Annotated in this window: 49 protein-coding genes (1 of these 49 running past the window's edge); 25 read left to right on the top strand and 24 right to left on the bottom strand. The window is 73.7% G+C overall.

The features are described 5' to 3' along the window. A protein-coding gene (locus ACFWP2_RS18640; RefSeq protein ID WP_380452547.1) for a MarR family winged helix-turn-helix transcriptional regulator crosses the window boundary here: on the top strand, positions 1–107 show its 3' portion. The gene continues 352 nt to the left of window position 1, outside the view; only the last 107 of its 459 coding nucleotides appear in the window; the start codon falls outside the window, past its left edge; its stop codon occupies positions 105–107. A 40-nt stretch (positions 108–147) separates the two neighbouring features. Here the strand turns inward: ACFWP2_RS18640 and ACFWP2_RS18635 are convergent, their stop codons facing one another. Together ACFWP2_RS18635 and ACFWP2_RS18630 are read right to left on the bottom strand one after the other, a co-directional pair. Then, positions 148–1,851, bottom strand: a complete 1,704-nt coding sequence (locus ACFWP2_RS18635; protein ID WP_380452545.1) for a sensor histidine kinase — start codon at positions 1,849–1,851, stop codon at positions 148–150. 473 nt (positions 1,852–2,324) lie between these two features. Next, positions 2,325–3,602 (bottom strand): acyl-CoA dehydrogenase family protein, encoded by a 1,278-nt coding sequence (locus ACFWP2_RS18630; protein ID WP_380452543.1) that lies wholly within the window; start codon positions 3,600–3,602, stop codon positions 2,325–2,327. Between the two features lie 411 nt (positions 3,603–4,013). Here ACFWP2_RS18630 and ACFWP2_RS18625 point away from each other — a divergent pair, with 411 nt between their 5' ends. The 3 genes from ACFWP2_RS18625 (at position 4,014) to ACFWP2_RS18615 (ending at position 9,815) form a co-directional block, all read left to right on the top strand. Continuing rightward, positions 4,014–5,087, top strand: coding sequence for a GAF domain-containing protein (locus ACFWP2_RS18625; protein ID WP_380452540.1), 1,074 nt, complete (start codon positions 4,014–4,016; stop codon positions 5,085–5,087). Between the two features lie 316 nt (positions 5,088–5,403). Next, positions 5,404–6,999, top strand: a complete 1,596-nt coding sequence (locus tag ACFWP2_RS18620) for a lipase maturation factor family protein (RefSeq protein ID WP_380452734.1) — start codon at positions 5,404–5,406, stop codon at positions 6,997–6,999. A 344-nt stretch (positions 7,000–7,343) separates the two neighbouring features. Then, positions 7,344–9,815 carry a hypothetical protein gene (locus tag ACFWP2_RS18615; RefSeq protein WP_380452538.1) on the top strand — a complete coding sequence of 824 codons (2,472 nt, stop codon included), beginning with the start codon at positions 7,344–7,346 and terminating at the stop codon, positions 9,813–9,815. A 154-nt stretch (positions 9,816–9,969) separates the two neighbouring features. On the opposite strand, the gene ACFWP2_RS18610 is transcribed toward ACFWP2_RS18615, so the two are convergent. Further along, positions 9,970–10,797 carry a helical backbone metal receptor gene (locus ACFWP2_RS18610; protein WP_380452536.1) on the bottom strand — a complete coding sequence of 276 codons (828 nt, stop codon included), beginning with the start codon at positions 10,795–10,797 and terminating at the stop codon, positions 9,970–9,972. Positions 10,798–11,015: 218 nt separating this feature from the next. On the opposite strand from ACFWP2_RS18610, the gene ACFWP2_RS18605 reads away from it, so the two are divergent. From ACFWP2_RS18605 to ACFWP2_RS18595, 3 genes are read left to right on the top strand one after another with little or no spacing between them, the layout of a single operon-like run. Further along, a complete protein-coding gene (locus tag ACFWP2_RS18605) occupies positions 11,016–12,098 on the top strand; it encodes an ABC transporter substrate-binding protein (RefSeq protein WP_380452534.1) in 1,083 nt (360 codons plus the stop codon). 3 nt (positions 12,099–12,101) lie between these two features. Continuing rightward, complete coding sequence (locus ACFWP2_RS18600; protein WP_380452532.1) at positions 12,102–13,190, top strand: FecCD family ABC transporter permease; 1,089 nt, start codon at positions 12,102–12,104, stop codon at positions 13,188–13,190. Then, on the top strand, positions 13,187–13,987 hold the full coding sequence (locus ACFWP2_RS18595) for an ABC transporter ATP-binding protein (protein ID WP_380452530.1): 801 nt from the start codon (positions 13,187–13,189) through the stop codon (positions 13,985–13,987). The genes ACFWP2_RS18600 and ACFWP2_RS18595 overlap by 4 nt, the downstream gene beginning before the upstream one ends. 63 nt (positions 13,988–14,050) lie before the next feature. Here the strand turns inward: ACFWP2_RS18595 and ACFWP2_RS18590 are convergent, their stop codons facing one another. The 4 genes from ACFWP2_RS18590 to ACFWP2_RS18575 form a co-directional block, all read right to left on the bottom strand. Beyond that, positions 14,051–15,064, bottom strand: a complete 1,014-nt coding sequence (locus tag ACFWP2_RS18590) for an L-tyrosine/L-tryptophan isonitrile synthase family protein (protein WP_380452527.1) — start codon at positions 15,062–15,064, stop codon at positions 14,051–14,053. 120 nt (positions 15,065–15,184) lie between these two features. After that, the gene (locus tag ACFWP2_RS18585) at positions 15,185–16,552 is read right to left on the bottom strand and encodes a cytochrome P450 (protein ID WP_380452525.1); all 1,368 of its coding nucleotides are present in this window, start codon (positions 16,550–16,552) and stop codon (positions 15,185–15,187) included. Between the two features lie 124 nt (positions 16,553–16,676). Further along, positions 16,677–18,050, bottom strand: coding sequence for an MFS transporter (locus ACFWP2_RS18580; RefSeq protein ID WP_380452523.1), 1,374 nt, complete (start codon positions 18,048–18,050; stop codon positions 16,677–16,679). Between the two features lie 266 nt (positions 18,051–18,316). Next, the gene (locus tag ACFWP2_RS18575; RefSeq protein WP_380452521.1) at positions 18,317–18,880 is read right to left on the bottom strand and encodes a sigma-70 family RNA polymerase sigma factor; all 564 of its coding nucleotides are present in this window, start codon (positions 18,878–18,880) and stop codon (positions 18,317–18,319) included. A gap of 55 nt (positions 18,881–18,935) precedes the next feature. Here ACFWP2_RS18575 and ACFWP2_RS18570 point away from each other — a divergent pair, with 55 nt between their 5' ends. Next, on the top strand, positions 18,936–19,202 hold the full coding sequence (locus ACFWP2_RS18570; RefSeq protein WP_380452519.1) for a zf-HC2 domain-containing protein: 267 nt from the start codon (positions 18,936–18,938) through the stop codon (positions 19,200–19,202). Positions 19,203–19,509: 307 nt separating this feature from the next. On the opposite strand, the gene ACFWP2_RS18565 is transcribed toward ACFWP2_RS18570, so the two are convergent. Beyond that, on the bottom strand, positions 19,510–20,451 hold the full coding sequence (locus ACFWP2_RS18565) for a hypothetical protein (RefSeq protein ID WP_380452517.1): 942 nt from the start codon (positions 20,449–20,451) through the stop codon (positions 19,510–19,512). Between the two features lie 694 nt (positions 20,452–21,145). Here ACFWP2_RS18565 and ACFWP2_RS18560 point away from each other — a divergent pair. Then, a complete protein-coding gene (locus ACFWP2_RS18560) occupies positions 21,146–22,390 on the top strand; it encodes a cytochrome P450 (protein WP_380452732.1) in 1,245 nt (414 codons plus the stop codon). A 106-nt stretch (positions 22,391–22,496) separates the two neighbouring features. Here ACFWP2_RS18560 and ACFWP2_RS18555 read toward each other — a convergent pair whose 3' ends face one another. Both ACFWP2_RS18555 and ACFWP2_RS18550 read right to left on the bottom strand, forming a co-directional pair. After that, positions 22,497–23,204, bottom strand: coding sequence for an N-acyl homoserine lactonase family protein (locus ACFWP2_RS18555; RefSeq protein WP_380452515.1), 708 nt, complete (start codon positions 23,202–23,204; stop codon positions 22,497–22,499). A gap of 55 nt (positions 23,205–23,259) precedes the next feature. Further along, positions 23,260–23,718, bottom strand: coding sequence for an Lrp/AsnC family transcriptional regulator (locus tag ACFWP2_RS18550; RefSeq protein WP_380452513.1), 459 nt, complete (start codon positions 23,716–23,718; stop codon positions 23,260–23,262). 244 nt (positions 23,719–23,962) lie between these two features. Between ACFWP2_RS18550 and ACFWP2_RS18545 the strand changes: the two genes are divergently transcribed. From ACFWP2_RS18545 to ACFWP2_RS18535, 3 genes are read left to right on the top strand one after another with little or no spacing between them, the layout of a single operon-like run. Beyond that, entirely contained in the window at positions 23,963–24,592 is a 630-nt protein-coding gene (locus ACFWP2_RS18545) for a LysE family translocator (RefSeq protein ID WP_380452511.1), read from the top strand. 22 nt (positions 24,593–24,614) lie between these two features. Beyond that, positions 24,615–26,096 carry a CoA transferase gene (locus ACFWP2_RS18540; protein ID WP_380452509.1) on the top strand — a complete coding sequence of 494 codons (1,482 nt, stop codon included), beginning with the start codon at positions 24,615–24,617 and terminating at the stop codon, positions 26,094–26,096. A gap of 46 nt (positions 26,097–26,142) precedes the next feature. Then, positions 26,143–26,829, top strand: coding sequence for a DUF6461 domain-containing protein (locus tag ACFWP2_RS18535; RefSeq protein ID WP_380452507.1), 687 nt, complete (start codon positions 26,143–26,145; stop codon positions 26,827–26,829). A 164-nt stretch (positions 26,830–26,993) separates the two neighbouring features. Here the strand turns inward: ACFWP2_RS18535 and ACFWP2_RS18530 are convergent, their stop codons facing one another. Further along, positions 26,994–27,593 carry an HdeD family acid-resistance protein gene (locus ACFWP2_RS18530; protein ID WP_380452505.1) on the bottom strand — a complete coding sequence of 200 codons (600 nt, stop codon included), beginning with the start codon at positions 27,591–27,593 and terminating at the stop codon, positions 26,994–26,996. A gap of 244 nt (positions 27,594–27,837) precedes the next feature. Between ACFWP2_RS18530 and ACFWP2_RS18525 the strand changes: the two genes are divergently transcribed. Then, positions 27,838–29,661, top strand: a complete 1,824-nt coding sequence (locus ACFWP2_RS18525) for an NAD-binding protein (RefSeq protein WP_380452503.1) — start codon at positions 27,838–27,840, stop codon at positions 29,659–29,661. Between the two features lie 144 nt (positions 29,662–29,805). Here ACFWP2_RS18525 and ACFWP2_RS18520 read toward each other — a convergent pair whose 3' ends face one another. From ACFWP2_RS18520 to ACFWP2_RS18490, 7 genes are all read right to left on the bottom strand, one after another. Then, positions 29,806–30,591 carry an enoyl-CoA hydratase gene (locus ACFWP2_RS18520; RefSeq protein WP_380452501.1) on the bottom strand — a complete coding sequence of 262 codons (786 nt, stop codon included), beginning with the start codon at positions 30,589–30,591 and terminating at the stop codon, positions 29,806–29,808. 137 nt (positions 30,592–30,728) lie between these two features. Beyond that, entirely contained in the window at positions 30,729–31,814 is a 1,086-nt protein-coding gene (locus ACFWP2_RS18515; RefSeq protein ID WP_380452499.1) for an enoyl-CoA hydratase/isomerase family protein, read from the bottom strand. A 265-nt stretch (positions 31,815–32,079) separates the two neighbouring features. Beyond that, a complete protein-coding gene (fahA, locus tag ACFWP2_RS18510; protein ID WP_380452497.1) occupies positions 32,080–33,312 on the bottom strand; it encodes a fumarylacetoacetase in 1,233 nt (410 codons plus the stop codon). Then, complete coding sequence (locus tag ACFWP2_RS18505; RefSeq protein ID WP_380452495.1) at positions 33,309–34,271, bottom strand: hypothetical protein; 963 nt, start codon at positions 34,269–34,271, stop codon at positions 33,309–33,311. Before ACFWP2_RS18505 ends, fahA begins: the two co-directional genes overlap by 4 nt. Further along, complete coding sequence (locus ACFWP2_RS18500) at positions 34,268–35,470, bottom strand: homogentisate 1,2-dioxygenase (RefSeq protein WP_380452493.1); 1,203 nt, start codon at positions 35,468–35,470, stop codon at positions 34,268–34,270. Before ACFWP2_RS18500 ends, ACFWP2_RS18505 begins: the two co-directional genes overlap by 4 nt. Before the next feature lie 159 nt (positions 35,471–35,629). Beyond that, positions 35,630–36,844, bottom strand: coding sequence for a 4-hydroxyphenylpyruvate dioxygenase (gene hppD / locus ACFWP2_RS18495; protein WP_380452491.1), 1,215 nt, complete (start codon positions 36,842–36,844; stop codon positions 35,630–35,632). A 231-nt stretch (positions 36,845–37,075) separates the two neighbouring features. Continuing rightward, positions 37,076–38,437, bottom strand: a complete 1,362-nt coding sequence (locus ACFWP2_RS18490; protein ID WP_380452489.1) for a phosphoribosyltransferase family protein — start codon at positions 38,435–38,437, stop codon at positions 37,076–37,078. 354 nt (positions 38,438–38,791) lie between these two features. Here ACFWP2_RS18490 and ACFWP2_RS18485 point away from each other — a divergent pair, with 354 nt between their 5' ends. The 4 genes from ACFWP2_RS18485 to ACFWP2_RS18470 all read left to right on the top strand — a co-directional run bounded on the left by ACFWP2_RS18485 (position 38,792) and on the right by ACFWP2_RS18470 (position 41,259). After that, positions 38,792–39,184 (top strand): hypothetical protein, encoded by a 393-nt coding sequence (locus tag ACFWP2_RS18485; RefSeq protein ID WP_380452487.1) that lies wholly within the window; start codon positions 38,792–38,794, stop codon positions 39,182–39,184. After that, a complete protein-coding gene (locus ACFWP2_RS18480; RefSeq protein ID WP_380452485.1) occupies positions 39,181–39,591 on the top strand; it encodes a hypothetical protein in 411 nt (136 codons plus the stop codon). Before ACFWP2_RS18485 ends, ACFWP2_RS18480 begins: the two co-directional genes overlap by 4 nt. A 53-nt stretch (positions 39,592–39,644) precedes the next feature. Beyond that, positions 39,645–40,310: a hypothetical protein gene (locus ACFWP2_RS18475; protein ID WP_380452482.1), complete on the top strand. Its 666-nt coding sequence runs from the start codon at positions 39,645–39,647 to the stop codon at positions 40,308–40,310. 265 nt (positions 40,311–40,575) lie between these two features. Next, positions 40,576–41,259, top strand: coding sequence for a response regulator (locus ACFWP2_RS18470; protein WP_380452730.1), 684 nt, complete (start codon positions 40,576–40,578; stop codon positions 41,257–41,259). 104 nt (positions 41,260–41,363) lie between these two features. Here ACFWP2_RS18470 and ACFWP2_RS18465 read toward each other — a convergent pair whose 3' ends face one another. Continuing rightward, positions 41,364–43,079, bottom strand: coding sequence for an acyl-CoA dehydrogenase family protein (locus ACFWP2_RS18465; protein WP_380452480.1), 1,716 nt, complete (start codon positions 43,077–43,079; stop codon positions 41,364–41,366). A 135-nt stretch (positions 43,080–43,214) separates the two neighbouring features. Further along, on the bottom strand, positions 43,215–43,805 hold the full coding sequence (locus tag ACFWP2_RS18460; protein ID WP_380452478.1) for a PadR family transcriptional regulator: 591 nt from the start codon (positions 43,803–43,805) through the stop codon (positions 43,215–43,217). Between the two features lie 185 nt (positions 43,806–43,990). Here ACFWP2_RS18460 and ACFWP2_RS18455 point away from each other — a divergent pair, with 185 nt between their 5' ends. Then, the gene (locus ACFWP2_RS18455; protein WP_380452475.1) at positions 43,991–44,464 is read left to right on the top strand and encodes an SPW repeat protein; all 474 of its coding nucleotides are present in this window, start codon (positions 43,991–43,993) and stop codon (positions 44,462–44,464) included. Between the two features lie 114 nt (positions 44,465–44,578). On the opposite strand, the gene ACFWP2_RS18450 is transcribed toward ACFWP2_RS18455, so the two are convergent. Both ACFWP2_RS18450 and ACFWP2_RS18445 read right to left on the bottom strand, forming a co-directional pair. Continuing rightward, a complete protein-coding gene (locus ACFWP2_RS18450) occupies positions 44,579–45,985 on the bottom strand; it encodes a class II fumarate hydratase (protein ID WP_380452473.1) in 1,407 nt (468 codons plus the stop codon). A gap of 241 nt (positions 45,986–46,226) precedes the next feature. Then, positions 46,227–47,012, bottom strand: a complete 786-nt coding sequence (locus ACFWP2_RS18445) for a carbon-nitrogen hydrolase family protein (RefSeq protein WP_380452471.1) — start codon at positions 47,010–47,012, stop codon at positions 46,227–46,229. A 427-nt stretch (positions 47,013–47,439) separates the two neighbouring features. Between ACFWP2_RS18445 and ACFWP2_RS18440 the strand changes: the two genes are divergently transcribed. After that, entirely contained in the window at positions 47,440–49,383 is a 1,944-nt protein-coding gene (locus tag ACFWP2_RS18440; RefSeq protein ID WP_380452469.1) for a cholesterol oxidase substrate-binding domain-containing protein, read from the top strand. A gap of 31 nt (positions 49,384–49,414) precedes the next feature. On the opposite strand, the gene ACFWP2_RS18435 is transcribed toward ACFWP2_RS18440, so the two are convergent. Further along, positions 49,415–50,065 (bottom strand): helix-turn-helix domain-containing protein, encoded by a 651-nt coding sequence (locus ACFWP2_RS18435; RefSeq protein ID WP_380452467.1) that lies wholly within the window; start codon positions 50,063–50,065, stop codon positions 49,415–49,417. Between the two features lie 159 nt (positions 50,066–50,224). On the opposite strand from ACFWP2_RS18435, the gene ACFWP2_RS18430 reads away from it, so the two are divergent. Together ACFWP2_RS18430 and ACFWP2_RS18425 are read left to right on the top strand one after the other, a co-directional pair. After that, entirely contained in the window at positions 50,225–50,965 is a 741-nt protein-coding gene (locus ACFWP2_RS18430; protein WP_380452464.1) for an AzlC family ABC transporter permease, read from the top strand. After that, positions 50,965–51,273 carry an AzlD domain-containing protein gene (locus ACFWP2_RS18425; protein WP_380452728.1) on the top strand — a complete coding sequence of 103 codons (309 nt, stop codon included), beginning with the start codon at positions 50,965–50,967 and terminating at the stop codon, positions 51,271–51,273. Before ACFWP2_RS18430 ends, ACFWP2_RS18425 begins: the two co-directional genes overlap by 1 nt. A 37-nt stretch (positions 51,274–51,310) precedes the next feature. On the opposite strand, the gene ACFWP2_RS18420 is transcribed toward ACFWP2_RS18425, so the two are convergent. Further along, on the bottom strand, positions 51,311–51,625 hold the full coding sequence (locus ACFWP2_RS18420; protein WP_380452462.1) for a hypothetical protein: 315 nt from the start codon (positions 51,623–51,625) through the stop codon (positions 51,311–51,313). A gap of 191 nt (positions 51,626–51,816) precedes the next feature. On the opposite strand from ACFWP2_RS18420, the gene ACFWP2_RS18415 reads away from it, so the two are divergent. The 4 genes from ACFWP2_RS18415 (at position 51,817) to ACFWP2_RS18400 (ending at position 55,652) form a co-directional block, all read left to right on the top strand. Beyond that, on the top strand, positions 51,817–53,004 hold the full coding sequence (locus ACFWP2_RS18415) for an acyl-CoA dehydrogenase family protein (protein WP_380452460.1): 1,188 nt from the start codon (positions 51,817–51,819) through the stop codon (positions 53,002–53,004). A 119-nt stretch (positions 53,005–53,123) separates the two neighbouring features. After that, the gene (locus ACFWP2_RS18410) at positions 53,124–53,501 is read left to right on the top strand and encodes an ADP-ribosylation/crystallin J1 (protein WP_380452458.1); all 378 of its coding nucleotides are present in this window, start codon (positions 53,124–53,126) and stop codon (positions 53,499–53,501) included. A gap of 241 nt (positions 53,502–53,742) precedes the next feature. Continuing rightward, on the top strand, positions 53,743–54,621 hold the full coding sequence (locus ACFWP2_RS18405; RefSeq protein WP_380452454.1) for an alkaline phosphatase family protein: 879 nt from the start codon (positions 53,743–53,745) through the stop codon (positions 54,619–54,621). A gap of 548 nt (positions 54,622–55,169) precedes the next feature. Next, positions 55,170–55,652 carry a hypothetical protein gene (locus ACFWP2_RS18400; RefSeq protein WP_380452452.1) on the top strand — a complete coding sequence of 161 codons (483 nt, stop codon included), beginning with the start codon at positions 55,170–55,172 and terminating at the stop codon, positions 55,650–55,652. The last annotated feature ends 246 nt before the right edge of the window (positions 55,653–55,898 follow it).

Here is a 55,898-nt window from a genome sequence, read left to right as displayed (position 1 = left end):
ACGACGCCGCCCTGGAGTCGACGCTGGCCGAGGCCACCGAGGTCCCCGAGCTGGCCCCGCTGGTCGAGTCGCTCGCCGAGCTCCATCCGGTCCACGCCAAGGCCTGAGGCCGAGTCGGGCCCGCCTTGGTCCGGGCGCTCCGTGCCGTCACTGTTCGCCGCCCTCAGGCGCGTGCCACGGGGCGGAAGGCGCGTCCGTCCCGGCGCCGAGGGCCCGCTGCGGCAGGACCCGGGGGGCGTACGGTCCGCCGTCCGGGCCGTTGTCCTGGTGGCCGGCGGGGTGGGCGACCGGTCCGCCGGCGGGTGGTCCGGCGGGGTGGTTCCCTGCGGGGCCGCCCGACAGGTCGTACATGCGCGGCAGCACGGGCCGGGGCACGACCACGGCGCCGGGGAGTCCGGGGATCTCGGCTCCGACCGGCAGCCCCCCGTAGGCCGGCGGCGCATCGACGCGTCCGGCATCGGCGGCATCGGCGGCACTGCCGGGCCCCGCCGCGCCCGTCCGGGGGTCGTGCGCGGCGTAGCGGACGGCGGGAGCCACCGGGGCGCCGAAGGGTCCCGGAGCCCCCTGGATCCCGCTCAGCAGCCCACCGTGCCCCTGGTCCGCCGCGTCCGACGGCTCCTCTCCGAGGCCGCCGTGCCCGGAACCCGAACCGGCGTCGGAACCGGAACCCGAACCGCCCCCCGAACCGGCGTCGGAACCGCCCCCGCCCACCGCCTGCCCGCCCTCCCCCGGAAGCGCGTCGGATGCCGGAGCCCGGGTGATCCGGGCCCCCGACGGCAGCCCGGGTACCGCGGCCGGCTGTCCGGCCTGCTCCAGCAGCGCTGACGGCACCAGCACCACGGCCCGGGTGCCGCCGTACGGGGACGGCCGCAGCGAGACCCGGACGTCGTGCCGGGCGGCGAGGCGCGCGACGACGAACAGGCCCAGCCGCAGGTCGTCGCCGAGCGCGGAGACGTCCAGCTCGGGCGGGTGGGCCAGGTAGTCGTTGAGCCGCTGGTACTCCTGCTCGGTCATGCCGAGCCCGCGGTCCTCGACCTCGACCGTCAGGCCGTCGGCGACCTCCTGCGCCGAGACCTGCACCTGGGTGTACGGTGGGGAGAAGGTGGTGCCGTTCTCGATCAGTTCGGCGACCAGGTGGATGACGTCGGCGACGGCCTGCCCGTCGAGCGAGACGCGCGGCACGCCCTGGACGACGACCCGGGAGTAGCTCTCGGTCTCCGAGACGGCGCTGCGCAGCACGTTGACGACGGGCACGGCGTTGCGCCAGCGCCGGGCGGGCAGGGCGCCGCCGAGGATGACCAGGTTCTCGGCGTTGCGCCGCATCCGGGTGGCCAGGTGGTCGACCGCGAACAGTTCGCGCAGCAGTTCCGGGTCCTCGTGCTCGCGTTCCAGCGCGTCGAGCATGCTGATCTGCCGGTGGATCAGGATCTGGGTGCGCCGGGCGATGTTGAGGAAGACCTTCTTCGTCCCTTCGCGCCCCTGGGCCTGGTGGACGATGGCGGCGGTCGCGGCCTGGCGGACGGCGGCGAGGCCCTCCGAGGTCTGCTGGATGTCGTCGCCGGCCCGCCGGGAGGGCGTCCAGACGGCCGGGGCGGGCACCTGCTCCCCGGCGCGCAGCCGCCCGACCACCTCGGGGATCTCCTGCTGGGCGAGCGCGAAGGTGTCGGCCCGCAGTTCGGACAGCCGCGCGGACAGCAGCACGGCGGTCCGGACGCCGCGGAACAGGCTGATCACCAGCACCAGGGCGACGGCGGCGCTGCCGGCCAGCAGTGCGGTGCGCTGTCCGGAGTCGCGCAGCAGGTAGAGGGCGTAGCCCCAGGCGGCGGCGAGGCCCAGGCAGGGGACCAGCACAAGGGCGAGGAGCGGGCTGCGGAGGGAGCCGGACCGGCCGGCGCGATGGCCCGTGCGGGGGGCCGGTTTGCCTGGCATCTGATTCCTTGCTGCAGGGCCGGGTCGCGGGACCGGGACGCCGCTCGGACCGGTGGGTCCGAGCGGCGGGTCGGTCCCGTACGGGGCGGCCGGGCTTCAGGGAGTCGAGGCCGGGGTGCCGGAGCCGGTGACGCGCTGCCACTGGCCCGGCGCGGTGCAGCAGGCCGCCGACGGCATGGAACGCTATCAGCCCCCGGTGCCGTCGGCGCAATATCAACTGGCCGGGAATGAACGGCTGATGGCGTCTCGACGCAGTCCGGTCCGGATGGTCCGCCGGCGCGACCCCGCAGCTCGCAGCCCTCGCCTCGACGGCACCGACGGTCCCCGGAGGGCGGGGACGGACCCCCGGGGAATTCGCCGGGAACAGGCCGAGTGCCGCTGTGGCGGGCGGGGTCTCAGCCCGCCAGCGGCATCGGCAGCACCCGTCCGCCCCTGCCCGGCGGCTTCTCCACCGAGGCCTCCCGCTGGGCGGAGAGTTCGCTCCAGGCCCAGCTGGTCAGGTCGGACAGTTCCGCCGACCACTGCTTTCCGTACGTGCCCGAGGCGAACTGCCCGAGCCGCAGCCGCTGGACGTCCGAGGTGCCGGCCGGTGGGTAGACGTGGGTGGCGTCCCGCAGGTAGCGCTCGATGCCGAACTCGGGCTGGAGGCCGCGGGCGGCATGGATCTCCAGGGCGTTGCGCGCCGAGTCCAGCGCGTACTCGGTGTTGATGAGCTTGGCGTTCATCAGCTCGGCGTCGCAGGTGCGGCCGTGGTCGAGCAGGTGGGAGGCGTGGTAGGCGGCGAGCCTGGCGGTCATCAGCCGGGACTGCATCTCGCCCAACTTGAGCATGATGTTCGGGAGTTGGTTGATCGGCTGGCCGTACAGGACGCGCCCCTCGGCGAACCGGACGGTGTCCTCGACGATCGCGGTGTGGATGCCGAGCGCGACGGCGGCGAGGTTGATCCGGCCGTAGAGGGTGGAGGAGGAGTAGGCGACGTCCAGTCCCTGCCCCTCCCTGCCGAGCCGGTTGCCGGCCGGGACGCGGCAGTCCTCCAGGAGGATCTCGCCGAAGCTGAAGCCGTGCAGCCCGCTCTGCGAGCCGGGGGAGCCGGTGCGGAACCCGGGGCGGTCGCTCTCGACCAGGAAGGCGGACAGGCCCCGACTGCCCTGGCCGGTGCGCAGGACCACGCCGTGCACGTCCCCGATGTGGGAGTTGCCGACGAAGCACTTGCGGCCGTTGAGCACGTACTCGTCGCCGTCGCGCACCGCGGTGCCGGTCATCCCGAGCACGTGCCCGCCGGATTCCGGCTCGGTGACGGCGATGGTCGGCAGGCACTCCCCGGAGGCGAACTTCGGCAGCCACTTGAGGCGTTGGGCCTGGGAGCCGTAGTGCAGGACCTTGGCCACGCCCAGCTGGGAGGCCTGCGCGATCGAGCCCGCGGCCCCGCTGACCCGGGCCAGCTCCTCGATGATCACGGTCTTGGCGACGTGCCCCAGGCCGAGGCCGCCGAACTCCCGCGGGATCGTCACACCGATCCAGCCCTGGCGGGCGATCTCCCGGGCCAGCTCGAACTCGATCTTCCGCTCGGTCTCCATCCTGGCCACCCGCGGACGCACCTCCTTCTCCGCGAAGTCACGGACCTCGGCGCGCAGGTCCTCGTGACGGTTGTCGGTGAAGTAGTCCATCGCCATGCTCCGGTCCTCTCGGTGGGTGCGGTGCCGTGCCTCCGTTCGTGCCGTCGATGCCGCTCCGGCAACCCCCGCGGGGGCCGTGGGTGTGCGGGAGTTCCGGCCGGTCGCCCCGGTGCGATCGGCGCATGCGTCACCGGGCGGTGTCCCGGTGACGGGCACCGTCCGTGTCTTCGGCAGGGCTCATTGTTGTATGGGGTGCCGGGGCATCCCATAGTCGATCTTTGATTGGCGCGATTCGGCCCGTCGCCACCCATGGGGGTTTCGCCCCCACCCCGGCCGGGAATCGATCTTCGCTTCCGTGACGGTCGGTCGACCGGTCGTTCACATGCAGTTTTGACGGGCCATCGGCAAGGCTGAGGAACGGTCGATCGGATCGGTCCGGGCGTTCTGATGTCTGGTTACATGTGCGCCATGACTGATGTGATGAGCACTCAAGGCCAGTTCCCGGGTGCCTCCGGCGAGTCCGCGCGAACCCGCAGGCTGCGCGGCCTTGGGCTCAACGACCCGTCCGCGGACGAGGCCTTCGACCGCTTCGCCCACCTGGCAGCCAGTATCACGCGCGCTCCCATCGCGATGGTCAACTTCATCAACGACGAACGCCAGATGTTCCGGGGGCTCTACATTCCGCCAAGTTCGGCCGACGCCAGGGCCGAGGACGGATCGTCCTGGGCGGACCGCGGCATCGCGTTCGACCTCCCCACCCGCGAGATGCCGCTGAGCCACGGCTTCTGCCCGCACGTGGTGGCCCAGCGCTCCCCCCTCGCCCTCGACGACATCCTCGCCTACCCCAGGTTCGCCGGGAACCCGGTGGTGGACGAACTCGGAGTCCGCGCCTACCTCGGCGCCCCGCTCGTCGACGACACCAACACCGTCATCGGCACCGTCTGCGTCCTCGACCGGGAACCCCGGCAGTGGGGGCGCGAACGGCTGCGCGACATCCAGCACCTCGCCGAGGCGCTGCTCTCCGAGATCCGGCTGCGCGACAGCCTGCTCGCGCAGCGCCAGGAGATGTTCGCCGCCTTCGACGGCTCGCCGTTCCCCATCATGCTCACCGAGGGCCCGGACCAGGAGATCCGGTACGCCAACGCCCAGCACGCCGACACCTTCGGCGCGCCCACGGCGTACGGGACGATCGCCGCCGCCTACCCGCAGCTCGGCGCCGCGGGCCTCGAACGGACCGTCGTGGAGGCCTACCACACCGGCCGCGCCGCCGTCCTCGACGACGTCCGGATCCAGTCGACCCGTCCCGACGCGCAGCGCGGACGGCAGGTCTTCAGCTTCACCTGCACTCCGCTGCGGGCCGCGCTCACCGGACGGATCAGCGGCGTCCTCACCGTCGGCATGGACATCACCGCCCAGTCCCGCACCGAGGAGGAGCTCGGGACGCTGGCGGCCCTGCTCGTCGACAGGCTCCAGCAGAGCGGCGCCTCCGTGCCCGGCCGCCCGGCCGTCCCCGGCGGGGCCGGGCCCGGTCTGCCCGGCTGAACTCCGGCCGGTGCGGACCGTCCACCACCGTGGCGGGGCGCCTCTCACCCCCGTGGAGAGGACCCCGCCACGCTGCCGTCCGGCGCCGGGAGTCCGGCGGGAGTCCGGCGGCAGTCCGGCGGAACCTCGCCGGAATCCCGCCGGGAGTCGGCCGCGGACTCCGGAGGGAGTCGGCCGGGAGTCGGCCCGTAGTCCGGGACGGGAGTCCGCCGAGGGCCGCCGGACTCCGCGGCCCGGGCCGAGCGGGTGAACCCTCCCCGCTCCGCGGCCCCGACCGGGCCCGCGCCCGGGGTGCCGGATGGTAGGCATGGGCCGCATGGACTGGTTCGCCGCCCCCGACTACTGGCTGAGCCGGCTGCTCGTCCAACGCCTGCTCGCCGCCGTCTACCTGATCGGATTCCTGGCCGCCGCCGCGCAGTTCCGCGCCCTGATCGGCGCCGACGGCATGCTGCCGGTGCCCCGCTTCACCGCCCGGGTCCCGTTCCGCCGCTCGCCCGGACTGTTCCACCTCCACTACAGCGACCGGTTCTTCGCCGCCGTCGCCTGGAGCGGCGCCGCGCTCGCCGCCGCCGTGACGGCCGGACTCGGCGACGCCGTCCCGCTCTGGGCGTCGATCCTGCTGTGGGCGCTGCTCTGGACGCTCTACCTCTCCATCGTCAACGTCGGGCAGACCTGGTACTCCTTCGGCTGGGAGTCCCTGCTGCTCGAAGCCGGCTTCCTCGCCGCCTTCCTGGGCAACGCCGACACCGCCCCGCCCACCCCGGTGCTGTGGCTGATGCGGTGGCTGGTCTTCCGGGTCGAGTTCGGCGCCGGACTGATCAAGCTGCGCGGCGACAGCTGCTGGCGGGACCTGACCTGCCTCCAGTACCACCACGAGACCCAGCCGATGCCCGGACCGCTCAGCTGGTTCTTCCACCACCTGCCCGCCCCGCTGCACCGGGTCGAGGCCGCCGCCAACCATGTCGTCCAGCTGGTCGTACCGATCGGCCTGCTCCTGCCGCAGCCGATCGCGAGCGGTGCGGCCTGCGCCGTCCTCGCCACCCAGCTCTGGCTGGTCGCGTCCGGCAACTTCGCCTGGCTCAACTGGCTGACCATCGCCCTCGCCCTCGCCGCCGTCCAGCCGGACCGGCTCGGCCTGCCCGTCCACGCCCGCGCCTACCCCGGCACGCCGGTCTGGTACGAGGTGCTGGTGATCGCGCTGACCGTCGCCGTCGTGGTGCTCAGCTACTGGCCGGTGCGCAACATGATCTCCCGCGGACAGGCCATGAACCGCTCCTTCAACCGGTTGCACCTCGTCAACACCTACGGCGCTTTCGGCAGCGTCAACCGGCTCCGCCAGGAAGTGGTGGTCGAGGGCACCGACGAGGCGGTGCCCACCCCGCACACCGTCTGGCGCGAGTACGGCTTCAAGGGCAAGCCCGGCGACGTGCGCCGCCGCCCGCGCCAGTTCGCGCCCTACCACCTGCGGCTCGACTGGCTGATGTGGTTCGCCGGCATCTCCCCCGCCTACGCCCGCCCCTGGTTCCTCCCCTTCGTCGCCCGCCTGCTGTCCGGCGACCGGGCCACCCTGCGCCTGCTGCGCCACAACCCGTTCCCGGACACCCCACCGACCCACGTCCGGGCGACCCTCTATCTCTACCGGTTCACCGATTGGCGCGAACTGCGGGAAACCGGCGCGTGGTGGCACCGCACCGTGCTCGGCGAATACCTCGCGCCGGTCGACCTGCACGCCCTCGGCCGGGCCGGCTACCGCCCGCCGCTCGGCCGACGGGGCCCGGCAGGCGGCCGCGGCGTTCGGGAGGTGCCGATGGAGCGGTCGCGCCGGAGCGTCCGCAGGCCCGGCGGCGGTCCCGACGGCCGCCCCGACCGTCGGGGCGGCCCGTCCGGGGCAGGGCCGCGCGAGCCGCGGTGAGGAGCCGCCGCGGGGCCCGCGCCGGGCCGCGACGAGGAGCCGTGAGCAGCGAAGAGGCCCGTCCGGGCCACTGCTGGGCCACCGCCGGGTCGCCGCCGGGGACGCCGCCAGGCCCACCCGGTCGGACCGCCCGAGTGGCGGCCAGGCGGGCGGTATGGCATACGACACCCGTCCGTCGGGGCGGTGGGTGCGTGCAAGGCTCGAACGGGCACCCGTATTCTGGGCCTCCACAACCGGCAGCCCGACCGCGCGCCCCCAGCCCCGCCCCAGGGGCGACCCCGCGCAACCGGTCCGCCGCCCCCTCGCCGCCAGCCCCGCCGTCGTCGCCCAGAACCGGACCTCACATGACAGTGCTTCACTCGCGCAACGCCGACGCAGCCGACCCGGCGGACGTCGCCGACGCCGCAGACGTCAAGGACCCCCAGGACGCCGCGGCGGAGCCCGACCTCCGCGAGGACCTCGGCCGCTACGCCGAGCTCGGGGCCTTCACGCTCGCCGCCGAGACCCACGCCTGGTACGCGGCCGTCGACACCGTCGCCACCCCCGAGGACGCCCGCGCCGCCTCCACGGCCCTCGCCGAACTGCGCGGCAGCGACCTCCAGGAGACCTGGGAGGCCGTCACCGCCCTCGCCGCCGACGTCAAGCTGGACGAGCCCGACACCGTCGCCAAGACCGCGCTGCTGATCGAGATGCTCCAGCGGGTGCACCGCACCTCCCAGACCCTCTTCCCCGCCGCGTACGACGCCGACCTCAGCACCCTCGCCGCCGCCACCGCCGACAGCACCTGGCGCCGCGAGAACGGCGTCAAGCTCTCCTGGCTGCGCGGCCGCTCGCTGCGCAAGCAGGCCGTCGCGCTCGCCGCCGACCGCCGCATCCGCCGGGAGGACCTGCACGAGGCCCTCACCTCCGCGGAGATCGAGCGCCGTGCCTGGGCCGCGCTCGCCCCGGACGGCACCCTCCCGCGGGTGCCCACCGACGGCGCCCTGGTCGACCGCACCGCCCAGGCCTTCGAGGCGATCAACACCGGCCTGCGAGGCCTCGCCCGCCTGCTGCCCGACCACGACCTGGACGGGCTGCCCTTCGCCGAACTGATCGACCTGGTCGAGCGGCTCGCCGCCGACGAGGGCACCCTCTACCGCCTGCCCACCATCCGCGGCCTGCGCGTCGGCCTGGAGGAGGCCGGCCTCGCCGACCTGCTCGCCGAACTCGCCGCCGCCAAGGCCGACCGGCGCGCGGCCGAGGCCGCCTACACGGCCCGCCAGGCGCTGGCCGCCGGGCAGCGGGACGGACTGGCGGGGAAGGCCACTGCCGCCGAGGAGGCGGCGGTCGAGGAGCCGGCGGGCGTCGAGGACGTTGCCGAGGCCGCGGCTGAGGTCGCCGCTGAGGTTGACGGCGAGGCTGCCGGTCCTGAGGCCGGTACCGAGGTCGGTGCGGAGGCCGCTGACGAGGTTGCGGCCGAGGAGTCCGGGACCGAGGAGTCGGCGGAGCAGGCTGACGCCGAGGCGGCCGCCCTGCAGGCGCTGGCCGGTGGGCAGCGGGACGGGCTGGTGGAGGAGGCCCCGGCGCTGGTGACGGCTCCGGCGGAGGAAGCCGACGAGGCCGCCGCGGCGCCCGAGGCCGCTGAGGCAGAGGCCGAGATCAAGACCGAGGCCGAGATCAAGACCGAGGCCGAGACCGAGACCGAGGCCGAGACCGAGACCGGGAGCGACGTCGAGGTCGAGGCGGAGACCGGGAGCGACGTCGAGGTCGAGGCGGAGACGTCGGCGGACGCGGGCGCCGCTGACGACGAGCAGACGACGGCGCAGGCCGACGAAGAGACCCCGGCCCCGACGGTCACCCTCCCGGCGCCCTCCCCGGCGGCCGACGACCTGGTGGCCGCCGCGACCGCCGCCCTGGCCGAGGCCGAGACTGCGGAGGAGCCGGAACCGGAGGCCGCCCCGGCTGCCGAGGTCGTCGAGGTCGTCGAGCCTGAGCCCGAGCTTGAGCCCGCTGTCGAGGAACCGACCGTCGAGGCCGCCGACACCGTTGAGGCCGAGGAGGGTGCGGCCGAGGAGTCGGTCGTCGAGACCGACACGCCGGCGATCGAGGCTGCTGAGCCTGCCGTCGAGGTCGAGGAGACCGCTGCCGAGGTTGTGGTCGAGGAGCCGGCAGCCGAGGCTGAGACCGAGCCGGCCGTCGAGCCTGAGCCTGAGCCTGAGCCTGAGCTTGAGCCCGCTGTCGAGGAACCGACCGTCGAGGCCGCCGACACCGTTGAGGCCGAGGAGGGTGCGGCCGAGGAGTCGGCCGTCGAGGTCGCGGCTGAGGCTGAGGCTGAGTCTGAGGCTGAGTCTGTGGTCGAGGCCGAGCCCGAGACCGTTGTCGAGGACCCCGTCGCCGAGGCCGAGCCCGAGGCGGTTGCTGTGGAATCGGCGCAGCCGGTGGTCGAGCCCGAGGTTGCCGTGGAGGCGCCTGCGGTTGAGGCCGAGGAGCCCGTCGTCGAGGCCGGGGCCGTCATCGAGGACAGCGTCGTCGAGCCTGAGCCCGAGCCGGTCGTCGAGCCCGAGCCGGTTGTCGAGCCGGAGCCCGCCGCCGAAGCCCCCGCTGCCGAGCCGGAGGCCGACGCCCGTCCTGCGAAGCCGGACTTCACGCCCGGGCGCCCCGTGACCGCCTACTCCGCCGACGAGCTGCTCGCCGTCGTGCGGTGGGTGGACGGTGACGGTGTCGAGCGGACCGACGAGGAGCTGCTGCGGGCGGCCATGAAGGAGCTGGGCTTCGCCCGCCTCGGCCCCCGGATCAAGGAGGCCCTGGGCGCCGCCGTCACCGCCGCGCGCGGCTGACGACGAAGGACCCGCAGGGCCGAGGGCCCGGGACGCGAGCACGCGTCCCGGGCCCTGTCGCGTTCCGGAGCGCTTCCGTCGGAACCAGGGCCCGTGCTCACTCGCCCTCGGCGGCCCCCGCTCGCCGGTATGTCGCCGTCGAGTGGCGGTCAGCCTATGAGGCGGTGCCCGCGCCGCCCGGACCGTAGGGGTGGTCGAGGGCCTGCCGCAGCACGGCGGGGGCGGTCACCAGCGACGGCCCGTACCAGGTCAGGTGCCGTCCGCTGACCAGTGCCGCCGGCGTGTCCGGGAACGCCTCCGGGCCGTCCTCGGCGGTGAAGCGGTACGGCTCGTCCGGCAGGACCACCAACTCGGGTCGGCAGGCGAGCAGTTCGGGCAGCGGAACGGCCGGGTAGCGCTCGGGGTGGTCGGCGTGGACGAGCCGCAGGCCCAGGCGGCGCAGCAGGTCCCCGGCGAAGGTGTCGCGGCCGAGGACCATCCACGGGCGGCGCCAGATCGGCACGACGGTCCGTGGGCCGCCGGCCTCCGGAGGCGTGCTGCCGCTCCCGACCGGGGCCCAGGCCGCCTCCGCCTCGTCCAGCCAGCGGGGCCGGGGCAGTCCGCAGGCGGTGGTCAGCAGCCGGTCCAGGGAGCGGAAGGCGTCGTCCAGGGTGCGGATGTCGGTGACCCAGACCGGGACGCCGGCCGCCCGCAGCGCGTCCAGGTCGGGGCGCCGGTTCTCCTCGTCGTTGGCGAGGACGAGGTCCGGTGCGAGCGCGAGGACGCGCGGGACGTCCGGGTTCTTGGTGCCGCCGATCCGGGCGACGGACAGGTCGGCGGGGTGGCTGCACCAGTCGGTGGCGCCGACCAGCAGCCCGGGCGCGGTGGCGGCGAGGGCCTCGGTCAGCGAGGGCACCAGCGAGACCACCCGGCGGGGCGGACGCGGCCCGAGCCGGACGGGGAGGTCGAGGTCGTCGCGGAGCGGGGCGGTGGGGTCGGCCATCCGGCCAGCCTACGTCCGGCTCCTCGGTGAGGGGGCCGTGGCGACGGCGTGCTGCCGCGAATCGCGGGGAACCCATCGTGCCGGCCGCCCGACTACCTGGTCCGGGTCCGCAGCACGGGCCCTCGACACGATCACCCACGACCAGCATCGAGCACGGTCACCGGCGCCGTCACCGAGCACCGTCACCGAGCCCGATCACCGACCAGGAGGAAGTTGTCATGCGCCCTCGCGTCGTCTGCGGAATCGCGGCCGCCGTCGCCCTGTTCGCCACGGCCTGCGGAAGCGGGAGCGGGGGCGGGCCGAGTGCCTCCGTCTCCGTCCAGGCCGAGTCGGGCGGCGGATTCCCCGTCAAGGTCGCCGACTGCGCGGGCAAGGAGACCAGCATCGCCAAGGCGCCCGCCAGGATCGTCACCAGCAACGCCGCCAGTCTGGAGCTGCTGCTCCAACTCGGCGCGGGGGAACGGGTGATCGGCACGGGCTTCCCGCCCGGCAAGGGGACCCTGCCCGCCGCCCTCGCCGAGCAGGGCGCCAAGGTGCCGGCGCTCGGGGACAAGGGCATACCCAAGGAGAAACTGCTCGGCTCCGGCGCGGACCTCTACGTGGACACCTTCGGCGCGATGCCGATGATGGGCGGCGGCGCCACCGGGCCGAGCGAGGAGGAGTACGCGGCGGCCGGCATCCAGCACGTGTACCTGCTCTCCACCGCCTGTGCCGGGACGCCGAAGGCCGCCAAGGCGCCGCGCACCGACCTCGCCGGGATCGAGGAGGACGTCCGCCGGCTCGGCGCCGTCACCGGGACCGCCGCGCGGGCGGAGGAACTGGTCGCCGGGATGGAGAAGCAGCTCGGTGAGGTCCGTACCGCGCTCGCCGCCGTGCCGGAGGCGCAGCGGCCGAGCTACTTCGTCTTCGACTTCGACGCCGGCACCAAGCAGCCGGTGGCGGTCTGCGGCCGGCAGGTCGCCAACGCCGTGATCAGCCAGGCCGGGGCGCGCAACGTGTTCGCCGACTGCGACGCCGACTTCAAGACCGGTTCCTGGGAGGACGTGGTCGCCAAGAACCCGGACTGGATCCAGCTGGCCGTGCGCAACCGGGGCAGCGAGGAGGCCACCCGCAAGGCCTTCGACGAGGCCGAGGCCTTCCTGAAGGGCTTCCCGGCCACCCAGGGCCTGAAGGCCGTCCAGGAGGGGCACTTCGTCCGGCTGGGCTCCGAGGTGACCACGATCGCGGGGGTGCGCAACGCCGAGGCCGTCCGGCAGATCGCCGCCACCGTCCACCCGGACCTCGTCAAGAGCGGGAATTAGCCGGTGACTTCGGCCATCGCTCGGAACGAGCGCGGCGAAGCCCGCCCGGCCCGCACCCTGCGGGCCGGGCCGCTGGCCGCCGCCCTCGCCGTCGCCCTGGTGCTCGCGCTGACCGCCGCCGTCTCGCTCGGCTCGGTGGACGTCCCGCCCGGCGAGGTCTGGTCGGTGGTCGTCCGTCGGCTCACCGGCCAGACCGCCGAACCTGGCACCCGTGACCTCATCGTCTGGCAACTGCGCGTCCCGCGCGCCTTGTTGGCGGCCGTGGTGGGTGCCGGACTCGGCCTGGTCGGCACCGCCGTGCAGGCCCTGGTCCGCAACCCGCTCGCCGACCCCTACCTGCTCGGCATCTCCTCCGGGGCCTCGCTCGGCGCGGTCGCCGCCATCGTCCTCGGCACCACCCTCGGGCTCCAGCTCTCCTTCGGCAGCGCGCTCGGCCTCACCGTCTCCCTGGCGGCGTTCGCCGGCGCGCTCGCCGCCTTCTCGCTGGTCTGGCTGATGGCCCGGCGCGGCGGCGGCTTCTCCCCGCTGCGGCTGGTCCTCGCGGGCATCGGCATCGCCCAGTTCCTCGGCGGCATCACCAGCTACCTGGTCCTGCAGACCCGTGACGAGCAGCAGACCAGGGGCGTGCTGTTCTGGCTGATGGGCAGTCTCGGCGGCGCCGTGTGGGCCCAACTCGCCGTTCCCGCCGTCGCCGTGGCGCTCGGCCTGGCCCTGCTCCAGGCCCGCGCCCGGGGGCTCAACGCGATGCTGATGGGTGACGAGACGGCCGCCGGGCTCGGCGTGGACGTCACCCGGCTGCGCCGCGAGGTCTTCGTCGTCACCAGTGTGCTCACCGGGGTGCTGGTCGCCGTCTCCGGGGCGATCGGCTTCGTCGGACTGATGGTGCCGCACGTGTGCCGGCTGCTGGTCGGCGGCGACCACCGGAGGCTGCTGCCGCTGTCCGCGCTCACCGGGGCGCTGCTGCTGGTCGTCGTCGACACGGTGGCCCGCACCGCCCTGGACGGCCAGGAACTGCCGATCGGCGTGGTCACCGCCGTCCTCGGCGCCCCCACCCTGCTCTACCTGCTGGACCGACGACTGGAGCGCAGTTGAGGATCGCCGTCGAGGACCTGAGCGTCGCCCTGGCCGGCCGGACGGTGCTGGCCGGGGCCAACCTGATCGCCGAGGAGGGGGAGATCGCCGGACTGGTCGGGCCCAACGGCAGCGGCAAGTCCAGCCTGCTGCGCACCGTCTACCGGCACCTGCGACCCAGCGCCGGCCGGGTGCTGCTGGCCGGCCGGGACCTCGCGGACCTGCGGCCCGCGCAGTCCGCCCGGCACATCGGGGCACTGCCCCAGGAGCGCGGCGGCGACTTCGAGTTGAGCGTCCGCGAGGTGGTCGCGATGGGTCGCACCCCCTATAAGCGGGCCTTCGCGGCCGACGACGCCGAGGACCACCGGGTCACCGCCGAGGCGCTGGCCAGGGTCGGCATGGCCGGGGCCGCCGACCGCCGGTTCACCCGACTCTCCGGCGGCGAACGGCAACGGGTGCTGCTGGCCCGGGCGCTCGCCCAGCAGCCGGACGTCCTGGTGCTGGACGAGCCGACCAACCACCTGGACGTCCGGCACCAGGTGGAACTGCTCGCCCTGCTCCGGGAACAGCGCCGTACCACCCTGGTCGCCCTGCACGACCTCAACGCCGCCGCCTCGGTCTGCGACCGGCTGCACGTCCTGCACCAGGGGGTCCTGGTGGCCTCCGGGACGCCGCGCGAGGTGCTGACCGCCGAGCTGCTGGCCGAGGTCTTCGGCGTACGGGCGGCGGTGGTCGAACACCCGCTCACCGGCGACCCGTTGATCGCCTTCGACCACCGGGCCCCGGCGGCGGCGCAGGCCGCCGTGCCGGGGCGGTAGCGCGCGCCGGCACTGTTCCCGGCAGCTCCCGTTCCACCGGCACCCGTTCCACCGGCCTCCGATCTACCGGCACTCGTAGTGGCTCGGCCGACCGTCCCGCAGGACCAGTCGGCCGAGCCGTGCGGCTTCCGCACTGCGCAGCAACTCGCGGTCGCCGTCGGTGCGGTGGAGCACCGCGGAGTGCCAGGGCGTGATCCAGGCGTCGGCCGCCGCCAGCAGCCGGATGCCGAACTTGGACGCCCCGGCCGGCTGCGGGTGGATGGAGAGCCGGACGGCACGCGGGTGGTGCTCGGCGATCAACTCGCCCCAGGCGCGGCTGCGCTGGATCACGCCGTAGGCGCGGCGGCGGCACTCCCGCTGGAGGGCGGAGCGGGTGCCGGTGAAGCCGACGGTGTCCTCGGTGAGGAAGCGGGTGATGCCCCGGTAGAGCCGCAGGGTCTCCTCCTCGGTCAGCACCTGTTCGCGCAACTCCTCGACGCTCGGCGCGTACCGGGCGTGCACCCGGGCACGCTTCTCGTCGTAGGGGAGGTCGCCGAGGACGGCCCGAAGGTCGAAGGTGTCGAGGCGGGTCAGGCCCTCGCGGGCGATCATGGCGGTCAGGGCGTCCGAGTAGGCGTCTATGTGGTCGTCCGGGACGTTGATCAGGTCGCCGAAGATGTGCCCGTCCGAGCAGATCAGGATGCGTGCGCCGGGTGCGTACAGGCGGCCGATCTCGGCGCACAGCCCGTCGAGGAAGGTCAGCGACAGCCGTTCGCCCTCGTCCGGCAGGTGGCCGAGCACCTTCGCCGGGTTCGGTGACTTGCAGGGGAAGCCGGGCAGGGTCAGGACGATCGGTTCGCCCGCGGCGATGAAGTCCGCCAACTGGGCGAGCTGGAGCGGGAAGTGCTCCGGGCGGGCTTCGAACTCCGGGTCCGCGGCGCGGCGGTGCGGCAGCAGCAGGCCGAGGACGCGGGCGGCGAGCCGCTCGGCCGACGGGCGGTCCTGGGGGCCGGCGGTGACGGCGGCGGTGACGGGCGTGACGGCGGTGTCGGGGGTGACGGGGGTGGTGGCGGCAGGGGCGGTGCCGACGGGCGGCATGGGGTCCTCCACGGAAGATGGTGCGGTGCGGCTTCGGGCTACGGGCTGCGGATGACGGTCAACCGGCTCCGGGCGGTCGGAGCCGGGGTTCGGGGCAGCGGGTGCGATGTGCCCCGGTGATCAGTGGCGGTGGTCGTAGGCGACCGGCAGCCGGTTCACTCCGCGCGCCAGGACGGCCGGGATCCAGGTCAGGTCCGCCAGGCCGTCGCCGGGTGCCTCGGCCGGGCGCAGGCCGGGCAGTCGGGTGAGCAGGGTGGCGAGGGCGACCTGGAGTTCGGCCCGGGCGAGCGCGGCACCGGGGCAGTAGTGGATGCCGTGACCGAAGGCCAGATGGGCGTTGGGAGTGCGGTCCAGGTCGAGGCGGTCGGGATCGGGGAACTGCTCGTCGTCGCGGTTGGCGGCGCAGAGCGAGACGATCACGGAGTCGCCGGCCGGGACGACGGTGCCGAACAGGTCGCTGTCCTCGGCGAAGAACCGCCAGGTGGTGAGCTCGAACGCGGCGTCGTGGCGCAGCAGTTCCTCCACCGCACGGGCGAGCCTGCCGGGTTCGTCGACGCCCTCGCGCAGCCTGGCGAGCTGCTCGGGGTGGCGCAGCAGCGTGACCAGCATGGTGGTGATCTGGTTGGTGACCGGCTCCTGCCCGGCGACCAGCAGCTGGAACACCATCGAGTCGAGCTCCGCGCGGCTCAACTCGCCCTCGTCATGGGCGCGGACGAGTCGGCCCAGCAGGTCCTCCCCGGCCACCCAGCCCGGTTCCCGGCAGTCGAGACGCTTGCGGGCGACGACATCGGCGATGTACGTCTGGAGGCCGCGCAGCCGCGCTTCGTACGCCGGACGGCCGGGGTCCTGCGGGCCGACCGGCTGGACCACCTTGCCCCAGTCACGGTCGAATCGCTCCGCCAACTCGCTCGGCAGACCGATGACTTCGGCGAGCACCCGGAAGGGGTAGTGGGCCGCGAAGCCGGCCACCAGGTCCGCCCCGCCGGACTTCGGCAGCTCGTCCACCAGCGCGTCGGCCAGCTCCTGGAACCGGGGGCGCAGCGACTCCACCCGGCGCGGAGCGAAGGCGTCCAGCACGAGTCTGCGCATCGAGGTGTGCTTGGGCGGGTCCTGGTGGAGCAGGTGCACCTGGAGCTGCGAGTGCTGCGGCTCGGGCATGATCGACGCCAGCCGGCGCCAGTTGTCGTTGCCCAGGGAGTGGTTCTTGCCCAGGCGGGGGTCGTTGAGGGCCGCGTGGGCGGCCCGGTGGCCGGTGACCAGCCAGGCGTGGATGCCGCTCGGGAACTCCACCCGGTGCACCGGCCCGGCCTCGCGCATCCGCCGGTAGAGCGGGTACGGGTCGCGCTTGTACGCCGGGCCGTACAGCGGGACGGGGGAGGGCAGCCGGTCGTACCCGTACGGGCAGCGCGCGGCGTCGTCGGTGGCGGCCGGCTCGGGGCTCGTCGCGGGGTTCGGGTCGGAGGTCGTGTCGGGGGTCGTGTCGGTCATCTGAGGGGGTCCTTCGGTGGTGGGCGGGGCCGGCGTTGGAGGGCGGTGCCGTGCAGGGCGGTGCCGTGCCGTGCAAGGGAGTTGTGGGGGGTGGTGTGTTGCGGGGCTGTGCGTTGCGGGGAGGTCAGGACTCGGGGCGGCGGTACAGGGCGAGCAGGGCGACGGCGGTGGCCGCGACCAGGGCGGCCAGAGCGATCCCGGCGCGCGTCCCGGTGGTGTCGCGGGTTCCGGCCAGGGCGGCGGCGGTGCCGAGGGCCGGGCCGAGCGCGAAGCCGAGGCTGCGGGCGAGCTGGACGGCGGAGCCGGCGGTGGCGAGCTTCCCGGGCGGGGAGGCGGACATCACCAGGGCCTGGGTGGGGCCGCCGTTGAGGCCCATGCCGGCGCCGGCGAGGGCCAGTCGTGCGGCGATGTCGACGGCGGACCAGCCGGGGTCCAGCGGGACGAGCAGGGCCAGGCCGAGGGTGGTGACGGCGGCGCCGGTGAGCGCGGTCGGACGGGCGCCCCAGCGGTCGGCCAGCCGGCCGCCGACCCGGCCGGCCAGCACCATGCCGAGCGGGAACGCCAGCATGGTGAGGGCGGTGGCGGTGGCGCTCTCGCCCCGGGGGCCGCGCAGGTGCTGGGCGAGCAGGTAGTGGCAGGCCGCGAAGCCCGCGGCGAGGGCCAGCACCGAGGCGTTGACTCCGGCGGTCCCGGCGGCCCGCAGCACTTCGGCCACCGGCCGGCCGCCCGGGCGGCGAAGCCAGAGCAGCACCAGCGGCCCGGCGGGCAGGGCGAGCAGCAGCCACATCGGGGCCTGCGGGGCCAGGGTGAGCCCGAGCAGCGTGGCGGCGACGGCGGCGCCGATCAGCGCGGCGTCACCGAGCGAGGACCGGTCGGGCGGCCGCAGCCCGCCGCGGCGCGGGGCGTGGCGCCGCACGATCAGGACGGCGGCCAGGCAGACCGGCAGCTTGACGAGGAAGATCGCCCGCCAGCCCAGGTGGTCGAGCAGCAGACCGCCGACCACCGGCCCGGTGACGGCGCCGAGCGGGCCGAGCGTCGCGGGCACGCTCATCGCCCGGCCGCGCAGCTCGGGCCGGACGGAGGTGGCGGCGAGCACCGGCATCAGGACGAAGAGCACGGCTCCGAAGGCGCCTTGGAACAGTCGCGCCGCGATCAGCCAGCCGGCCCACGGAGCGCAGGCGGCCAGCACGCTGCACAGGGCGAAGCAGCCGACTGCGAGCAGCAGGGCCGAGCGGGTGCCGACCTGGTCCAGCCACCGACCGGCGGGCAACAGCAGAGCGACGAGCGGGAGTTGGTACCCGAGGACGGCCCACTGGGCGACCCCGGGGGAGACGTGCAGACCGGCCGAGATGTCGGTGAGCGCGAGGTTGACCACGTTCATGTCGAGCATCGCGACGAAGGAGAGCAGGCCGGCGGCCACGACCAGGCTCCAGCGGTCGACCGGTTCCTGCTGACGTTGCGTCAGGGATTGGTCGGTCGGGGTCGGTTGCGCGGTCATGAAGTCCCTCCGTCTCCCGTGCTGCCGGACCGGACACCGCCTCGGCGGCGGGGTCCGGTACAGCAGTCGGTGGCGCAGGGGTTCCGGTTCCGAACACCTGGGGGATTTCTTTCCGGGGGTGGTGGGGTGCGGTGGCGGACCGGTCGACGGCCGACGGATGACAACGTTCAGCGAACAGATGACAGATTTCGAAATCTGTCATCTGTTCGCCGTCAGCCGTCAGCCGTCAGCCGTCAGCCGTCGACCGTTCGCCGCTTGCCCGCCGCTCAGCAGGCGGTCGCGAGGTCCCCGGCCTCGGCGGCGCGCAGGCGGGCCACCAGTTCCTCCCGCGCCCGGGCGACCCGGGAGCGGACCGTTCCGACGGGGCAGCCGGCGACCTCGGCCGCCTCGGCGTAGCTCAGTCCGACCACCTGCGTCAGCACGAAGGCCTCCCGCCGCTGGGCGGGCACCCGGTCGAGCAGGTCACCGAGCGCGATGCCGTCCTCGAACCCGGCCGTCGGCGCACCGCCCTGCCGCTCCGCCGCCTCCTGCCAGTCCGGCAGTGCCGCGCAGCGCGGCCGGGCGGCGGCCATCCGGTACCGGTCGATCACCGCGCGCCGGGCGATCGACAGCAGCCAGGTGCGGGCCGAGGAGCGCCCGGCGAACGCGGGCAGGCCGCGCAGGGCGCGCAGGAAGGTCTCCTGCGCGAGGTCGTCGGCGGACTGCACGTCGGTCAGATGGGCGACGAAGCGCCAGACGTCCCGCTGGGTCGCCCGGACGAAGGCCTCGACGTCCGCCGCCCGCCCGGAGCGGGCGGTCAGCGCCAGTGCGGTGAGCTGTTCGTCATCCACGGCGGCCCCCCACCCGGCCGGTCCCGACACGACGCTCGTGCGAGACGATGGTCATATGAGATGCGCGCAGTTTCGTACCGCTCTGTCCGCCCGGCTCGACGGCGAACCGAGCGGCCTGCCGGAGGGCCGGCTGGACAAGCACGTCGCGCGCTGCCACGGCTGCCGGGAGTGGCTGGCCCGGGCCGAACAACTGCGCGGTCTGGTGGGGGCAGGCGCCGCCGACGGGCCCTCGCCCGAGTGGTCGGCCCGGCTGCTGGCCGGTCTCGGCGAGGACCGGCCGGGAGATCGCGCACCGAACGGTCCGCGGGCCGTCGAGGGCTAGGCGCGGCCAAGGCGCGCGGAGGGGCGGGAGCGGCAGGAAGGGGGCGCCGGCCGGAGCCGGTGCGCCGTCGAAGTGAGGCATGGGAAGGTCCCGAGGGGAAGGCGGGGACGGCGTCGCGCAGCGCGACCCCGTCGGCGTCCATGGGCAGCCGCGCGGCACACCGGCCCCCGGGGAGGCACAGCGGCGTACGCGAGCCCGCACCCTGACGGCACGACGGCACGAGGCGTGGCCGTACGGCAGGGCGACCTGCCCGTCGCGGGGGTCCCGGCGACCGTGGTCGGCCGGATGGGAAGGGGCGGCGGGCGCGTCAGCAGGCGAGGGCGAACGCCGGCGGCCCACGCCGGACCACGGCATGCGTCAGCAGCACCGACCGGGGTGGCCGGGCCCGGTCGTCGACCGGGCGGGGCGGCGCCGGGGCCAGGTGGCCGAAGGGGCGCGCGAACAGCGCCAGCAGCGGGAGCAGCAGGACCCCCGCCACCACCGAGCCGAGCGCGCCGAGCAGCTCGAAGAGCCGGACGAGGGCCGCGTCACCGCGCCAGAGCAGGAGCGCACACGCCAGCGCGGCGAGCAGGTGGGCGGCGGTCATCCCCGGCGACATGCCGTGGGACATCCCGTGCGCCATGTCGTGCGCTGGTCCGCCGACCAGGCCCTGCGCCGCGTCGTACGACCCGTCGCCGTGGAACGTGCCGTCCGGCATCACGTGCGACCCGGCAGGCATGCCCGTCGTGTTCGTCATGCCGGTCGTCCCGGTCGTCCCTGTCATCTCGGACAGGTCGGGGCGCACGGTCGTCACGCCCGGCACTCCGTGACGCGTTCCCGCCGTCGACCGCAGGCTGCCGGTGATCGGTGGGACGTCCGGGTCGATGCCCGCCATCCGTGCCAGTTCGATCGGGGAGAGCCCGCCGGGCGCCCGGTCGGGGTTGCAGAGCAGGAGGGCGGTCCAGTCCGTGGTGGCGAGCTGGCCGAGGCCGCCGCCCCCTCGGGAGAGCGCCCCGGCCTGTTGGAACAGCTGGTGCAGCGCGGTCTGGGCCACGACCATCCAGAGGCTGATCACCCCGAGTCCGCGGCGCTTCCCGGCGAGCAGCCAGGTCAGCCCGAGGACCGCCCCGAACCCACCGGCCAGCACGCTCGGCGAGACCCCGGGTCCGGCCATGGCGACGTGCGCGGTGGCGGCCATCGCCACGCACAGCGCGGCGAAGACCACGGCGCGCAGCAGGCGGATCCGGTCGGTCATCACGATGGCACTCATCGTCGCACCCGCCCCGCCCGGCCCGTACCGCACCCTCCGATCATGGCTTGTTCTGTGCCGTGAGACCATGCCCGGCCGCTCGCCCCGAGGCCCGCCGGACCACCTCCCTGTCCCGTCTCCCGGATCGTCTCCCGGATCGCCTCCCGGTCCGGCTCATGGCCTGGCTCATGCTCCGGCGCGCCGGGCCGAACAATCACTGGTACGACCATCGGGGCGGTTTGACAGCGCGGTACCCCATGCTCACTTAATGTGCGTCACCCAGTACGGTGCGTATCGGGATGATGCCGTCCAGAAGCAGGGAGGTCCGGCCTTGGAGACCCCGACGGATACCTCGGCGCCCATTGCCGACAGTGCCGAGTCCGCTGCCCCCGCGGAGCCGAGCGTCCCGCAGCAGGCGACGGCCCCGAGAAGCGCGACGGCGCCGAACGAGGCGAAGGCTCCGGCCGACGCCGAGGAACCCGCCGAGCCGGCCGAGGCCGCCGAACCCGCCGAGCAGCCCAAAGCCGCCGAACCCGCTGAACCCGCCGAGCCGGCCGAGGCCGCCGAGGCCGCCGAGGCCGTTGAACCCGCCGAGCGTGCTGAAGCGGCTGAGCCGGTCGAGCGCGCTGAAGCCGCCGAGTCGGCCGAAACCGCTGGAACCCCCGGGCCGGTCGAACCAGCCGAGGCCGCCGGAGCCGCCGAACCGGGCGAACCCGTGGAGCAGGCCGCCTCGCCCGAGCCCGCCGACCTCGCCGACCCTCGCTTCTGGCAGCTGCCGGCCCCCGCCCGTGCCGCCGCCTTCGCCGAGCTGCGCAGCCGCCCCGCCCCGGTGTTCTTCGGCGACCGTGCCACCGGCCGGGGCTTCCACGCCCTGGTCCGCCACGCCGACGTGGTCGAGGCCAGCCGCACCCCGGCCGTCTTCCTCAGCGGCCCCGGCGTGACCACCCCCGTCCCGGCCCGCTGGGTCCGGCTGCTGTTCGGCGACTCGATGGTCAACCTGGACGATCCCCGTCACGCCCAGCTGCGCCGGATCGTCTCGCGGGCGTTCACCCCGCGGCTGCTCGACCGGGTCGAAGAGGACATCCGGCGGATCAGCACCGAGTTGGTCGACCGGATCGAGCGCGAGCGGCCGGAGGACTTCGTGACCACGGTCGCCGCCGAACTCCCGTTCCAGGTGATCTGCACCATGATGGGCATCCCGGAACGGCCCCGCCGCACCATCCTCGACCTGGTCAACCGCACCTCCGAGGACATCGGCGTGGCCCGCCCGCTGCGCCGCCGGCTGCGGGTGCCCGGGCGGGGGCTGCGGGCGCTCGCCCGGATGCAGGGCATCGTCGCCGGGATCGGCCGCCGGCGCCGTCGCCGGCCCGAGGAGGACCTGATCTCCGCGCTGGTCACCGCGGACGTGGACGGCCGCCGGCTCACCGGGCGCGAGCTGGGCGCCTTCTTCAGCCTGCTGCTGGTCGCCGGGGTCGAGACCACCCGCAACGCGCTGGCCCACGGCCTGCACCTGCTGACCGTCCATCCCGAGCAGCGGGCCCTGCTGCTCGCCGACCTCGACGGCCTGCTCGGCGGCGCGGTGGACGAGATGGTCCGACACTCCACGCCGATCATCCAGTTCAACCGGACCCTCGCCGTCGACCACGAGCTGGGCGGCTCCGGCGGACCGCTGCTGCGCGCGGGCGAGAAGGTCGCGCTGTTCTACGGCTCGGCCAACCGCGACGAGGAGGTCTTCCCCGACCCGGACGCCTTCGACATCACCCGCACGCCCAACCCCCACCTCGGCTTCGGCGGTGGCGGTCCGCACTACTGCCTCGGCGCGCACCTGGCCCGGCAGGAGATGACGGCGCTGTTCCGCGAGCTGTTCACCCGCCTGCCCGAGGCCCGGTCGGTCGGCGAGCCGCAGCTCGTCCCGTCCAGCTTCGACCACCGGGTCCGCTCGCTGCGCTTCACCTTCTGAGCCTGCCGAGCGTTCTGGGCCTCCCGAGCGTTCTGGACCCCCGGGCCTTCTGGACCCCGCGAGCGGCGTCAACCGTCGCACCCGGCCGGTCGGCTGGCCGGTCGGTCTAGTCGGTCGGCTCCCAGACCGCGTGGTCGTGCGCGAACAGCACGCGGTGCGGCTCGTGCTCCGCCATCCGGTCGAGCCAGGCCCGGTACCCCGGCAGCGGCGCGGCCACGCCCTCGCGCGCCGCCCGCCGGGCGAGCACCGCCTGTGCGTACTCGGAGGCGAAGTCGTACGCCTGCCCGGCCAGCAGGACCGGGCCGCCACCCGGGCGGTCGATCAGCAGGGACTGGTGGCCCCCGGTGTGGCCGGGCGTGGGCAGCACCCGCACGCCCGGCCAGACCTCGGCCTCGCCGTCGAGCTCGCGGTACTCGGCGCCGGGGAAGTCGACCAGCGCGTCGATGGTGTACCCGCCGCGCCGGGCGGTGGCCAGCTCCTCCGCCTGGACCAGGACGGGGGTGCCCGCGAACAGCGGGTTGCCGCCGCAGTGGTCGAAGTGCAGGTGGCAGTTGACCACCAGGTCGATGTCCCCGACGGCGACCCCGGCCGCGGCGAGCGCCTCCGGCAGCGGGCGGCGGACCGGGCGGTAGTGCGCCTCGGTCTCCGGCCCGCAGCCACCGATCCCGGTGTCGAACATCAGCAGCCCCTCCGGACGCCGGACCAGGTACGCCAGCACCGGTTCCACGCGCGGCTCCGGGCCGCCCACCTCGGCGGCCGGCCGGACGAAGTACCCCAGGTCGAGACGGCGGATCACGCGCAATTCAGCCCCCATGTCGCAGTGCGTCGCTCTCCCGTACAGGCGGCTGCACGGGTCCCCGGTTCGCACCCTACCCGCCGACCGGCAGCCCCTGGTCGGCCTTCACCTGCTTCATCGTCAGGTGCGAGTTGACCTGCGCGATGCCCGGCAGGCCGGAGAGCACGTCGGTGATGAAGCGCTCGTACGCGGCGATGTCGGCCACGGCGATCCGCAGCAGGTAGTCGGGCTCGCCGAACAGCCGGTGGGCCTCCACCACTTCCGGCAGTTCGGCCACCCGGCGCTCGAACTCGGCGACCGTCACCTGGTCCTCGTGACGCATGGTGATGGTCACGAAGGGCTGGAACCCGCGCCCGACGGCCGCGCCGTCCAGCACCGCCCGGTAGCCGCGGATCACGCCGTCCTGTTCCAGTTGGCGCACCCTGCGCAGGCAGGGGGAGGGGGTGAGGTCCACCCGGGAGGCCAGCTCGGTGTTCGTCAGGCGCCCGTCCTGCTGGAGCTCGCGGAGGATTCTGCGGTCAATTCGGTCCATGGCGCAACATTCTGCCAAAACACGCCTCCGACCAGCGAGAAGTCGCCATCGCGTGCCAGCCCCGTCCGGCTACCTTCAGTGACCGCACCGGCTGAACCGGCTGCACCGGCCACCGGGACGTCCCGGCCGAGCGCCGGGGCACCCAGGCCGGCCCACCGGGGCAAGCCTGGCGGACCACCCGGGCACCCCCGGCCGACCCGCCGGGCACACATCGCGACGACCACGACAGGCCACGCCCACGCCCATGGACACCCACGCCCTCCTCCTCTTCCTCGGAGTCGACCTGCTGCTGGTCTGCACCCCGGGCCCCGACTGGCTCTACATCGCCGCCCGAGGCCTCGGCCAGGGACGCCGTGCCGCGCTGACCGCGGTCGGCGGGGTCTGCGCCGGGTACGCCGTCCACACCCTGCTCTCCAGCGCCGGACTGGCCGCCGCGCTGCGCGCCGTCCCGGCCGCCCTGCCCGTGCTGCGCCTCACCGGAGCCGCGTACCTGCTGGTGCTGGCCGTCATGATGCTGCTGGCGCTGCGCAAGGGCGGGGGCGCCGCCGCTCTGGCCGCGCCCAAGCCGCAGCCCACCAGGACGGTGCTGCGCCAGAGCATGCTGACCGCGCTGCTCAACCCCAAGGGCCTGCTGCTCTACCTCTCCCTGGTGCCGCAGTTCGTCGACCCGGCCGCCGCACTGCCGGTCGGCGGGCAGGTCCTCGCGCTCGGCTCGCTCAACGTGCTGGCCTGCGCGGTGGTGTACGGGCTGGTCGCGCACGCCAGCGGGCGGCTCGGCGGCCGGTTCGGCGGCTCCCCGCAGGCGGCCCGCCGGATGACCGTGGTCTCGGCGGTCCTGCTGATGTTGGTGGCGGGCGTCACGGCGACTGCCTGAGAGCCGGAGCACAATGCCGGACATGACTGATCGCCCGTTGCCAGAAGGACCCACTGGTCCCACCGGAACCAGCGGAACGGCTGGAACCACCGGAACCACCGGATACGTCGACGGCCCCACCGCCCATGCCTGGGCGGCCCTCGGGGGATCGCCCGAGCTGCTGGAACGGGTGAGCTTCCAGGGCCCGGACGACGTCCTGCCCTCCGGTCTGCCGGTGCGCCGGCTCGCCCGCGCCACCGTGGCGGTCTGCTCGCTGGCAGCCGCCGAGCTCGCCGCCCACCGCAGCGGCGCGCTGGTTCCGACTGCCCAGGCCGTCCGGGTCGTCCCCGCCGTCCGGGTCGACCAGGGCGCGGTGGCCACCGCCTTCGTCAGCGAGCGGCACCTGACGGTCGACGGCCGCGCACCCGTCTCCTTCGCCCCGCACTCCGGCTTCTGGCGCACCGCGGACGGCTGGGTGCGCACCCACGCCAACTACCCGCACCACCGCGCCCGGCTGCTCTCCGCCCTCGACCTCGCCGTCGACACCGGGCCCGAGCAGCTCGCCGAGGCGCTCGGCAAGCTGCCGGCCGAGCTGATCCAGGAGCGCGCGTATGCGGCGGGAGCGCTCGCGGTCACCGTCGCGCCGGTGAGTCCGGCCGTGCACCCCCTCGTGGAGCAAGTGGAGATCGGTGCGGCCGCCGCGACCGCGCCGGTCCGCCCGCTCGGCGAGGCCCCGGTGGACCGTCCCGCCGCCGGGGCCCGGGTCCTCGACCTCACCCGGGTGATCGCCGGACCGGTCGCCACCCGCACCCTCGCCCTGCTCGGCGCCGACGTCCTGCGCGTCGACTCGCCCCGGTTGCCGGAGGCCGAAGACGCCCACACCGACACCGGCTTCGGCAAGCGCTCCACCCGGCTCGACCTCGCCGCACCGGCCGACCGCGCCGTGTTCGAGGGACTGCTCGCCACCGCCGACGTCGTCGTCACGGCCTACCGCCCCGGCGCCCTCGACGCCCACGGCCTGGGCCCCGACGCACTGTTCGCCCGCAAGCCGGACCTGATCCTCGCCCAGCTCTGCGCCTGGGGCTGGACCGGCCCCTGGGCCGGACGCCGCGGTTTCGACAGCCTGGTCCAGGCGGGCGTCGGCATCGCCGCGCACGAGGCCAGCCCCGACGGCCGCCCCGGCGTGCTGCCCGCCCAGGCCCTCGACCACGGCACCGGCTACCTCATCGCCGCCGCCGTCCTGCGCGTCCTCACCGACCAGCGCACCCGCCGCCCCGGCGGCCGCCACCTGCGCTTCTCCCTCGCCGGCACGGCCTCCTGGCTGCTGCACGGCATCGAACCGGGACCGGAGGCGCCGCAGGAGGCCCGGCCCGAGCCGTACGACCCCTCCCGCTGGCTGACCGAGACCGATTCCGCGTACGGTCGGCTGCGTCACGCCCTGCCGCCGATCGGGTACGAGGGGGCGCCCGCCGACTGGTCGCGCCCGCCGGGGCGCTGGGGAACGGACGACCCGGTCTGGCTCTGACGGCCTCGGGCGAGCGCTGTCCGAGGCGTCTGGCAGCATCGCCGTCATGACCGCGACCGCACACGCCACCGACTACACCTGGTTCGAGGAACGCTACCCCGACCTGGGCGAGGCCTACTGCCTCACCCAGGTCCAGGGCCTCGCGGCCGAGGAACTGCTGCGCCGCTTCGACGCCCTGCCGGCGAGCGACGCCGTCGGCCTGAAGGCGGTGACGGCCCGCTGGGAGGCCTACGAGGAGGGCGCGGACGAGGAGGACGAGGAGGACGAGGAGAACGAAGGGACCGGCGCGGACGAGGAGGCCGCGGCGCTGTTCGACCCCGCCGAGGACCGGCTGCTCGTCGCGGTCACCGAACTCGACGGCTGGGCCCTCGCGATCGAGCCGAACGGCTACCTCGGCTCCCTGGACACGGTGATCGCACGGCTCGGCGAGGGCACCCGGCTCATCTCGCACTTCCGCAACCTCAACGCCGTGGACCACTTCCACTGGTGGGAACACGGCCTCCAGCGGCTGCACTTCGAGCCGCTCTTCCCCGACCAGCGGGACGGCTCGGACGCCGATGCCCCCGGCATACCCGAGCTGCTGGCCGCCTGCGGCTTCCATCTGGGGACGGAGGAGTTCGCACAGCACACCGAGGCCGCGTTCGCGCTCGCCGAGCGGCTGACCGACGTCCGGCTCACCCCGGATCGGCTGGAGGCCGCCACCTTCCGGATCGGCTACGCGCCGCGCCCGTGACCTCGGGTGTCCGTGACGTCCGGCGCTCGTGACGTCCGGCGCTCGTGACGCCGCGCCCGTGCCGTGACCTGCCCTGCCCGTGGCCGGCTCCGCCCGTGAATCCTCCCGTCCAGCCGTGAGGCCGTGCCCCCGATGGGACACGGCCTCACGGCGCCGGGTGCAGGTCAGACGCCCGACGGAATCTCCTTGGCCCGGCTGCGGACCCGGATCGCCGTCACGATCTCGAGCAGGCCCAGGATCACCAGCCAGCACCCGGCGAGCACGGCCAGCGCGGTGATCGAGCCGACCGGCCACACCATCAGCAGCACGCCGGCCAGGGTGTTGGCCACGCCCGCGAAGGCCTGCCAGCCGCGGGCGGGCATCAGCGGGTCGGAGATCGCGGCGGCGAGCTGGGTGATGCCGCGGAACAGCCAGCCGATCCCGATCCAGAGCGCGAGCAGCAGCAGCGACCGTGCCGCGCTGCGGAAGCAGAGCAGCCCCAGCAGCACGCAGATCGCACCGCTGATGAAGGCCAGCACCCGCAGTGCCGTGGTGGAGTGGGTGCCGAACGCGGCGATCAGCTGCACGATGCCGATCACCAGCAGGTAGAGGCCGAACAGCACGCCCACCACCAGCAGCGTCTCCTCGGGCCAGGCGAAGACCACGATCCCGAGGGCGAGCGAGACGAGTCCGGCGAGCAGCAGGACCTGCCAGGCGGCCTTGGCGAGCAGTCCGAGCGGTCCCTGGACCGGGGTACCGTCGGGGGTGATGATCGGAGGGGCCACGGTGGGGTACTCCTCGGGCTGAGGCCGGGCGACGGCGACGGGGGCACCGGTGACCGGTGTCGTGCTGGGCGCACGGCGCCGGACGGGTGGGGTAGGTCGGGTCGGCCGGCTGACGGGCAGGGAACGAACCCCAGCGTCTCCGCGCCACGGCCGGACCGCGCGCCGGATACGGCCGTTCGGGGGATCCGCCGCGGTCGCCGGAACGTCACCCTCCGGACACTTTCCGTCGATATCATCCGGCGATATGACTTCTGAAGGGTGGGGGACCCCTCCGGTCGAGCCGATCAGCCAGCACTACATCGTCTGCGGGGGCAACGCGCTGGCTCACCGACTGGTCCTGGAGCTCGTCGAGCACTACGAGGTCCCGGTCGTCGTCCTGGTCGCCGATCGAACCCGCGACCACGCGCCGCAGATCGAGCAACTCTCCGGCGTCGCGGCGGTCGTGGAGTACGCCAGCATCACGGAGGAGGCGCTGCGCGCGGTGTCCATCGGCACCGCGCGCGGTCTCGCCCTGGTCGAGGGGAGCGACCAGGAGAACATCCACGCCGCGCTCAGCGCCCAGAACCACAACCCGGACATCCGCATCGTCTTCCGGATGTTCAACCAGCGGCTCGGCGAGAACATCGAGCGGCTACTCAAGAACGGTGCCGCGCTCTCCGGTTCCGCCACCGCCGCCCCGGCCTTCGCCGCCGCGGCGCTCGGGCGGCCCAACTCGGTGGAGATCGAAGGGCGTTACCTGCACATCGCGTTCGACGACGACATCACCTCCGACCGCATCTGCGTGGTCGCCGACCAGATCGACCGGCAGGACCTCGGCCGGATCCGGCTGCTGCCCGAGCAGCAGGGTGACTCGGCCGAATTCGTCAGGCTCGCCAGCGAGTTCGGCGACGACGGGCCGATCCGGCCCGGCGGCGTACGGCGCGAACCGGCGCCCCCGGCCGCCCCCGACGCGGAGGAGGAACCGGGCGGCAGGGCGGCGCTCCAGGTGCTGCGGATGGAGCCCCGGGAACCGATCGACTGGATGCGACGGGTGCGCTGGCGGCTGCTCGACACCATGCGCTTCTTCACCAGCGCCCGGATGCGGCTGGTGCTGCTCACCGCCCTCGCGGCGGTGCTGCTGGCCTTCGGGGTGCTCTGGTACCTCAACCGGAACTTCGGCTGGACCGTCTACGTCACGCTGCTCGACCTGGCCGGCGCCGCCCAGCCGGACCAGCTCTCCGACATCTCCTCCGGGACGGGCACCGGCGGGTTCTGGCAGCGGGTGGCGCAGGTGGTGATCACCATCTGCGGGATCACCTTCGCGCCGGTGGCCACCGCCATCGCGGTCGAAGTGCTGGGCTCCGGGCGGCGCGGGCAGCCGCGCAACCCCGGGGCGGGCACCCGGGACCACGTGATCGTCGTCGGCCTCGGCAACGTCGGAACCCGCGTCGCGACCCAACTGCACGACATGGGCGTGCCGGTGGTCTGCATGGAGCGGGACCCGCAGGCACGCGGCATCGCCGCCGTCCGGGCGCTGGGGATCCCGGTGGTGATGGGCGACGGTCCGTTCGAGCAGCAGCTGCGCCGGGCCCGGCTGAAGCACAGCCGGGCGCTGGTCGCGGTCAGCGGGGACGACGCCACCAACCTGGAGGCGGCCCTGGAGGCACGCCACGGCAAACCCGAGGTCCGGGTGGTGGTGCGGCTGTTCGAGGACGACTTCGCCAGCCACTTCTACAAGACGCTGGACAACGCGGCCTCCCGGTCGGTGTCCTACCTGGCCGCGCCCGCCTTCGCGGCGGCGCTGATGGGGCGCGAGGTGCGGGGGACGCTGTCGGTGCTCCGGCACGTGCTGCTGATCGCCGAGCTGAAGGTGGAGGACGGCAGCGGGCTGATCGGGCTGAACCGGCACGACCTGGAGGACCCGGGCGGCGTCCGGGTGATCGCCGTGCGCTTCGCCCACGGCGGGCAGTTGCAGTGGAACTTCCCGGACCGTACCCGGAGGCTCGCCCCGGGCGACCAGATCGTCGTCGCCGCCACCCGCCTCGGGCTCGCCCGGCTGAACACGGTGGCGGTGGAGGAGGAGGACTGAGCGCGGCGGCCGACGGTGGACGGTCTTCGGCGAACGCTTGACGGCCTTCGGCGAACAGAGTTCAGCTGACAGATTTCAGCATCTGAAATCTGTCAGCTGTCTGCTGTCAGCTGTCCGCCGTTATCCGTCGGACGCCCTCCGCCGTCAGCGGTTCTGGAACTCCGGCGGGCGCTTCTCGGCGAACGCCGCCATGCCCTCCTTCTGGTCCGCCGTGGCGAAGGCCGCGTGGAAGAGCCGGCGCTCGAAGCGGACGCCCTCGGCCAGGGTGGTCTCGAAGGCGCGGTTGACGCTCTCCTTCATCATGACCGCCGCCGGGGCCGACATGGCCGCGACCGTCTCGGCGGTGGCGAGCGCCTCGGACAGCAGCTGGTCCGCCGGGACGATCCGGGAGACCAGGCCGGCCCGCTCGGCCTCCTCGGCGCCCATCATCCGGCCGGTCAGGCACAGCTCCATGGCCTTCGCCTTGCCGACCGCCCGGGTCAGCCGCTGCGAGCCGCCGATGCCCGGGATCACCCCGAGCTTGATCTCCGGCTGCCCGAACTTCGCGGTGTCCGCGGCCAGCAGGATGTCGCACAGCATCGCCAGCTCGCAGCCGCCGCCCAGCGCGAACCCGGCCACCGCCGCGATCACCGGCTTGCGCACGGCGCCGAGCCGGTCCCACGGGCCCAGCCAGTCGTCCAGGTAGACGTCCGGGAACCGGTTGCCCTGCATCTCCTTGATGTCGGCGCCGGCCGCGAAGGCCTTCTCCGAGCCGGTGATGACCAGACAGCCGATCTCCGGGTCCCGGTCGAAGGCGGTCGCGGCGGCGACCACCTCGTTCATGAGCTGGGTGTTCAGCGCGTTGAGCGCCTTGGGCCGGTTGAGCGTGATCAGCCCCACCCTGCCCTTGCGCTCGACCAGGATCGTCTCGTAGGTCTCGGTCTCGGTCATCGCCGTCGACTCCCATTTCCGCTGCTCGGCGCCCGTGGGCGCGCCCTGACCACCCAACGATCTACGACGCGCCCCGCCTCGCGCCAGTCTTGGTATGCGAGACGCCGGTCACCAGGCTCTGGAGGAGGGGCAGGGGGTCAGGCCAGTCCCAGCTCGTCGCCCTCGCGCGAGCCGAAGTAGCGGGCGACGTCCGCCTCCGTCACCTCGGCGAGCGTGCCGGGCTTCCAGTGCGGGTCGCGGTCCTTGTCGATCACCTGCGCACGGATGCCCTCGACCATGTCGTGGCTCTCCAGCGCGGTGCAGGAGATCCGGTACTCCTGGTCGAGCACGGCCTCCAGCGAAGGGAGGGTGCGGGCGCGGCGCAGCGCGGCCAGGGTGGTCTTGACGGCGGTGGGGGAGTTCGCCAGGACCGCGACGGCGGCCTCCTTCGCCTCCGGGACACCCGAGTTCAGCAGCCGGTCGACGATCTCCTCGACCGTGTCGGCCGCGTAGCAGGCGTCGATCCAGGTGCGCTGGGCGGCCAGTGCGGCGGGCGGCGCGGGCTCGGCGTGCGCGGCGACGAGGGTGGCCACCAGGGCGGTGACCTCGGCGGTGGTGCGGCCGGTCCCCGAGGCGGTGCCCCGGGCCAGGGCGTCGAGCAGGTCGGGGATGCGCGGCGTGGGCACGAAGTGGTCCGCGAACCCGCACAGCAGGGCGTCGCCCGGGCCCATCGAGGCCGCGGAGAGCCCGAGGTGGGTGCCCAGCTCGCCGGGCGCGTGGGCGAGCAGCCGACTGCCGCCGACGTCCGGGGCGATACCGATCCGGGTCTCGGGCATCGCGACGACGGAACGCTCGGTGACGATCCGCACCGCGCCGTGGGCGGAGACGCCGACGCCGCCGCCCATGGTGATGCCGTCCTGCACCGCGACGTACGGCTTCGGGTAGCGGGCGATCAGGGCGTTCAGCCGGTACTCGTCGCGGAAGAACGCCCGGGTGCCGGCTCCTCCCGCTCTGGCGTCGTCGTGCATCGCGCGGATGTCCCCGCCGGCGCAGAGGCCGCGCTCGCCCGCGCCGGTCAGGACGACGGCGCGTATCCGGTCGTCCTCGGCCCAGTCGTCCAGCGTGGCGCGCAGGGCGGTGACCATGCCGTGGGTCAGCGAGTTGAGTGCCTTCGGGCGGTTCAGCACGAGCCGTCCGACGCCGCCGTCCAGGAAGGCCTGGACCTCCGCCACCTCTGTGCTCATCCGGCCCGCTCCCGTTCCTCGGTGATGTCGGAGTCCGTCGGAGTCCGCTGGAGTACGCCGGAGCCCTCGAAGTCCGCCTGGCGTCCACCGTACCGGGGGCGGCGGGGAGCACTGATCACCGGATCGGGAGGCGGGGACCGAAGACGGGTGACAGCTGACAGATGATGAAATCTGTCAGCTGTCACCCGTGATCTGTCAGTCGTCCGTTGTCAGTCGTCCGTTGTGAGTCGTCACCTGTCAGCCGTCGGCTGTCACCCGTGATCGCTCAGCCGCGCACGCGCCCGGTGACCTCGCCGAACCCGAGCACGGCGCCGTCCGGCCCGGGCGCGGTCGCGGTGATGGTCACCTCGTCGCCGTCCTCCAGGAACGTCCGGATCGTCCCGTCCGGGAGCTTCAGCGGCTCCTCGCCGTTCCAGGTCAGCTCGATCAGCGCACCCCGGGTGTCCCGCTCCGGTCCGCTGACGGTGCCGGAGGCGAACAGGTCGCCGGTGCGCAGCGAAGCGCCGTTGACCGTCATGTGGGTCAGCTGCTGCTGCGCCGTCCAGTACATGGTGGCGAACGGCGGCCGGGAGACGGGGTGCCCGTTCAGCCGGACCTCCATCGCCAGGTCCAGGCCCCACGGCTCGCCGCCCCGGTCGTCCAGGTACGCCAACGGCTCGACGTCACGCTCCGGCGGTGCGACCCGGGCGTGATCCAGGGCCTCCAGCGGGACGATCCACGGCGAGACCGAGGTTGCGAAGGACTTGCCGAGGAACGGGCCGAGCGGCACGTACTCCCAGGCCTGGATGTCGCGCGCCGACCAGTCGTTGAGCAGGCAGACGCCGAACACGTGCTCGCGGAAGTCGTCCAGCACGACCGGTCGGCCGAGCTCCGACGGCGTGCCGACGACGAAGCCGACCTCGGCCTCGATGTCCAGCCGGCGCGTCGGCCCGAAGGTCGGAGCGGCGTCGGCGGGCGCCTTGCGCTGCCCGTGCGGCCGCACCACCGGTGTGCCGGAGACCACGACCGTGCCCGCACGCCCGTGGTAACCGATGGGCAGGTGCTTCCAGTTGGGGGTGAGCGGCTCCGCGCCCGGGCGGAAGATCCGGCCCAGGTTGGTGGCGTGGTGCTCCGAGGCGTAGAAGTCGACGTAGTCGGCGACCTCGAACGGCAGGTGCAGCTCCACCTCGTCGGCCGGCAGCAGCGCCGGCGACAGCGCCTCGCGGAAGGACTCGTCGGTGAGCCAGGTGGTGAGGTCCGCCCGCACCCGGGTCCAGACCGGACGCCCCGCCGCCATCAGCGGGTTGAGCGAGTCCGCCTCCAGCAGCGTCGACGGCGCACCGGCCGCGCGGGCGGCCGCCCCGGCGTCCAGCACGAAGTCTCCGACGCGCACGCCGATCCGGCGCCGCCCCGGCTGGTCGGCGGCGGTGAAGACGCCGTACGGCAGGTTGTGCACGCCGAACGGCGAGTCCTGGGCGCTGGCGAGCCAGCTGCCGGTGCTGCTGGGGGTGGTGCTCAACGGTCCTCCTGGTGCAGTGGACTGGGCGACGACAGCAGGCCGAGTGCGGCCAGGTCACCCAGGGGCTCGGCGATGCTACAGGTGCCGAACGCGGTGAACGAGTTGCGGATCACCGTGATCTGACGATCCGTCAGCAAACGCACCGCCTTGGCCAGCACCTCGCCGTCGCGCTCCGCCAGCACCGCCGCGGCCGCGGCCCGGTCGGTCTCCTGCGCGGCCAGCAGCACGTTCAGGAAGCCGTGGTGCTCGAACCCGGTCTCCGGGTCGGTGTGCCGGACGGCGTTGTGCAGCCCAGCCGTGCACTTGTAGGGCAGTCCGCGCTGCGCGCAGCCGGTGAGGAAGGCGGCCAGCTCCTCCTCGTCCGGGAACGCCTCGGCGACCAGTCCGCCGGTGCGGAACTTCGCCCGGTACGGGCTGTCCACCAGCACGTCCAGGACGGCGTCCAGTCCGTCCCCGCGCAGGAGTTCGCGCGGCAGTTCGACGGCGGCCGGGACGTCCGGTGGCAGCAGCCGGTCCAGTGCGGCCACCGCCTCGGCGGCGTCCCGGGTGGCCAGTTCGACGCCGGCCAGCTCGAACGGCGCGGCGGCGGCGAGCGCCGGGGCGAGTTCGGTGCTGCCCCCCGGCAGCACCAGCCCGACCCTGAGCGGCCGGTCGCCCGCCACCACCGATCCGCCCGCCCCCGTCGTGCCCGCCGCCGTGTCCTCGCCGGCAGCGGGGGTCGAAGTCGCCTCGGAGCCGACGGTCGTCGGGGAGTTCGCGACGGCCGCGGCCAACTCGCCCAGCCGGCCCGCCCCGCAGAGGAGCGGCCCGACCGCCTCGGCGTACCAGGCCGAGCGGTGCGCCCGGTGCGCGGGCACCGCCTCGACGACCGGAAGGTTCCCCGGCGGGAACACCGCCGCGTCGTCGAACAGCTCGCGGAACAGCTCGGGGATCACGCCCCCCGAAGCCAGTGCGCTCATCGCCCGGGCCCCCGACCGGCCCAGGTCCAGGCGTAGTCGGAATCTTCGCCGGCCCGGCCGCCCTCGCCGAGCTCCAGCGGGCGGAAGGTGTCCACCATGACGGCCAGCTCGTCGAAGAACTCCGCGCCGATGCTGCGCTCGTACGCTCCCGGCTGCGGCCCGTGGGTGTGTCCGCCCGGGTGCAGCGAGATCGAGCCCTGGCCGATGCCGGAGCCCTTGCGCGCCGCGTAGTCGCCGCCGCAGTAGAACATGACCTCGTCGCTGTCCACGTTGGCGTGGTAGTACGGCACCGGGATCGACAGCGGGTGGTAGTCCACCTTGCGCGGAACGAAGTTGCAGATCACGAAGCCGTTGCCCTCGAAGACCTGGTGGGCCGGCGGAGGCTGGTGGATCCGGCCGGTGATCGGCTCGAAGTCCCTGATGTTGAAGGCGTACGGGTACAGACAGCCGTCCCAGCCGACCACGTCGAAGGGGTGGTGCGGCACGGTGTAGCGGGTGCCCGCGATCCCGTTCGGGCCACGGTGCTTGACCAGCACGTCGACGTCCCCGGGGGCATCGACGACCAGCGGTCCGACCGGTCCGCGGAAGTCCCGCTCGCAGTACGGCGCGTGTTCCAGCAGCTGCCCGTACTTCGACAGGTAGCGCTTGACCGGGGTGATGTGGCTGTTCGCCTCGATGCAGTACGCGCGCAGCGGCTCGTCGCCGGCCGGCACCCAGCGGTGGGTGGTGGCGCGCGGGATGATCACGTAGTCGCCCTGCCCGACCTCGATCGAGCCGAACACCGTCTCGACCGTGCCGGAGCCGGACTCCACGTACACGCACTCGTCGCCGAGCCCGTTGCGGTAGAGCTCGCTCGGGGCCCCGGCGGCGACGTACGAGATCCGCACGTCGCCGTTGCCGAGAACCAGTCTGCGGCTGCCGACGACGTCCGCGGACTTCCAGTCCTGGTCCGCGAACAGCTCGTGCAGCTTGAGGTGCCGGGGGAGGAGCGGATGGTTGGGCACCGTGGACTGGTCCGGCAGCTCCCAGGGCACCGCGTTGACCACCGCCGAGGGGATGCCCCGGTGGTAGAGCAGCGAGGAGTCCGAAGAGAACCCCTCCTCGCCCATCAACTCCTCGTAGTAAAGACCGCCTTCGGGAGTGCGGTGCTGGGTGTGCCGCTTGGGCGGGATGCTGCCCAGCTGCCGGTAGTACGCCATCTCCGTGGTCCTCCTCGACCGATTGGCAGAGATCCGCTTCGTCAGAGCTCGACGGAGCTTGTCACGGACCCCGTTCGCCGGTGCCCGTCAGAGCGCCGATCGCCGGAGCCCGTCAGAGCCCCGATCGCCGGTGCCCGGCTCGTCGGAGCCGTCGGACGCTCACAGGTTGCCGCGTCGGTCCTGCTCGCGCTCGATGGACTCGAAGAGCGCCTTGAAGTTGCCCTTGCCGAAGCCGAGCGAACCGTGCCGCTCGATGAACTCGTAGAAGACGGTGGGGCGGTCGCCGATCGGCTTGGTGAAGATCTGCAGCAGGTAGCCGTCCTCGTCGCGGTCGACCAGGATGCCGCGCTTCTTCAGCTCCTCGATCGGCACCCGGACCTTGCCGATCCGCTCGCGCAGCTCCGGGTCGTCGTAGTAGGCGTCCGGGGTGGCGAGGAACTCCACGCCGCGCGCCCGCAGGACGTCCACGGTGGTGAGGATGTCGTTGGTGGCGAGCGCCATGTGCTGGCAGCCCGGGCCGGTGTAGAACTCCAGGTACTCGTCGATCTGGGACTTCTTCTTGGCGACGGCCGGCTCGTTGAGCGGGAACTTCACCCGGTGGTTGCCGCTGGCGACGACCTTGGACATCAGCGCCGAGTACTCGGTGGCGATGTCGTCGCCGACGAACTCGGCCATGTTCACGAAGCCCATGACGCGGTTGTAGAACGACACCCACTCGTCCATCCGGCCCAGCTCGACGTTGCCGACGGCGTGGTCGAGGGCCTGGAAGAGCCGCTTGGGCGAGCCCTCCGGGTGGGTGACCCTGCTCTCCGCGACGACGTAGCCCGGCAGGTAGGGGCCGTGGTAGCGGGAGCGGTCGATCAGGGTGTGGCGGGTCTCGCCGTAGGTGGCGATGGCCGCGCGGCGCACGGTGCCGTTCTCGTCCGAGACGTCGTTCGGCTCCTCCAGCACGGTGGCGCCGGTCGCACGGGCGTGCTCGATGCACCTGTCGACGTCCGGGACCTCCAGGGCGAGGTCGACGACGCCGTCGCCGTGGCGGCGGTGGTGGTCCAGCAGCGGGCTGCCCGGCTGGACACCGCCCTTGATCACGAAGCGGCAGGAACCGGAGCGGAGCACGTACGCCTTGCGGTCCCGACGACCGGTCTCCGGGCCGGAGTAGGCGACCAGCTCCATGCCGAAGACGACCTGGTAGAACTGGGCCGTCTGGGTGGCGTTGCCGACCACGAAGACGACCGCGTCCTGGGCCGTCACGGGGAACGGGTCGGCGGCGTCGTCGTGCTCGACAAGGCCGACGAGGCGGCGCAGCTGGTCGGCGTCAAGACCGGCCTCGCGCTCCTCGGGGGTCAACTCAAGGGCGTGGGTCTGCGGGGTCATCGCTCGTTCCTCCACTTCGGGCCTCGCCGTCGAGGCTTCCGCTGGATCGCGACCGCACCGCGAACGGGTGGGCGGTGTGGTTGCGGAGAGCTTGCTACTGTCGGGGTGGTTGGGCAACAGGTCGGATTTTGACTGCTCAATGTGTACAAGCTGATCAGAAAATCCCGCTGTCAGCTGCGCAAAATGCGCTGCTGACCGGGGACGATGCACGAATCCTGCGCAATGGGACGGTCACGCACTTCCGGGGCCAGTGGGGCGCGGGAGGTGGCGCAGGAACCAGTCCGAGGCCAGTTCGGCGACCCGGTCCAGCGTCCCGGGCTCCTCGAACAGGTGGCTCGCGTGCGGCACCACCGCGAGCCCGGTCTCGCAGCGCAGCCGGCTCCGGGCCCGCCGGTTGAGGTCGAGCACGGTGGGGTCCAGGGAGCCGACGACGAGCAGCGTCGGAGCGCGGACCCGGGCCAGCGTGTCGGGCGGGGCGAGGTCCGGGCGACCACCCCGGGAGACCACGGCACACACCGCCGGGCCCAGCTCGGCGGCGGTGTGCAGCGCGGCCGCGGCGCCGGTGCTGGCGCCGAACAGGCCGAGCGGAAGGCCCCGGGTCTCGGGCACGTCGGCGTCCGGGCCGCCCTGCGCCGCGCCCAGCTGCCGGGCGACGGCGGTCAGCCGGCCGCCCAGCAGCGCCACGTCGAACACGTTCCGCCGGTCGGCCTCCTCGGCCTCGGTGAGCAGGTCGAACAGCAGCGTGGCCAGCCCGGTGCGGTTCAGGTACTCGGCGACGTGCCGGTTGCGCGGGCTGTGCCGGCCGCTGCCGCTGCCGTGCGCGAAGACGACGACCCCGCGCGCGCCGGCCGGGACGGTCAGCCGGCCGGCGAGGCGGGCCCCGGAGGCGGGCAGCAGCAGCTCGCGGTCGACCCCGGCGGAGGCCGCGGGCGGGTCGCCGCCGGCCTGGGCCAGCAGCCGCAGCACCTCCTCGTCCTCGGTCTGCGTGAAGTCGGCGTAGAACTCGCCGATCGCGTAGAACGGGGACGGCGTGTCGACGCAGACCAGTTCGTCGGCGACCTCGTCGAGGCGCTCGGCCCAGTCCGCGGGCGCGACCGGCACCGCGAGCACCACCCGGGCCGCGCCGCGCTCCCGGACGATCCGGCAGGCCGCCCGGGCGGTGGAGCCGGTGGCGATGCCGTCGTCCACCACGACCACCGTGCGCCCGCGCAGGTCGGCGGGTGGCCGGTCGCCCCGGTAGCGGCGGGCCCGGCGCGCCAGCTCGGCGCGCTCGCGCCGCTCCACCTCGGCCAGTTGCTCGTCGGTGACCGCGGAGAACCGGATGACCTGGTCGTTCAGCACCCGGACGCCGTCCTCGCCGATCGCCCCCATGCCGAGCTCCGGCTGGTAGGGCACGCCGAGCTTGCGGATCACGCAGATGTCCAGCGGTGAGCCGAGCGCCGCGGCGACCTCGGCGGCCACCGGCACACCGCCCCTCGGCAGCGCCACGATCACGGTGTCGGGTCCGGCCAGGTGTCCCAGGCGGGCGGCCAGCCGACGGCCCGCCTCGGTGCGGTCGGCGAAGCGGGTGAAGTGGGTTCCGGTGACGTGCATGACACGGCCTCCGGTTCCACCGTACGTCGTTCCGGTCGGCTCGGGGCGTTCGCGGGCGGGGGCGACCCGGGGGCGACCCGGGGGCGCCTCGGGGGGCGATCGGGGTGCGGCGGCGAGGGTCGGGACCGGGGCGGAAGCAGGCCGGGATCTCCGCGCGGTGGCGGACCGGGATCCCGGGTGGGGCGGACCGGGATCGGGGCCGGGGCCAGACCGGGATCGGAAGCGGGATCGAGCCGGGATCGGATCGGGAGCCGGACGGGACGACACCCCCGTGTGGCCGGGACAGCGGGCGGCGCACGGTGGATCGCAGAGGCGGACCACAGAGCCCGCCCGCGACCGGAAGGAGCGCCCGTCATGTCGGGCACCGTCATCACCGACCTGCGCCGCCGAGGCGCCGTCGACCCCGGCCGCCTGCTCGCCGGACCGCTGCGCGGCGTCGGCCTGCAACGACTCGACCCGGGCCGGAGCGCGGAGCTGGCCGCCGACGGCATCGAGCACGCGCTCTACGTCACCGCCGGCTCCGGGCTCGCCGAACTGCCCGAGGGGACCGCACACCCGGACCACCCGGAGCGCGCCGACGCCGGCCTGCCGCTGGTCGAGGGCACCGCGGTCGTGCTGCCGCTCGGTTCGCGGACCGTCCTGACCGCCGGGACGGCCGGACTGGAGTTCTTCCACGCCCTGCTCGCCGTCCCCGCCCCCTCCGTCCACCGTTCCGAAGCCTCTCCCGAAGAAGGTGACCCCAGGTGATCGTCACCACCGACACCGGCGCGGCCATGGTCGTCCTCGGCCCGAACGGCGAGCGCGTGCGGATCCGCTCCCTCGCCCGGAGCCGAATGCTCGCCAGCGCCTGCGAGGCCTTCGACCACCTGCGGCTGAGCCCGGGCGCCCACCACGTCCTCCCGGGCCGGCCCGACACCGAGACCGTCCTGCACGTGCTGCGCGGCGCCGCAGTCGTCGGCCAACTGTCCGACGAGCCGGACCACTTGGCATCCGAGGGCGATCTGCTGCTGGCCCGCCGCGGCCGCACCCTGCACCTGGAGGCCGGGCCGCTCGGTGCGGAACTGCTCAGTCTGACGCTCGCCGTCCCCCGGCACTCCGCCGGCACCCGGGCCGCCCTGGCCCGGCGCCGCGCCACCCGCCGTGACCGGCCCTGATGGGTCCCGCTGGTCCTGCTTGTCCTGCCTGACCTCGTCGGAGGAGGTCTCTCGTGATCCTCGTCCCTGCTGCCGTCCCCCGCACCGCGCCCGCGTTCCAGCGGCTGATCGACCCCGAGCAGCGGCCGACCGTCCGCGCCGGACTCACCGTCGAGGCGCTGCCGCCGGGCGTCCGGGTCGAGCAACTCCCCTACGAATCCGTCGAGTCGGTGACCGTGGTGCTCTCCGGTCGGCTGTTCGCGGCCGGCCGGATCCTCTCCCCGGGCGAGGCGCTGCACCACCGTCCCGGCACCTCCTGCCGGATCACCGCCGTCCGCGGCGCGCCGACCACCGTGCTCACCGTCCGCCCGGCCCCGCTCCGGGGCACCATCCCGGCCCAGCGGTCGGACTCCGCGTCCGCCGCGAGCCCGCGGCAGGTGGAGGTGGGCATCGTGCGGCTCGACCCGGGCGGCACCTGCGGACCGTGCGCGGACCGGGCCACCGACGCCTTCCTGGTGGTCCTCTCCGGGGCCGCCGCCTTCCTCGGCGAGCTGGGTGAAGTCCTTCTGTACTCCGGTGACTTGGTCTACGCCCGGGCGGGGGAGCGGTACGGCCTGCGGGCCGGCCGGCGTGGACCGGTGCTCGCCGTGCTGGGCCGCGTCGGCGCACCCGGTGCCGTCCTGGGACCGGAATGGGACGGCAAGCCCATGCGCTCGGGGCAGACCGGTCCGCAGAGCTGAGGCCGATCGAACAGTCGACCGACAGATGACAGATTTCAGAGTCTGTCATCTGTCGGTTGTCATCCGTCGGCCGTCTCCCGTCTTCCGGCCCCGCCCCACCGCAGCCCACCGCAGCCCACCGCAGCCCACCGCCGCGTAACGGCGCCCACCAGGGCCCGTCCTCCCGGCCCCGACACGCTGAGGACTTCGCGAGCACGTCACGGAAAGTCACGCCACCGCCGCTGATAGTGTCGGCCGGGTGGATGAAGAACAGCCGTTGGCACCCATGGACCCGGGCGGTGACCCAGCCGTCCGTGTGCTGATCGTCGACGACCACCCCCTCTTCCGGGAGGGGCTCAAGGCGGCACTGGAGAGCGCCGAGGGCGTCCTCGTGGTCGCCGAGGCCGAGCGGGTCGCCGATGTTCCGGAGGCGGTCGCCCGGCACCGCCCGACCGTGGTGATCATGGACCTCTCGCTGCCCGACGGCTCCGGACTGGAGGCCGTCCGGCAGCTCGCCACCCAGGAGGCGCCGCCGCCGGTGCTGATGCTGACCATGTCGGACGACGACGGGAACCTGCTCGCCGCCCTCCAGGCCGGCGCGCGCGGCTACCTGGTCAAGGGCGCCGGGCGGGACGAGGTGCTGCACGCGGTGCGGACGGTCGCGGCGGGCGGTGCGGTGTTCGGGGGCGAGGTGGCCGGACGGATCACCGTCCTGCTGGCCGGGGCGAAGATGCGCGAGGCGGGACAGCTCTTCCCTGAACTCACCGCCCGCGAGGCCGAGGTGCTGGACCTGGTCGCGCGCGGACTGGACAACCGGCGGATCGCCCGGGAGCTGGTGGTCGCGGAGAAGACCGTCCGCAACCACATCACCCACATCTTCGAGAAGCTGCACGTCGCCACGCGCGCCGAGGCGGTCGCCCGGGCCCGCGACATGGGCCTCGGCGACGGCCGGGCCGCCCCGGAGAGGTGAACCGGGGGTGCCGGTCCGCCGACCGGCACCCCCGGGGTCCTACTGCCTTCGCGCTACGGCCTCATCCCGCTCACGGCCGCACCCCAGTCACAGCCGCATCCCGCTCACGGCTGCATCTCGTACGCGCCGGAGAGCGCCTCGACCTGCGACCACACCCGCGCGTCCCGCGCCGGGTCGGCGACCGGGCGGCGCACGTTGGCCAGCGCCCAGGCGGCCTGCTGCTCGGTGGCCGAGGCCTTGCCGTGCAGCTCGGTGGCGTGCGCCGAGAAGTCGCGGACCAGCGCGTCGAAGATCCGGTCCAGCACGTCGCCGCCGTGCTCGGCGACGGTGAGGCCGGTCAGCTCGGCCTGCTCCAGCACCAGCTGGCCGTACACGATCAGCGCGAACAGCTGGCCGATCTCCAGCAGGAAGTCCAGGTCCGCCTGCTGCTCCTTGCTCGGCGCGTTCTGGAGCAGCAACTCGCAGAAGCCGTCGGCCTGTTCGCGGAAGCGGGCGACGTTCGGCAGCTCGGCGTGGCGGTCGTAGGCGGTGCGCCAGTCGTGGAAGCGGATCGCGCCCAGGCCGCGGGCCGGGCCCTGCCGGAACAGGAAGGCGTCGTCGGCGGCGTCCAGGCGGGTCGGCACCGGGGCGTAGTCGGCCGGGGCGAACAGGTAGTTGCCCATGAACTTGAGGATCAGCGCCAGGTTGACGTGGACGGTGCCCTCCAGCTTCGGCAGGCCGCGGATGTCCTTCGCGGCCTTGTCGAAGTAGGTGTCCGCCTCGAAGCCCTTGGCCGCGATGACGTCCCACATCAGGTCGATGACCTTCTCGCCCTCGGTGGTGACCTTCATCTTGGTCATCGGGTTGAACAGCAGGTAGCGGCGGTCCTCGGGGGAGGCGCTGCGGAAGTAGTCCACGGCCCGCGCGCTGAACAGCTTCATCGCCAGCAGGCGGGCGTACGCGTCGGTCAGCTCCCGCTTGACGTGCGGGAAGTCGGTGACCCGCTTGCCGTACAGCACCCGGTTGTGGGCGTGCGTGACGGCCTCGTACATCGCGTGCTCGCAGATGCCGATCGAGGCGGTGCAGAGGTTGAACTTGCCGACGTTGACGGTGTTGAGCGCGGCGTCGAAGGCGGCCTGGCCGGTGTGCAGCACGTCCTCGGCGCGCACCGGGTAGTCCTCCAGGCGGAACTCGCTGACGTACATCTGCGCGTTCACCACGTTCTTGACCAGGTGGTACGCGTCGTGGCGGCTGTCGGCGGCGAAGAAGACGTAGCCCTCGGGGCCCTCGACGTCCGAGCGGCGGCCGAACACCGAGACCAGGCCGGCCACGTTGCCGTTGCCGATGTAGTACTTGGAGCCGGTCGCGGTGAAGCCGCCCTCGCCGTCCGGAGTGAGGATCATGTCGGTGGAGTAGATGTCGGCGCCGTGGGTGCGCTCGGAGAGGCCGAAGGCCATCACGTGGCCGTCCGCGAGGAGCTTGGCGGCGCGGGCGCGGACGGCCTCGTTCTCGCTCTGCCAGACCGGGCCGAGGCCCAGGATGGTGACCTGCCAGGTGTACCAGTAGCCGAGGCCGTAGAAGCCGAGGATCTCGTTCAGCTCGGCGATCCGCGCGGTGTCCCAGCGCTTGTCGGGGTCGGCCGCGGCGGGGGTCAGGAACTCCGCGAACAGGCCCTCCTTGGCGGCGAAGTCCAGGAAGTCGGCGTACCAGCTGCGGTCGATGTAGGTGTCGATCAGCGCCTTCTTGCCGCGGGACTCGAACCAGTCCACCGTCGAGCGCAGCAGTCGGCGGGTCGGCTCGTCGAACTGTGCGGGGTCGTAGTTGCGCGGGTTGAAGAGCATCGAGGGGCTCCTGGGGGTCGAGGGTGTGAGGAGGGCGGGTGACAGGGTTGGGGTGACAGGGTTGGGGTGACAGATTTCAAACTCTGTTACTTGTCGCCTGTCGTCTGTTATCCGTCCGCTGTCATCTGTTCGCTGTCATCGGTCGGCCGTCGCCGGTCGGCCGTCGTCTGCCGGCCGTGATCCGTCGGCAGCGAGGCGGCGCAGGGTGGCGAGCACGTCGTCGAGCCAGGCGAGGGTCATCCGCTCGTACTCGATGCCGCCGCGCAGCACCACGTGCTGCAGTTGCTCGTGCGCATCGAGTGCGGTGGTGTCGGGGAAGTCCCGCTGCTCGCCGTGCAGGTAGCGGGCGAGCAGGGCGGCGTGGCCCTCGCGGTGCCGTTCGACCTCGGAGAGCAGCGCGGCCGGGTCGTCGAAGGCGGCGGCCCGGATCTTGACCGCGAGCTCGTGCCGCACGGTCTCCGGCTCGACCGGTTCACGTAGCCAGTCGGCCAGCGCGGCCCGTCCGGGCCCGGCCGCCGAGTAGACCTTCTTGTCCGGGCGTCCGTCCTGGGGGACCTCCTGCGCGGCCACCCAGCCGTCCGCCTCCATTCGCCGCAGCACCCGGTAGATCTGCTGGTGGGTGGCGGTCCAGAAGCGTCCGATCGAGCGGTCGAAGCGCCGGGCCAGCTCGTAGCCGGAACCGGGCTGCTCCAGCAGCGAGACGAGGATCGCGTGCTCCAGTGCCATGGCCCGCATCCTGCTATGCAACGAGTTGCATAGGCAATGGCGGCCCTGACGGTTGAGACGCAGGTCACCGGCGTGACCGGATGGTTATCGCTCATTCCGGACTATCGGGTGCAAAACCATGGATAAGCGCCAGAATGGGTACGGGGCAAGCGCCTTACCGGTTCCGACCACAGGAGGTGGTATCGGTGGCAACCCATATCCCGACGACGGGCATGGAGCACCATCCGGACATCGTCGAGCTCCGTGAACGCTACGAGCGGGTCACCTCGACCCCCCGTGCCCAGGGCGTCGAAGCCCTGGCAGTCCTGGCCGGTCTCTTCCTGGCGGCATCGCCATGGATCGTCGGCTTCACCGCGTTCAGCACCCTGACCGTGACCTGCCTGATCGTGGGTCTGGCCTACACGGCCCTGATGGCCGGCTACGGATCGGCCTACGAACGCACCCACGCCCGGGCCTGGGCGGCCGCCGCACTGGGTGTCTGGACGATCATCTCCCCGTGGGTCGTCTCCGGGTCCGTCGCGCACGGCAAGAACATCGTGACCTGCGTCATCGCGGGCGCCGTGATGTTCCTGCTCGGCCTCGCGGCGATCTCGATGGCGACCATGACGTCGAACGGAGCGTCGATGCGGCGCGGCCGGGCCGGCCGCGCCAAGGGCTGATCTTCCCCGCAGCCCTGTGGCCGGGGCGCGGAGGGCGCAACCGCCCGCCGCGCCCCTGCGCGCGTCCCGTGACGAAGAAGGTGCCCCGGCGCCTGCCGGCCGCCGTGCGCCCCGCTACGGGTGGGTCATCCGCAGCACGTCCAGGGCCTCGTCCAGCTGCTCCTCGGTGAGCCTGCCCTGCTCGACGTAGCCCCGATCCAGCACCACCTGACGGATCGTCTTGCGCTCGGCCAGTGCCTGCTTGGCGACCTTCGCGGCCTCCTCGTAGCCGATGTAGCGGTTCAGCGGGGTCACCACCGAGGGCGAGGACTCCGCGTACTCCCGGGCCCGTTCCACGTTGGCGGTGATGCCGTCCACCGTCCGGTCGGCCAGCAGTCGGGCGCTGTTGGCGAGCAGCCGCACCGACTCCAGAACGTTGCGGGCGATCACCGGGAGCATCACGTTCAGCTCGAAGTTGCCGCTCGCGCCGGCCAGCGTGACCGTCGCGTCGTTGCCCACCACCTGGGCGGCGACCATCAGCACCACCTCGGGCAGCACCGGGTTCACCTTGCCCGGCATGATCGACGAACCGGGCTGGAGGTCCGGCAGGTTGATCTCGCCGAGCCCGGTGCGCGGACCGGAGCCCATCCACCGCAGGTCGTTCGCGATCTTCATGAACCCGACCGCCACGGTGCGCAGTTGACCGCTCAGCTCGACCAGGGCGTCCCGCGCGCCCTGGGCCTCGAAGTGGTTCCGGGCCTCGGTCAGCGGCAGGTCGGTGGCGCGGGCGACCTCCGCGATGACGGCCGCCGGGAAACCGGGCGGGGTGTTGATGCCGGTGCCCACCGCCGTCCCGCCGAGCGGGAGTTCGGCCACCCGGGGCAGGGTGGCCAGCAGTCGCTCCCGGCCGTGCCGCACCTGCGCCGCGTAGCCGCCGAACTCCTGGCCGAGCGTGACGGGCGTGGCGTCCATCAGATGCGTGCGGCCCGACTTGACCACCCGGGCGAACTCGGCGGCCTTGCGCTCCAGCGACTCCGCGAGGTGCTCCAGCGCCGGGACCAGGTCGTTGGTGACGGCGGCGGTCGCGGCGATGTGGATCGAGGACGGGAAGACGTCGTTGGACGACTGGCTGGCGTTGACGTGGTCGTTCGGATGGACCGGTCGGCCCAGCCGCTCCCCGGCCAGGGTGGCGATCACCTCGTTGGTGTTCATGTTGGACGAGGTGCCCGAGCCGGTCTGGAACACGTCCACCGGGAACTGGTCGTCCCAGCGCCCCTCCGCGACCTCCTCGGCCGCGGCCACGATCGCCTCCGCCGTCTCCTCGTCCAGAACCCCGAGCCGGGCGTTCACCCGGGCCGCGGCGGCCTTGATCCGGGCCAGCGCGGCGATGTGCGCCCGCTCCAGCCGCTGGCCGGACACCGGGAAGTTCTCCACCGCCCGCTGCGTCTGCGCCTGCCACTTCGCGTCGGCCGGCACCCGGACCTCGCCCATCGAGTCGTGCTCGATCCGGTACTCCTGCGGCTTCTCCTGCTCGCCACCCATCGCGCGCTGCACCTCCTGTACGGGCCCGAACGGCCCGGAACGGATCTTCGATCACCACAGCCGCGAGCGGGCCCCGGGTATTTCCGGTCGGGGTGATCCGACTCCGTTCAGTCCAGTCCAGTGCAGGCCAGTGCAGGCCAGGCCAGTGCAGTCCAGTTCGGTGCGGATCCGTTCTGTTCCGCTCCGGCGCGCGCCCGCTGCCCGAGGCGGGCCGGTGCGGCGCGCTCTCCGGGCCCGGCGCCTACCGGCGGGGCAGCTCGGCGCGGACCAGCTCGCCGGGGTCGGTACCGGCCTGGACGACGAGCTCGCCGCCCGGGGCCCAGACGCCGGAGCCGCCCGAGCTGTCCGGGTACTCGCCGGTGGCCCCGGCGCAGGTCGCGAGCACGCACCACACCCCGTGGGCGGCGGCCCGGTCCCGGACGTGGCCGTCCCGGCGCTCCGCCTGGGCGGGGCCGGGGCCGTAGAGGGTGGAGGCGACGTAGGCGTCGATGTCGAGCGCGGCGGTCTCCTCGGCGTGCGCCGGGTCCGCGGCGTCCGCGCAGACGGCGAGGCCGAGCCGCAGGCCGTCCAGTTCCAGGACGACGGGCTTCTCGCCGGGGGAGAAGCGCTCCACCTCGGCGCCGTGCAGGCGCATCTTCCGGTAGACCACCTCGGCGCCCTCCCCGGTGACCGCCAGTGTGGCGATGGACTCGCGCCCGTCGGCCTCGGCCACCGGTGCCCCGACCAGGGCGACGGCGCCGGTCGCGGCGCAGGCCGCCACCAGCGGCGCGAGCCGGGCGTCCGCCGGGGCGACGGCCGGTGCGGCCAGGTCGTATCCGGTCAGCGACAGCTCGGGGAACACCACCAGCCGGGTGCCCGCCTCCCGTACGGCCTCGGCGTGCAGGGCGACGTTCTCGGACACGGTGTCCGGGCGACCGGCGGGGGCGCAGACGGGCTGGGCGACGGCGACGGTCAGCGCTCCGGGCGAGGGCGGGTTCAAGGGCGGGTGCGCACGGGAGGGCTCGGGTGCGGGCGTGGACGAGGGCATGGCGGAGCCTCCGGCGGGGCGGTGTGGGGTGATCGTGATCAACCTATGCGCCCTTCGGGAACGCGGGCAATGGAGCCAGGACGCCGGGCGGGCAGGCGGACGGCGACGACAGCGGCAGATCGCATCGATCTCACTCGAAGGAGTGAGATCCCGGGCGGGCGCTTCAAACTGCCGTGCGCCCCTCCCTACGCTCCAGACCGGGCCGGGCGGAACCCGGCCGAACCCGGATCGCCGCAGCTCGGCCCGGGGAAACCAGGACGAGGGGGCGGACGGACGGATGACAACAGGACAGGGCCCGATGGGCGGAACGGGTGACGGGGCGGCACAGAAGGGGATGATCCCACCGGACGCCCCGAAGGACGCCCCGAAGGACGCCCCGAAGGATGTCCCGACGGGTGGCCCGGCGAAGGCTTCGACGAAGGCCTCGGTGAGCGCCTCCTCGACCGCCGCCGCGAGCACGGTGAAGGGCACCCCTGGCGGCCTCACCCGACGGCGGCTGCTGGGCGCCTCGGCGGCGCTCGGCGGCGCGGCCTGGCTGCTGCGGGGCACCGTCGGCCCGGACAGTGCCGAGGCCGCCGCGCCCGTACCGCCCGGGCTGCCCGCCGGGACGGAGCTCTACCAGCGGGTCTTCCAGAACTGGTCCGGCGAGATCCGTACCGACCAGCTGTGGACCTGCGCGCCCCGCACCCCCGAGGAGGTCCCGGCCCTCGCCGACTGGGCGCACGCCAACGGCTGGCGGCTGCGCGCCTCCGGCTACCGGCACACCTGGGCACCGCTCACCGTCGCCGCCGGGACGCCGGAGTGCGCCCGGGTGCTGCTGGTGGACACCAGCCGGCACCTCACCGCCATCAGCGCCGAATCGCCCGACACCGTCCGGGTGCAGACCGGCGCCACCATGGAGGCCCTGCTCGCCCACCTGGCCGACCGCGGCCTCGGCCTGACCGCCTGCCCGGCCCCCGGCGAGATCACCGTCGGCGGCGTGCTCGCCATCGGCGGCCACGGCACCGCCGTCCCGGCCGCCGGGGAGGTGCGGCCGGAGGGGCACGGCTTCGGATCGGTCAGCAACCAGGTCGTCCGGCTCACCGCCGTCGTCCTCGACCCGGCCACCGGCCGCTACACGCTGCGGACCTTCGACCGCTCCGAGGCCGACAGCGCCGCCTTCCTGGTCCACCTCGGCCGGGCCTTCCTCACCGAGGTGGTGCTGCGGGCCGGCGCCGACCGGCCGCTGCGCTGCGTCAGCCGGCTCGACATCCCGGCGAGCCAGCTCTTCGCCCGCCCGGGTGCCGGTGCCGGTGCCGGTGCCGGGGCGGGTGCAGGTGCGGGTGCCGGCGAGGGCGGGGTGCTCGGGGGAGTGCTGGGCGGTGTCCTCGGGGGTGTCCTCGGCGGCGGGGGAGGCCCGCGCACCCTCGCCGACTTCGTGGAACGCGACGGCCGGGTCGAGGCGATCTGGTTCGCCTACACCGAGTACCCCTGGCTCAAGACCTGGAGCGTCACCCCGAACAAGCCGCTCGCCTCCCTCTCCGTCGACCACCCCTACAACTACCCCTTCTCGGACAGCGTTCCCGAACCGGTCGCCCGGCTCGCCGGTGAGATCGTCACCGGCGCCTGGGCCTCGGCCCCGCTGTTCGGCCAACTTCAGTACCTGGTCGCGAAGGTGGCACTCACCGGCGACATCACCGACGTCCTGCTCTCCGGCGCGCTACTGCGCCAACTGCTCAGCGGCGAGGTGCTCACCCACCTGCTCGCGGGCGGACTGCGCTCCGATCTCTGGGGTCCCTCGCGCACCCTGCTGCAGTACGTCCGCCCGACCACCCTGCGGGTCACCGCCAACGGCTACGCGATCCTCGTCAAGCGCGCCGACCTCCAGTGGGCGGTGAGCGAATTCGCCGCCTACTACCGGGAGTTGCTCGCCGCCTACCAGGCCCGGGGCGAGTTCCCGGTGAACGGCGCGGTGGAGATCCGGGTCACCGGCCTGGACGACCCGGCCTCCTCCGGCGTCCCCGGAGCCCGGCCCCCGCTGCTGTCCGCGCTGCGGCCGCGCGCCGACCGCCCGGAGTGGGACACGGCGATCTGGCTGGACGTCCTCGCCTTCCCCGGAACCCCCGGACTGGAGCGCTTCGCCCGGGAGTTGGAGCAGTGGCTGCTGCGCACCTTCGACGGCGCCCGGGCGGGCCTGCGGGTCGAGTGGTCCAAGGGCTGGGCGTACACCGACGCCGCCGCCTGGTCCGATCCCGACCTGATCGGCCGGGTCGTTCCCGACAGCCTGCGGGCGGGCGGTGGGCCCGGCTGGGACGAGGCGATCGCCGTCCTGGACCGCCACGACCCGCACCGGGTGTTCGGAAATCCCTTCCTGGACGGTCTGTTGAAGTAGCCGGCGCCCCACTTCGAGTCCTGACGATTCGTCAGATGTGCTCCATGACGATCACCGCGAGGGTGTCCGGAGCCAGGGCGCGGAACACGTGCGGAGCGTCGCCCGGGTAGCTCACGTAGTCGCCCGGGCCCAGCTCCACCGGCTCCTCCGTCGGCCCGACCAGCGCCCGCCCGGCACCGATCAGCACGTGCTCGACGGTGCCGGGCATGTGCGGATCGGAGGCCCTGGTCTCGCCCGGCTGCGCCTCGATCCGGTAGATGTCGCGCCGGGCGTTGGGCGGGCAGGAGGAGAGCACGGTCGCGGCGTAGTCGGCACGCTCGGAGTGGGTCACCGGACCCTCGCCGACCCGGATCACCTTGACCGCCGGGCGCGGCGGATCGACCAGCCGGCTGAACGGCACGTTCAGTGCGACCCCGAGTGCCCAGAGCGTCTCCACGCTGGGGTTGCCCGCGCCGGACTCCAGCTGGGACAGCGTGGACTTGGCGATGCCGGCGCGCCGGGCCAGCTCGGCCATCGACAGCCCACTGCGCTCGCGCTCGCGCCTGATTGAGGCGGCGATCTGGCCGATCAGCTCGCCGCCGCCGGCGCTGCTGCTGCCGTTGTTGCTGCCGCCCGAGCGGCCGGAGCTGCCGGAGCGGCCGGGGTCGCCGGGGTCCGTGGTCGGGGTGCTCTGGTCACTCATGCTCGCCACTCACGCTTCTTCCCGGCCCCTTCCATGGCTCCCGGTGCGGCTGATGCCGTCGTTCATGCTGCCACGGCCGGTCACGTCGACCACCGTTCGCCTGATCGGTCCGCCTGTTCGCCTTGACGAACGATGGCGGGTCGGTTCACTCTAATGAACATGCGTTCGCTCATTCGAACACTGGAGCGCGTCACCCTCCGGGACGTCGCCCTGGTCTGCCTGGCCGATGCGCTGGTCGGCGCGTCCTTCGGCGCGATCAGCGTCTCCGGAGGTCTGCCGCTCTGGGTGCCGACAGCCCTCTCCGTCCTGGTGTTCGCCGGCGGCTCCCAGTTCGCGGCAGTCGGCGTGGTGCTCTCCGGCGGCGGCGCCCTCGCGGCGGTCGCCACCGGACTGGTGCTCAACGCCCGGCTGCTGCCCTTCGGCTTCACCGTGGCCGACGTGCTCGACGGTCCGTGGTGGCGGCGGCTGGTGGGCGCACAGCTGCTCACCGACGAGACCGCCGCCTTCGCCCTGCAGCAGAGCGAGCCCCGTCGGCGCCGGGCCGTGTACTGGTTCTGCGGGATCGCCCTGTTCGTGGTCTGGAACATCTCGGTGCTGCTCGGCGCGCTCGCGGGCGGGCTGATCGGCGACACGGACGCGTTCGGCCTGGACGCGGCCTTCCCCGCGGTGCTGCTCGCGCTCGTCCTGCCCTCGCTCGCGGACCGCCGCACCCGTACGGCGGCGGTGGTGGGTGCGGTGGTCGCGGTCGCGGCGACGCCGTTCGTCCCGGCCGGACTGCCGGTACTGCTCGCCCTGGTCGGGCTGCTGTTCGCCGGGCGGCCGGCGGCGGAGGGGCCGGGCGGCCGGAAGGCGGCGGACGGGCGGAACGCCGCGGACGCGGAGAAGGAGAGGGTCCGATGATGCCGCTGTACGCGATCCTGCTGCTCGCGGTCGGAACGTACGCCTACCGCCTGGCCGGGCCGTTGCTCGCGGGTCGGCTCGCCCTCTCGGCGCGGGTGCGGCATCTGCTGGCCGTCGCGGCGGCCGTGCTGCTGGTGGCCCTGGTGGCGACCGGTGCGCTGACCCAGGGGCACGGCTTCGCGGGGTGGGCCCGGCCGGCGGGCGTACTGGTCGCGGGGGTGCTCGCGCTGCGCCGGGCGCCGTTCCCGGTGGTGGTCATCGCGGGTGCGGCGGCCACGGCGCTGCTGCGGCTCTGCGGGGTGGGGTGACGGCTGACAGAGTTTGAAATCTGTCAGCCGTCAGCCGTCAGCTGTCATTTGTCAGCCGCTCCGCCTGCACCTCCGGCCGCTTGCTGTCCCACAGCAGCTCCCACACCTTGAACACGCAGTGGTAGTCGCGCATGCTCCCCTGAGAGATCAGCAGGTAGGTGTCCCCGTCGCGGAGCAGCGTCCGCCGTCGGCTGTTGAAGGGGTGCTGCGGCGTGTAGGAGGGGACGAGCCGCTTCAGTTCCTCGACGGCCTCCTCGCGGCTTCCCTCGACCTCGGCGAGCACCTTGCTCCCCCAGGTCCGATCCTGGCCCATGCCCACCGTCTCCTGGACGACCAGTGCCCAGCGCGCCATCTCCTGCCCCCGTTCCTCGCGTTCCGGCCGTTCCGGCCGTTCAGTCCGTTCGGTCCGTTTCCGCTCCGCGTGTTCCCGTCAGCCGTACGCCAGGCCGGACGTGTCGCCATCCTCACGCGTTCACGCCCGCCCACCGCCCGGCCGGGTGCGGAATACTCGCCGGTATTCCGCCGAGAGTACAAGGAGCTTCAGTGACGAAGCCGACCCGGATCGACCCGTCCGACCTGCTCGCCGTCGGTGACCTGCTCTCCGACGAGGAGCGGCTGATCCGCGACACCGTCCGCCGGTTCACCGAGGAGCACATCCGCCCGCACATCGGCGACTGGTTCGAGCGCGGGGTCTTCCCGGCCCGCGAACTCGCCCCCGAACTCGGTGCCCTGGGCGTGCTCGGCATGCACCTCGACGGCTACGGCTGCGCGGGCGCCGACGCGGTCGCGTACGGGGTGGCCTGCATGGAGCTGGAGGCGGCCGACTCCGGGCTGCGCAGCTTCGTCTCCGTCCAGGGCTCGCTCGCCATGCGCTCGATCCACGCCTTCGGCTCCGAGGAGCAGAAGCAGCGCTGGCTGCCCGGCATGGCCGCCGGCCGGCTGATCGGCTGCTTCGGCCTCACCGAACCGGACTTCGGCTCGGACCCGGCCAACATGCGCACCCGGGCGGTGCGCAAGGGCGGCGAGGGCGGCGACTGGGTGCTGTCCGGCAGCAAGATGTGGATCACCAACGGCAGCATCGCCGACGTCGCCGTGGTCTGGGCGCAGACCGAGGAGGGCGTGCGCGGCTTCCTGGTCGAGCGCGGCACCCGCGGCCTGACCGCCACGGACGTGCACGGCAAGCTCTCGCTGCGCGCCTCCGTCACCAGCGAGCTGGCGTTCGACGACGTGGTGCTGCCCGCCGACGCGGTGCTGCCCGGGGTGATCGGCCTGCGCGGACCGCTCTCCTCCCTCAACGAGGCCCGCTACGGGATCCTCTGGGGCACCGTCGGCGCCGCCCGCGACAGCTACACCGCCGCCCTGGACTACGCCAAGAGCCGGATCCAGTTCGACCGCCCGATCGCGGGCTTCCAGCTGACCCAGCAGAAGCTGGTCGAGATGATGCTGGAGGTCGAGAAGGCGTACCTGGTCGCCCTGCGGATCGGGCGTCTCAAGGAGCAGGGCGCCGCCCGCCCGCCGCACATCAGCTTCGGCAAGCTCAACAACGTCCGCACCGCGCTGGAGATCGCCCGAAGCGCCCGGACCGTCCTCGGGGCCAACGGCATCACCACCGAGTACCCGGTGCTGCGCCACGCCAACAACCTGGAGTCGGTGCTCACCTACGAGGGCACCAGCGAGATCCACACGCTGGTCCTCGGCGAGGCCATCACCGGCGAGTCCGCCTACCGCTGACGCCTCTGCTGCCCGCTGACGAGCCTGCTGCCCGCTGACCGGCGGCCGTCGGCTCCCGCCCTCCCGGGCCCGGGAAAACCGGTGGCCGGGCCTGTCGTGGCCCGGCTACCGTCCCTGCCATGACCAGCCGGTTCGTCAAGACGCAGCCCCCGACCACCACCCTCTGGCGCCCCACCGGCCCCGAGGAGCTGGCCCTGGTCGAGGCCGCCGACTGGCGCGCCTGGCCGCCCCGCCTGCCCGAGCAGCCGATCTTCTACCCCGTCCTCAACGAGGACTACGCGGTCCGGATCGCCCGGGACTGGAACGTGCCCGCGTCGGGCGTCGGCTACGTCACCCGCTTCGAGGTCGACACCGCCTTCCTCGAGCGCTACCCCGTCCAGCAGGCGGGCGGCCGCACGATCCTCGAACTCTGGGTTCCCGCCGAGGACGTGGCCGAGTTCAACCGGCACATCGTCGGCCGCATCGAGGTCGTCCACGAGTTCCGCCCACAGCCGTGAGGCGGCCGGCCGCCCAGCCGGCGGGGTTCCGCCCAGGGGGGTTCCGCGCGGGGGAGTTCCGTGTGCGGAGTTCCGCCTGGGGGGTCCGCGCGGGGGCGGTCAAGCGTCTGTCCGACACCTGGTGGACACCCGGCGTTCGGCGGTGGGACGCCGGCCGGTACGGCGGCCGGTGAACCATGGCGCGGTCGGCGGCGCCCTCGGCGGGCGTGGCCGGGTGCGCACGACCGAAAGGAACCCCCCCATGTCCGCTGCCCAGTGGCCCCGCCCCCGCGTGCTCGTCGTCGGGATCGACGGCGTCCGCCACGACTACCTGGCGCGGGTGCCGATGCCGCGCCTGCAGGAGGTCGCCGAGGCCGGGTTCCTGGTGCCGGTCACCGTCGCGGACGGCACGCCCACCATGTCCGGGCCGTGCTGGGCCACCATCGTGACCGGCGTCGAGCCGGCCAAGCACGGCGTGTGGGGCAACCACCTGGGCGGCAACCGGCTCGACGTGTTCCCCGACTTCGCCACCCGGCTCGCCCGGGGCGACCGACGCCGCACCTTCGTCGCGGCCGGCTGGGACCCGCTGATGATCAACGAGTCCGGCGGCCCGCTGTTCCGCGCCCCCGGTCGGCTCTCCTACGTGGCCCCCGCCGAGGACACCCCCGAGGCCTGGGAGGCGGTGGACGAGGAGGTCACCCGGGAGGCCGTCCACGTCCTCGGCACCGCCGACCCCGAGGCGTCCTTCGTCTACCTCGGCGCCGTCGACGAGACCGCCCACTTCCTGGGCTGCGGTGACGAGTACCGTGCGTCCATGCGCACCGCCGACGAGCGCCTCGGCCGCCTCCTCGATGCCGTCCGCGGCCGGGCGACCTACGCCGAGGAGCAGTGGACGGTCATCGTCGTCACCGACCACGGGCACGTGGACGCCGGCGGCCACGGCGGCCGTACGGCCGAGGAGCGGACGGCCTGGGTCGCCTGCGCCGGGCACGACATCCCGGCCGGCCCGCCCACCGGCGAGATCCGCCACCCGGACGTCGCCGCGCAGGTGTACGCCTCGCTGCTGCGCCCGATCGATCCGCACTGGACCCTCGACGGCCGCCCGTTCCCGGTCGCCCGGCCGGTGGCGGCGGCGGTCTGAGGCGGCGGCGGTCGGGCGACCGGGAACGGAACCTGCGGCCGGTGCCCCGGGTGCAGCAGGCCGGGCTGCGGCGACCCCGGGCTTGAGCGAGGCTCGATCGGGGCTCGATCGGGGTTCGGGCCGCACTCGACCCGGGCGTGCCGACCCGAGCGCCGGAGCGGCACGTACCCGGGGCCCGCGAGGCCGGGGCCTGTCCGTGCCGGCCTGCCGGTCCGGGGCCTGCGGCGCCGGGATCCGCGGGCGGAATCCGTGGGTCCGGGATCGGTGGGCCTCAGGGTCCCTGCCGACGGACATACGCCTGAAGGTGGAGGACCTACCCCGTGGGTCGGAGACAAGATCGCGACCTGGTGGTGACGATCCGACGGGTCCGGACGGGCCACGATGGTTGCACCGGACGGCGGAGCACGCCGGCCGGGTCGGTGAGGCCGACCGGAACGGCCGCGGGCGGAGACGAGCGGCGACGCGCACAAGCGGCAGCCGACCCATGCGGCAGCCGACCCAAGCGGCAAGGGCCGCACCGGTCACGACAACGGAGAGGGCAGTCGGGCATGAAGGGCATCGTGAGCAAGGTCGCGCTGGGAGTCGCGGGCACCGGCATGGCCGTCGCCGTGGCGGCTGTGGCAATCGGCCCGCGGGTGTCCGACTGGTACGACGCGCACCACCAGCAGCAGGGCTCCTACGAGACCGGCACCCAGGCCAAGGCCGACCGCCGGTCGATGCCGACCTGGCTGCCCGACAACGCCTCCGGGGTGAAGTACCTGATGTCCACCACGGGCGACGACCGCCTGCTGCGCGCCACCCTCCCCGAGGGCCGGCTGCCCGTCGGCTGCACCACCGGGCTGCCGGGCAAGAGCGCGCACCCGGTGCCGGAGTCGCTCAAGGCCGGCTGGTTCCCCGAGAACGTCGTGACCAAGGCCAGCGGCACCTGCGGGCACTACAACGTGGCCCTGGCCGGCAACCAGCTCTACGCCTGGCAGGACGGTGCCGCGGTCCAGGCGGCGCTGCGCGCCGAGCACGTCACCAAGCGCTGAGTCCGGCGGTCGGCCCTCTGTCGCCCGCCGAGCGATGCCGGCCCTGCCGGGCCCTGCTGATGGCTCCTCCTGGCCACTTCGGGCCATTTCCACGGCCACTCCCGGGCCAGGGAAGGGCACGGAACGGAACGGCCCGCCGCGCACCGGAAGATCTTGGGTTCAAGGGGTCGTCGCAACACCGCTTGGTTTCAGACGGTGAGTAGATCACGTAGACGCTCGGCTGGGGTATCCCAGCCGAGCGTCTTG

It is taken from the genome of Kitasatospora sp. NPDC058444 (assembly GCF_042721415.1).
Classification (GTDB): Bacteria; Actinomycetota; Actinomycetes; order Streptomycetales; family Streptomycetaceae; genus Kitasatospora.
Note: the sequence above shows the minus strand (reverse complement) of the source record. Positions and strands in the feature narration are given on the sequence as shown.

Excerpts from the sequence above, each read along its gene's own strand:
- ACFWP2_RS18630 (WP_380452543.1), bottom strand. The coding sequence starts at position 3,602 with ATGGCGATGGACTACTTCACCGACAACCGTCACGAGGACCTGCGCGCC.
- ACFWP2_RS18625 (WP_380452540.1), top strand. The coding sequence starts at position 4,014 with ATGACTGATGTGATGAGCACTCAAGGCCAGTTCCCGGGTGCCTCCGGC.
- ACFWP2_RS18620 (WP_380452734.1), top strand. The coding sequence starts at position 5,404 with ATGGACTGGTTCGCCGCCCCCGACTACTGGCTGAGCCGGCTGCTCGTC.
- ACFWP2_RS18615 (WP_380452538.1), top strand. The coding sequence starts at position 7,344 with ATGACAGTGCTTCACTCGCGCAACGCCGACGCAGCCGACCCGGCGGAC.
- ACFWP2_RS18610 (WP_380452536.1), bottom strand. The coding sequence starts at position 10,797 with ATGGCCGACCCCACCGCCCCGCTCCGCGACGACCTCGACCTCCCCGTC.
- ACFWP2_RS18605 (WP_380452534.1), top strand. The coding sequence starts at position 11,016 with ATGCGCCCTCGCGTCGTCTGCGGAATCGCGGCCGCCGTCGCCCTGTTC.
- ACFWP2_RS18590 (WP_380452527.1), bottom strand. The coding sequence starts at position 15,064 with ATGCCGCCCGTCGGCACCGCCCCTGCCGCCACCACCCCCGTCACCCCC.
- ACFWP2_RS18585 (WP_380452525.1), bottom strand. The coding sequence starts at position 16,552 with ATGACCGACACGACCCCCGACACGACCTCCGACCCGAACCCCGCGACG.
- ACFWP2_RS18580 (WP_380452523.1), bottom strand. The coding sequence starts at position 18,050 with ATGACCGCGCAACCGACCCCGACCGACCAATCCCTGACGCAACGTCAG.
- ACFWP2_RS18570 (WP_380452519.1), top strand. The coding sequence starts at position 18,936 with ATGAGATGCGCGCAGTTTCGTACCGCTCTGTCCGCCCGGCTCGACGGC.
- ACFWP2_RS18565 (WP_380452517.1), bottom strand. The coding sequence starts at position 20,451 with ATGAGTGCCATCGTGATGACCGACCGGATCCGCCTGCTGCGCGCCGTG.
- ACFWP2_RS18555 (WP_380452515.1), bottom strand. The coding sequence starts at position 23,204 with ATGGGGGCTGAATTGCGCGTGATCCGCCGTCTCGACCTGGGGTACTTC.
- ACFWP2_RS18550 (WP_380452513.1), bottom strand. The coding sequence starts at position 23,718 with ATGGACCGAATTGACCGCAGAATCCTCCGCGAGCTCCAGCAGGACGGG.
- ACFWP2_RS18545 (WP_380452511.1), top strand. The coding sequence starts at position 23,963 with ATGGACACCCACGCCCTCCTCCTCTTCCTCGGAGTCGACCTGCTGCTG.
- ACFWP2_RS18540 (WP_380452509.1), top strand. The coding sequence starts at position 24,615 with ATGACTGATCGCCCGTTGCCAGAAGGACCCACTGGTCCCACCGGAACC.
- ACFWP2_RS18535 (WP_380452507.1), top strand. The coding sequence starts at position 26,143 with ATGACCGCGACCGCACACGCCACCGACTACACCTGGTTCGAGGAACGC.
- ACFWP2_RS18525 (WP_380452503.1), top strand. The coding sequence starts at position 27,838 with ATGACTTCTGAAGGGTGGGGGACCCCTCCGGTCGAGCCGATCAGCCAG.
- ACFWP2_RS18520 (WP_380452501.1), bottom strand. The coding sequence starts at position 30,591 with ATGACCGAGACCGAGACCTACGAGACGATCCTGGTCGAGCGCAAGGGC.
- ACFWP2_RS18515 (WP_380452499.1), bottom strand. The coding sequence starts at position 31,814 with ATGAGCACAGAGGTGGCGGAGGTCCAGGCCTTCCTGGACGGCGGCGTC.
- ACFWP2_RS18505 (WP_380452495.1), bottom strand. The coding sequence starts at position 34,271 with ATGAGCGCACTGGCTTCGGGGGGCGTGATCCCCGAGCTGTTCCGCGAG.
- ACFWP2_RS18500 (WP_380452493.1), bottom strand. The coding sequence starts at position 35,470 with ATGGCGTACTACCGGCAGCTGGGCAGCATCCCGCCCAAGCGGCACACC.
- hppD (WP_380452491.1), bottom strand. The coding sequence starts at position 36,844 with ATGACCCCGCAGACCCACGCCCTTGAGTTGACCCCCGAGGAGCGCGAG.
- ACFWP2_RS18490 (WP_380452489.1), bottom strand. The coding sequence starts at position 38,437 with ATGCACGTCACCGGAACCCACTTCACCCGCTTCGCCGACCGCACCGAG.
- ACFWP2_RS18485 (WP_380452487.1), top strand. The coding sequence starts at position 38,792 with ATGTCGGGCACCGTCATCACCGACCTGCGCCGCCGAGGCGCCGTCGAC.
- ACFWP2_RS18470 (WP_380452730.1), top strand. The coding sequence starts at position 40,576 with ATGGACCCGGGCGGTGACCCAGCCGTCCGTGTGCTGATCGTCGACGAC.
- ACFWP2_RS18465 (WP_380452480.1), bottom strand. The coding sequence starts at position 43,079 with ATGCTCTTCAACCCGCGCAACTACGACCCCGCACAGTTCGACGAGCCG.
- ACFWP2_RS18460 (WP_380452478.1), bottom strand. The coding sequence starts at position 43,805 with ATGGCACTGGAGCACGCGATCCTCGTCTCGCTGCTGGAGCAGCCCGGT.
- ACFWP2_RS18450 (WP_380452473.1), bottom strand. The coding sequence starts at position 45,985 with ATGGGTGGCGAGCAGGAGAAGCCGCAGGAGTACCGGATCGAGCACGAC.
- ACFWP2_RS18445 (WP_380452471.1), bottom strand. The coding sequence starts at position 47,012 with ATGCCCTCGTCCACGCCCGCACCCGAGCCCTCCCGTGCGCACCCGCCC.
- ACFWP2_RS18435 (WP_380452467.1), bottom strand. The coding sequence starts at position 50,065 with ATGAGTGACCAGAGCACCCCGACCACGGACCCCGGCGACCCCGGCCGC.
- ACFWP2_RS18430 (WP_380452464.1), top strand. The coding sequence starts at position 50,225 with ATGCGTTCGCTCATTCGAACACTGGAGCGCGTCACCCTCCGGGACGTC.
- ACFWP2_RS18425 (WP_380452728.1), top strand. The coding sequence starts at position 50,965 with ATGCCGCTGTACGCGATCCTGCTGCTCGCGGTCGGAACGTACGCCTAC.
- ACFWP2_RS18420 (WP_380452462.1), bottom strand. The coding sequence starts at position 51,625 with ATGGCGCGCTGGGCACTGGTCGTCCAGGAGACGGTGGGCATGGGCCAG.
- ACFWP2_RS18410 (WP_380452458.1), top strand. The coding sequence starts at position 53,124 with ATGACCAGCCGGTTCGTCAAGACGCAGCCCCCGACCACCACCCTCTGG.
- ACFWP2_RS18405 (WP_380452454.1), top strand. The coding sequence starts at position 53,743 with ATGTCCGCTGCCCAGTGGCCCCGCCCCCGCGTGCTCGTCGTCGGGATC.
- ACFWP2_RS18400 (WP_380452452.1), top strand. The coding sequence starts at position 55,170 with ATGAAGGGCATCGTGAGCAAGGTCGCGCTGGGAGTCGCGGGCACCGGC.